Raw genomic sequence first — 49,306 nt, 5'->3', positions numbered from 1 at the left:
GCCCCGGCTCCTGCTCCCGCGGCTCCCGCCGCAGCTCCCGGTGGTTCGTACACCATCAAGGCCGGCGACACCCTGTCCGCCATCGCCTCGAAACACGGCGTGAAGCTCTCAGAAATCCTGTCCGCCAACCAGCTGAGCATGACCACGGTCATCTACCCCGGCAACAAACTGGTCATCCCGGGCGGCTCCATCCAGCCGGCGTCGTCCACTCCGGCAGCCACCGTGACCCCGTTGGTGCCGAGCTCGTTCCTTGGCTTCAGCTACCCTGAGGCCGTGGTCAGCTCCGCCAACCAGAACAAGGCCCTGCTGAACGCCGCACCGGTCCCGTCCCGGGATGAGATGCGGTCCATCGTGGCTGACACGGCCCGCGCGATGGGGGTGGAGCCGTCCCTGGCCCTGGCCTTCGCGTACCAGGAATCGGGCTTCAACCAGCGCGCGGTTTCGCCCGCCAACGCCATCGGCACCATGCAGGTGATTCCGACCTCCGGCGAGTGGGCCTCCGACCTGGTGGGACGGAAGCTGAACCTGCTGGATCCCTACGACAACGCGACTGCCGGTGTTGCCATCATCAAGCGGCTGATTGCCACCAGCAAGGACGTGGACACGGCCATCGCCGGTTACTACCAGGGCCAGTACTCCGTGAGCAAGTACGGCATGTACGACGACACCAAGGCATATGTTGCCGCCATCAAGGCGCACCAGAAGAACTTCGGCTAGGCCACCACAGCGCAACATTCCGGGGGTTGCCGAAACCAACACCCGGGATAACGATAAGGGTCCGGACCGCACGTCGGTTCGGACCCTTTTCGTTGCGGGATTAGGATCGTAAGGTGCAGGAACAAGTGTCGGACCGTCTCGTTGGAACGCTGGTGGATAACCGCTACGCCGTCCATTCCAAGCTCGCGCGCGGAGGCATGTCCACGGTCTATCTGGCCACGGACCTCCGGCTGGAGCGGGATGTTGCCCTTAAAGTCCTTCATCCCCACCTCGCTACGGATGAGACCTTCCTGGACCGGCTCGGCCGCGAGGCCAAAGCCGCTGCAAAACTGTCACACCCGCACGTTGTGGGGGTACTGGACCAGGGCAACGACGGCGTGACGGCGTACCTGGTCATGGAGTACATCAAGGGCCATACGCTGCGCGACGTCATCAGGTCGAAGGGTGCCCTGCCTCCCCGGCTGGCGCTTGCCCTGATCGATCCCGTGGTGGAAGGCCTCGGCGAGGCCCATGCCGCCGGTCTGATCCATCGCGACGTCAAGCCGGAGAACGTCCTCATCGCCGACGACGGCCGGATCAAGATCGGCGACTTCGGACTGGCCCGGGCGGTGACCGCGACCACCAGTACAGGAGCCCTGATCGGCACGGTGGGCTATCTCGCCCCCGAGCTTGTCCTGGGGAAGACAGCCGACGCCCGCAGCGACATCTACTCGGTGGGCATCATGCTGTACGAGATGCTCACCGGCCAGCAGCCGTACGACGGCGAAGTACCCATCCAAGTGGCCTATCAGCACGTGAACGAGTCAGTTGGGCCGCCGTCGGCCCTGGTGCCGGGGCTCGCCGCCGAAATGGATGAGCTGGTTCAATGGTGCACCGCCAACGATCCCGAAAACCGGCCCGTGGATGGCCATGCGCTCCTCCAGGAGCTGCGCCACATCCGGACCAACCTCACGAATGCCGAGCTGGACCTCCGGCCTCCTGCGGCGGTCGCGGCCGGACAGCCCAATGCCACTGAGATCATCGCGCGGACCAACAATCCCACGGCGGTGTTGTCGTCGTCCCTGAGCCGGCCACGGCCCGAGCAGCCCTCGCGGCCACCGCATGCGCCGTACCCGCCGCATGCCCTGTACCCCCCGGATGATCCGTATCCGCCGGAGCCGCAGGGCATCCACTACGAACAGGATTTCGCGGACCAGGCCGGGGCCCCGGAATCCTCCCCGCTCAGCAAACGCGCACAGCGCAAACTCGACCGTGAGGATGAGAAGGCACGGTTGCGGGCAGCCGCGACACCGGTCCGGAGCCTGCGTGAGGGAAACCCACGCCGCCGCGGCATCCTGTGGATCGTCGCCCTGATCATCATTGCGCTGCTTGCCACCGGGGCCGGCTGGTTCTTCGGCATGGGCCCTGGCGCATCCGCCACCATTCCCGCCGTCGCCAACAAGTCAGTGGCACAAGCACAGCAGTTGTTGAGCCAGGCGGGCTTTCAGTCCCGGACCAACGACGTTTTCGACGACGACGTGCCATCGGGGCTTGTGGTGGGCTCCGAACCGACGGCTGGTACGGCGATCAGGAAATTCCAGCCAGTGGCGCTCTTTGTCTCCAAGGGGCCGCAGTTGTTTGAGCTGCCAAAACTGACCGGTGGAACCCTGGACCAGGCAAAGGTTGCGCTCAACAAGGCAGAGATGGCCCTGGGCAACGTCGCGGAACAGTATGACGATGCGGTGGCCGCCGGTGTTGTGCTCACCCAGGATCCGGCCTCGGGAACCCCCGCCCGGCACGGCACTCCGGTGAACCTGCTGATATCAAAAGGCCCGCAGCCCATTCCGGTGCCGTCAGTGGTGGGCAAGGACGAGAACGACGCCGTCGATGCCATCGAAGCTGCCGGGCTGAAGGCTGACGTCGCCGCCGCGGAGGTCTTCGACCGCAAGATCCCGGAAGGGGCAGTGGTCAGCCAATCCCCCGCAAACGGCACGCTGACCAAGGGCGGCACCGTGACACTGACCCTCTCCAAGGGACCCAGAATGGTGCAGGTGCCTGACTTCGTGGGCAAGCAGGCAGTGGACGCCGAGCGCGAGCTCCGAAAACTCGGCTTTGACGTGAAGATCAACAACTTCCTGGGCGGCTTCTTCGGTACGGTCCGCACCCAGGACCCCGTCAACACCGAGGTTCCGGAAGGGTCCGTCATCACACTCACCGTGGTGTAACGGGATTTCGTGCCGCCTTGCGTCACGTCAGGCACTGTTTAGGCAGTGCGCTGCGGGGCCGGCCCCGCCATTCCGCGGGCAATTGGTGCCGGGAACACCAATAGGGTGCCTCCCGTGACGTGAAGTCCGGAAGGCACCCTCCCGGCTGTCAGTGCTTGGCCAGCGCGCCCGCTACCAGGAATGCCATCTCGAGGGACTGCATGTGGTTCAGCCGGGGGTCGCAGACCGATTCGTACTTATCGAGGAACGACTCCTGGTCCACCGGATCGGCACCGCCGAGGCACTCAGCAACGTCGTCGCCGGTCATCTCCACGTGCAGGCCCCCGGGAACGGTGCCCAGTGCATGGTGCACTTCGAAGAACCCGCGCACTTCGTCAATAACGTCGTCGAAATTCCGCGTCTTGTAGCCGTTGGGCGACGTGACGGTGTTGCCATGCATCGGGTCCGTGACCCAGAGCACCTGCGCGCCGGAGGCGGTGACCTTTTCGACGACGGCGGGAAGCTTCTCGCGGATGTTGCCCGCACCCATGCGCGTGATGAAGGTCAGACGGCCGGGTTCGCGTTCCGGGTCCAGTTTGTCGATGAGGCGCAGGGCGTCGTCCCCGGTGGTGGACGGGCCGAGCTTCACGCCGATGGGGTTGCGGACGCGGGACAGGAAATCGACGTGGGCGTCCTCGAGTCCGCGGGTCCGCTCCCCGATCCACAGGAAGTGCGCCGAAGTGTCATAAGGGAACCCGGTGCGGGAGTCAATGCGGGTCAGTGCCCGTTCGTAGTCCAGCAGCAGGGCTTCATGACTCGCGAAGAATTCCACGCGCTTGAGTGCTTCGAAGTCGGCGCCGCAGGAGGCCATGAACTTGATGGCCCGGTCGATGTCCCGGGCCAGGGACTCGTAGCGGGCGTGCGCGGGGTTCTCCGTGAAGCCCTTGTTCCACTGGTGCACCGAGCGAAGGTCCGCGAACCCGCCCTGCGTGAAGGCCCTGATGAGGTTCAGGGTGGACGCGGACGTGTGGTACGCCCGGAGCATCCGCGAGGCGTCGTGGCCGCGGGATTCGGGCGTGAATTCGTAGCCGTTGACGATGTCGCCGCGGTAGGCGGGCAACGTCACGCCGTCGCGGGTCTCATCGTTGGAGGACCGGGGCTTGGCGAACTGGCCGGCCATGCGGCCCATTTTGATGACGGGCATCGCGGCACCGTACGTGAGGACCACTGCCATCTGCAGGATGGTCTTGACGCGGGCGCTGATCTTGTCCGCGGTGGCGGCTTCAAAGGTCTCCGCGCAGTCACCGCCCTGAAGAAGGAACGCCTTGCCTTGGGCGGCAGCTGCCAGCCGCTCGCGCAGGACGTCCACCTCGCCGGCGAAAACCAGCGGCGGGAGCACGGAGAGTTCGCGGACGGAGGCGTCAAAGACATCCTTGTCCTGCCAGTCCGGCTGCTGGGAAATTGGAAGATCCCGCCAGTCATCAAGGCCAGGGTAATTGGCAGCTCCGCTCTGGGCGGTGCCGGACAGCGAAAAGGCAGGTTTTGCAGATAGCTCAGTCACTATCTAAGACTAATGCGCGCCGGACTCTTCGGGACACCCGGCCGTCACGCGTCGGGAGATCGGCGTCACAGTGCGCCTGCGGCCGGGTCCTTGCCGTCCGGGTCGGCGGTTTCGGAGCCGGCGGTTTCGGCCCCGGTGGTCTCGGCCCCGGCGAGCCGCAGCTTCACAACTGACGCGTATTCGTCCACATACTCCTGTCCGGAGAGCCGCATCAGCTCGTACATGATCTCGTCGGTGACCTTGCGCTGCACCAGGCGGTCATCGGCCTGGTCCGCGTACTGGCTGAAATCCAGCGGCGTCCCGAAGATCATGCCGATCCGGCGGATGTTGGGCAGCCGTTTCCCGATGGGCTGGACCTTGTCCGTGCCGATCATCGCCACGGGAATGACCGGCACGCCGGCCTGCAGGGCGAGCCTTGCCACGCCCACTTTGCCGCGGTACAGGCGCGCGTCGGGGCTGCGGGTCCCCTCGGGGTAGATCCCCAGCAGGCCTCCGCCGGTGAGGACGTCCATGCCGGCGTTCAGCGACACCGCGGACGCTGCCCCGCCGGACCTGTCCATGGGCAGTTGATTGGTGAGCCTGAAGAACATTGCCGTCAGCCGGCCTTTGACCCCGGTGCCCGTGAAGTACTCGGACTTTGCCAGGAAAACCACGGGCCGCCGCACCATCAGCGGCATAAAGATGGAGTCCGAAAATGACAGGTGGTTCGAGGCGATGATGGCCGCGCCCTCCGCCGGGACGTTGTCCAGGCCCTTGACCCAGGGGCGGAAAAGAAGCCGCAGTACCGGCCCCAGGAAGATCCTTTTCATGACCCAATAAAACACGTGTCGAACCTCTCCCGAAGCCTGCCGGCCAGCCCGCCGTTGGGTCAGGCCAGCACCTCAATGAAACCCTACTCTAGTGAGATTTGTCGCGAAGAGTGACACGATGGAGTCATGACAGAAAGCAGCACACCGCCCCGGCCTGCTGCCTTCAGCTACTCCGGCCACGGACCTAACGCCAGGACCGGGATTGCCATCTGCCACGGCTTTACCGGCAGCCCGCTTAGTGTGTTGCCGTGGGCTGAAGAGCTCGCCGCGCAGGGTTTCGCAGTATCGGTTCCCCTCCTTCCGGGCCACGGAACTGACTGGAAACAGCTTGCACGCTCCAATTGGCGGGAATGGTACGGAACCTTCGAAGCTGCCTACCAGGAACTGAACGCCCGCACGGACCAGTGTTTTGTGGCCGGCTTGTCCATGGGCGGCGCCATCGCGCTGCTGACCGCTGCCCGGCATCCGGTGGCAGGCGTTTCGGTGGTCAACCCGGGTCTCAGCTTCTACGATCGCCGCGTCCGCATCATCGGCGTTCTCAAGTACTTCCAGCGGACCACGGTACCCATCCAGGAAGAACAGACGACGGCGCCGGCAACTGACGACGGCGACTACTCCCTCACGCCGTTGGCGGCAGTGCATGAACTCAAGAAGCTCTTCGGCGCCACCGTCCGCGAGCTGCACAGAGTCAACGCCCCGGTGCAGGTCTTCAAGTCCACCGCCGACGCGGTGGTGCCCCCCACCTCCCTAAGCACGATGCGGCGCCGGCTGGGCCCGCGGCTGGTTGACGTGGTTGAACTCCACAACAGTGGCCACGTGGCCACCCTGGACCTTGACGCTCCGGAAATCTTCAAACGATCCGTCCGGTTCTTCCTGGACCATTCGGCCGGTGATCATTCGGCCAGTGATCATCCGCCTCGTGGCCATTCCGGCGGAACGGCCGGCCCTGCGCACACTGCAGAACTCACCCAACCCACTTCGGAGACCTCATGACCAGCCTTCCGGACCACAGTCCCTTCAGCAGTCCGGCCACCGGGGACGGAGCCCGGATCGGGGTGGTGCTCTCGCACGGTTTCACGGGGAGCCCGCATGGGCTCCGCCACTGGGCCCAGTCACTCGCTGATGCCGGCTTCGCCGTCCGCATGCCGTTGCTGCCGGGCCACGGCACCAGCTGGCAGGAGTTGGCACGGACCCGTTGGCCCCAGTGGCATTCCGCCCTGGACGACGCCTTCCTCGACCTCGACGGCCAGTGCGACCATGTCTTCGCCGCCGGGCTGAGCATGGGTGGTGCGCTGGCTCTCCGGATCGCCGCCACCAGGCCGGTCAACGGCGTCATCCTGGTCAATCCCGGGCTGGTCATCGATGATCCCCGCGCCCCGCTGGCCGGCATCCTGAAGCTTGTCCTGAAGAGCACTCCGGCGATCGCCAACGACATCCTGAAGCCCGGCATGGACGAAGGGGCCTATGCGCGGACGCCGGTGGCCGCCGCCCACGAACTCAACAAAATGTTCAAGGACACCATCCGGCTGCTCCCCCGCGTCACGGCGCCGGTCCGCGTGTTTCGGTCAACGGTGGACCATGTGGTCTCGGACTCAAGCATCCGGGCCTTGCGCGGCGGCCTGGTCAACGCTCCCCTCACGTTGACCACCCTCGCGAACAGCTACCACGTGGCCACACTCGATCACGACGCCCCGGAAATTTTCCGCGGGTCCGTAGACTTCATCCGGACTGTGCTGGCCAACGCTGCCGCAGCCGAACTGAAGGAGGGCGCCGCCCATGACTAGGCCGGACTCAGGTTCACCGGACCAGAGCGCAAACCAGGACGACGCCGTATGGCTCGATCTTGTTGCCCGCTTGGAGGGCACCTCCACCGAGAACGGCCGCGCTGCGGGCGGAAGTACGGCGGAGGACGCAACGGCACCCTTCGATCCGGACCGCCCGGACAACGAGCCAGGCATGGAAGATCCCGGCAAGCCAGGCCCGGGCCCGGCCGGCACCTCCGGACGGCCCGCGGTCTTCAGCGACTTTGACCCCCTGGGCCTCGCCGGCCGCGCTCCCACGGAGTTGTCCGCGGCCGAACGCGCGGCGGCGGCGCGGACCGGCGGCACCGGTCAGTCAGGGTCCAACGATGCCGCCGCCGGAAGCGGCGGGAACAACCAGGACCGGGCGGACGGCAACGACGGTCCGAGGGACTATGCGGTGGAGGACGACGGCGGCGATTTTGTCCCGGCGGAACCGCCAAGCCTTTCCGGAACAGACCCGCTGACCATGCTCGCGTGGCTTGGCGCCGTGGGTGGCCCGATTGCACTGCTCCTGTCAGCCATGTTCTGGCGGTCAGCGCCGCTGCTGGCCATAGTGGGCATCGTCTCGGTCTTCATCCTGGCTGTGGTCTACCTGATCATGAAACTGCCGCAGGAAAAAGACGACAACGACGACGGCGCCCGCGTCTAAAGCCCGCGCCTAGAAGTTCCCGCGAAAGTCCCGCGTCTGGAAGGTCCCCCTTCCAAAAGGTTCAGGCGCGGCTGCTGACCCGCGAGAGGTCCGCCGCACCGATCAGCCCGGCGTTGGGTCCGAGCGCGGCCAGTTCGATGCCGGCGGCGGGGCGGAAGCCGCGGCCGGTCAGATTCCTGGCGAATGCTTTGCGGGCCGGTTCCACCAGCAGGTCGCCTGCTGAGCAGAGGCCGCCGCCGATCACGAACAGTCCCGGGTCCAGCGAGGCGGCGAGATTCGCCAGGCCCAGGCCGAGCCACTCGCCCACTTCGTCGAGAAGCTCACGGCAGGCGGCGTCACCGGCCAGGGCGAGTTCGGTGACTATCGCGCCGGTGATCAGGTCCGGTTTCCCTCCCACCGCGGCCAGCAGCTCCTGGGCGACGGGCGAATTGGCCGCGGCCAGGATCCTCGCCTCGCGGCCGAGGGCATTGCCTGAGGCATATTGTTCCCAGCATCCCCGGTTGCCGCACTCACACCGGTGTCCGCCCGGCATGATGATTTGGTGGCCAAATTCGCCCGCGACTCCAAACCGTCCGCGCTCCAAGCGCCCGTCCATCACCATGGCGCCGCCGATGCCGGTGCCGAGCGTGATGCACACCAGCCTGCTCTCCCCCTGCCCCGCCCCGAAGCGCCATTCCGCCCACGCGGCAGCATCGGCGTCGTTCGTCAGCAGGACGGGCCGGCGCAGCAGGCGCTGCAGGTTCGCCCGCAGCGGCTCGTTGCGCCAAGCGAGGTGCGGGCTGAAGAGCACTGTTCCGCCGTCGAGATCCATCCAGCCTGCCGCGCCGATGCCCACGGACCGGATCCGATGGTCGGCGCCCAGCTCGTCCACCAGCTCCACAATGACCTGTTCCACGGCGCGCGGATCGCTGCCGGGTGTGGACCGCCGCCCCGCGCTGAGGATCCGGCCGTCAGCATCCACCACGCCGGCGGCCACTTTGGTGCCGCCGATATCGATGCCGATCGCCAGGCCCTTCCGCCCGAGCCTCGGGTTCGCGCGGAACTTCGCACTGCGCCAGGTCTGTTGGCGGCGGACAAGGGGCCGTTGCCGCCAAGGCACTGGCCGTCCGGGCGGACTGGCCTGCTCACGGGGGGACGCTGCGTACATAGTGACTCATTCTAGGCGCGCTGCCCGGCCGGGTTCCGCCAGGCAGCCCCCGCATCTACCCGCACCCTTTGACTCCTATGTTACTGACCAGTAGGTTTGTGACTGCACGACCACTTAGCAGGCGTATTAGTCTTTAGGGACACCCTGTGCGGGTCAACGGATATCAAAGGAGCTATAGTGCGCGAATTCAGTGTTCCGCCACTGGTTGTTGTCCCACCGGAAACCAACATCACCGATCTGGTGCTGCGGCAGGCCGCCAAGTCCAGCAACCCGGCATTGTTTTCGCGGCTCGACTCCGCAGGCTCTTGGCGGGACGTGTCCGCAAAGGAGTTCCTGGCAGACGTTTCCGCGCTGGCAAAGGGCCTGATCGCAAGCGGTGTAGCCGCCGGCGACCGTGTCGGCATTATGTCCCGCACCCGCTACGAGTGGGCCCTCGTGGACTTCGCCATCTGGTTCGCAGGGGCAGTCTCGGTGCCCATCTACGAGACCTCGTCGCCCTCGCAGGTCGCCTGGAATCTCGGCGACTCGGGCGCCGTCGCCGCCTTCGGCGAGTCCGCCCATCACGAGGACATCATCCGTCAGGCCGCCAGTTCCGAGGGGCTCACTGCTCTCCAGCACGTCTGGCAGCTCGAAGGCGGCGGGCTGGACGCGGTCCGCGAGGCGGGCCGCGATGTGAGCGATACCGACCTTGAAAAGCGTCGGACCTTCGCGGGCCTCACTGACGTGGCCACCGTTATCTACACTTCCGGCACCACCGGCCGGCCCAAGGGCTGCGAGCTCACACACGGCAACTTCGTGGAGCTTTCCGACAACACGCTGGCCATCCTGGGCGACGTCGTCAATGAGCAGGCCAAAACCATCATGTTCCTGCCGCTGGCCCACGTTTTTGCGCGCTTCATTTCGGTCCTGGCGGTTGCCGCCGGCGCCACCGTGGCACACACTCCCGACATCAAAAACCTCCTCGCCGACCTGCAGAGCTATCAGCCCACGTTCATCCTGGCTGTCCCACGCGTGTTCGAGAAGGTCTACAACTCGGCGCTGACCAAGGCGGAGGACGGCGGCAAGGGCGCCATCTTCCACAAGGCCGCAGAGACCGCCATCGCCTTCTCCAAAGCCCGCCAGGCGGGACACGTGGGTCTGGGGCTAAGGCTCAAGCACACCCTGTTCGACAAACTCGTGTACGGAAAGCTGCGCGCGGCCATGGGCGGGAATGTTTCCCATGCGGTGTCCGGCGGCGGACCACTCGGCGAACGGCTGGGCCACTTCTTCCAGGGCATCGGCCTGCAGATCCTGGAGGGCTACGGCCTGACGGAAACCACCGCCCCCATCTCCGTGAACACCCCGGCCCTGATCAAGATCGGGTCCGTGGGCAAGCCCCTGCCGGGCAACTCGGTCAAAATTGCCGACGACGGCGAAATCCTTGCCAAGGGAGTCTGCGTCATGCGGGGCTACTACAACCTCGAAAGCCTGACAGCGGAAACCTTCGGCGACGGCTGGCTGCGCACCGGTGACATTGGCCGCCTCGATGAGGACGGTTTCCTGTGGATCACCGGCCGGAAGAAGGAAATCATCGTCACGGCCGGCGGCAAGAACGTCATACCGGCCCTTTTGGAGGACCAGATCCGCGCTGACGCGTTGGTCTCGCAGGTCCTGGTGGTCGGTGACAACAGGCCCTTCATCGGCGCCCTGGTCACCCTCGACCAGGAAGCGCTCCCCGGCTGGCTGCAGCGCCACGGACTGCCGGAGTCCACCACCCTTGAAGAGGCGGTGGAGAATCCCGTGGTCAAGGCGGCGGTGCAGGATCTCATCACCCAGGCCAACACGTCCGTGTCCCAGGCCGAAGCCATCAAGTCCTTCCGGATTGTCGCGTCGGACTTCACCGAGGCGTCCGGCCACCTGACCCCGTCCATGAAAGTGAAGCGGGCCCAGGTGATGAAGGACTTCGAAACGGTCATCGAGGAGATGTACGCCGCGAAGCGCACCTCCAACGTCTAGTACAACTAACGCGTCAGCTAACTGACGCGAGAACCAAAACGCGGGGTCACTTCTCGCCCGTCCGTAGCACTCGGATTGGCGCGAAGTGACCCCGCGTTGTTGCAGGCCTTACTCCACCACGAGGAGGAGGTCACCGCCCTGGACCTGCTCCACCGCTGATATGGCGAGGCGCGATACCTTGCCGCCCACCGGCGTCGTGATGGATGCTTCCATCTTCATCGCCTCGATGGTGGCCACGGTGTCGCCCGCGTTGACCGAATCGCCGGCTTTGACGGTCACCGTGACCGCGCCCGCAAACGGCGCCGCAACGTGGCCCTGCTGCGCGGGATCGGCCTTCTCGGCTGCCTTGACGTTGCTCACCACGGAACGGTCACGGACGACGACGGGACGGGACTGGCCGTTCAGCGTACACATCACTGTACGCATGCCCTTCTCGTCCGCCTCCGAGACCGCCTCCAGGGAAGCAATCAGCCGGACACCCTTTTCGAGCTGAATTTCGTGCTCGGCGCCCCGCTGAAGCCCGTAGAGGTAATCCCTGGTGTCGAGCACCGAGATGTTGCCGTAGGTTTCCACGCTCTTCAGGTAGTCCTTGGTGGGACCGTCGAAGAGCAGCCGGTTGAGGGTGCCCTGCCGCGTTTTGGAATCACCCTTGAGCGCGGCGCTGTCCTCCGGGCTGAGGTCTACGTCGCGGACCTTGATGCGGCGGCCCTGCAGTGCCTTGGTACGGAAGGGTTCCGGCCAGCCTCCGGGCGGGTCGCCGAGTTCGCCGGACAGGAACCCGATGACGGAATCGGGGATGTCGTAGTTTTGCGGGTTGTCGTTGAAGTCGGCGGGATCCGCGTTGAGTCCCACCAGGTGCAGTGCCAGGTCGCCCACAACCTTTGACGACGGCGTGACCTTGACCAGGTGGCCGAGGATACGGTCCGCGGCGGTGTACATGTCCTCGATCGCTTCGAAACGCTCCCCGAGTCCCAGCGCAATGGCCTGCTGGCGCAGGTTGGACAGCTGTCCGCCCGGGATCTCGTGCTTGTAGACCCGGCCGGTCGGGCCCGGCAGGCCCGATTCGAACGGTGCATAGACGCGCCGCACGGCTTCCCAGTATGGCTCCAGGGAGCTGACGGCATCCAGGTCCAGGCCGGTGTCCCGCGGGGTGTGGGCCAGTGCCGCCACGAGGGCGGAAGCCGAGACCTGGCTGGTGGTGCCGGCCAGCGACGCCGACGCGACGTCCACAGCATCCACGCCAGCGTCAACTGCCGCCATCAGGGTTGCCAGCTGGCCGCCTGCGGTGTCGTGGGTGTGAAGGTGGACCGGCAGGTCGAACCGCTCGCGCAGGGCTGCCACAAGCTTGGCGGCTGCTGCGGGCCTGAGCAGGCCTGCCATGTCCTTGATGGCCAGGATGTGTGCGCCGGCGTCCACAATCCGCTGCGCGAGTTCCAGGTAGTAATCCAGCGTGTAAAGCTTCTCGTCCGGGTTCAGCAGGTCACCGGTGTAGCACAGGGCCACCTCGGCCACCGCAGTTCCGGTGGCCCGGACCGCGCGGATGGCCGGAGCCATCTGGTTCACGTCATTGAGCGCGTCGAAGATGCGGAAGATGTCGATGCCGGTGGCCGCGGCTTCGTTGACGAAAGCCTCCGTCACCTCTTCCGGGTACGGCGTGTAACCCACGGTGTTCCGGCCGCGCAGCAGCATCTGCAGGCAGACGTTGGGCAGCGCTTTGCGAAGGGCCGCCAGGCGGTCCCAAGGGTCCTCGCCCAGGAAGCGCAGCGCCACGTCGTAGGTGGCACCTCCCCAGGCTTCAACGGACAGGAGTTCCGGCAGCAGCGCGGTGACTGCCGGACCTGCCGCCACGAGGTCCCGGGTCCGGACCCGGGTCGCCAGCAGCGACTGGTGGGCGTCACGGAACGTGGTGTCGGTAACGGCGACAGGCGTCTGCTCCCGCAGGGCCTTCGCGAATCCTTCCGGGCCGAGCTCCTGGAGACGCTGGCGGGAACCGGACACCGGCTGCAGGTCACCCACGGCAGGCAGCTTCGCCGCCGGATCCGAATGCACGGTGAGCTCGCCGTTGGGCTTGTTCACTGTGACCTCGGCCAGCCAGGTGAGCAGCTTGGTGCCGCGGTCAGCAGAGACCCGGGCCTTCAGGAGCTGGGGCCGCTCGTCAATGAAGTTGGTGGCCACGTTCCCGGCGATGAAGTCCGGATCGTCCAGCACCGCCTGCAGGAACGAGATGTTCGTAGAGACGCCTCGGATGCGGAATTCGGCCAGAGCACGGCGGGCCCGGGCAACAGCGGCCGGGTAGTCGCGGCCGCGGCAGCTCAACTTCACCAGCATGGAGTCGAAGTGGGGGCTGATCTCGGCACCCGAGTAAACGGTGCCGCCGTCGAGCCTTACACCGGCGCCGCCGGCGGAGCGGTACCCGGTGATCTTCCCGACGTCGGGACGGAACCCGTTGGCCGGATCCTCCGTGGTGATGCGGCACTGCAGTGCTGCGCCCCGGAGCCTGACCGTCTCCTGTGAGAGGCCGAGGTCCGCGAGGGTTTCGCCGGACGCGATCCGCAGCTGGGCCTGCACCAGGTCCACGTCGGTCACTTCCTCGGTGACGGTGTGTTCCACCTGGATGCGGGGGTTCATTTCGATGAAGACGTGCTGGCCGGCGCGTTCGCCCACCGTGTCCACCAGGAACTCGACGGTTCCGGCGTTGACGTAGTTCAGGGCCTTGGCAAACTTCACGGCGTCGCGGTACAGCGCCTGGCGGATGCCTTCGTCCAGGTTGGGCGCGGGTGCGATCTCAACGACCTTCTGGTGGCGGCGCTGGATGGAGCAGTCACGCTCGAACAGGTGCATGACATTGCCCTCGGCGTCTGCCAGGATCTGCACCTCGATGTGGCGCGGACGAAGGACCGCCTGTTCCAGGAACATGGTGGGGTCACCGAATGCGGCGTCGGCCTCGCGCATGGCCGCCTGCAGTGCTTCCGGAAGGGCTTCCCTGGTGTCTACACGGCGCATGCCGCGCCCGCCGCCGCCGGCCACGGCCTTGGCGAAGATGGGGAAGCCGATTTCGTCGGCAGCGGCGATCAGTTCGTCCACGTCCTTGGACGGCTCGCTCGACTTCAGGACGGGAACGCCCGCGTCACGAGCGGCCTTCAGGGCCGCCACTTTGTTGCCGGCCAGTTCCAGCACCTCGGCCGGCGGTCCGACAAACGTGATGCCGGCTTCCTTTGCGGCGCGGGCAAGGTCCGGGTTTTCCGAGAGGAAACCGTACCCGGGGTAGATGGCGTCGGCACCGGACTCCTTAGCCACCCGGACGACCTCCGCGACGTCCAGGTAGGCCCGCACCGGGTGGCCCTCTTCACCGATCAGATACGCCTCGTCGGCCTTCTGGCGGTGGATCGAGTTACGGTCCTCGTTGGGAAAGACGGCAACGGTCTTGGCGCCCAGCTCGTAGCCGGCGCGGAAGGCCCTGATCGCGATTTCGCCGCGGTTGGCCACCAGAATCTTGGAAAACATACTTCTCCTGCATCATCGCGGGTGTATCGATAGGTGGTGACAGTGTCTAAGACCTGTGCAGGCAAACACAAATCATTGTGGCCACAGTCACACAAACTTCCGTCATGTCCCGCGCGTATCGACGGGCGCCGGCAGAAACGGTCCGCCGCCCGGACCGCAAAGCCATGCCGGTTTCCCCCGATGAGGCGGTAATCGCCGGCATAGCCACATATGATGAGTAAGGCGGCAGGGGCCGCCCGGCTTCGGCACTGCCGGAGCAAACACTACCCCCAACACGGCATCCGGCGTTAGGTTTTGGTCTCACAAGTGCAAGTAGTCAGCATCAGCAGCCTCAAGGGTGGAGTCGGCAAGACTTCCGTCACCACAGGATTGGCGTCTGCGGCGCTTGCCGCGGGCGTTCCCACACTGGTGGTGGATCTGGATCCCCATGCGGATGCGACCACGGCCCTGGGTGTCCAGCCCGGCGACCAGCTGGACATCGGCAGGATGCTCAAAAGCCCTCGCCGCGCCAAGCTGGCTGAGAACGTTGCGGGCAGTACCTGGACCGCGCGGGCGCACTCGAACGGATCCGGCCCGGCCGTACTGGACGTCGCCGTGGGCTCCGCCTACACCGGCATCTACGACCGGCCGGACCTTGGCCGCCGCGATCTCCGCCGGCTTTCCTCCGTCCTCGCCGGCGCCGAGGGCTACGACCTGGTGCTCATCGACTGCCCGCCATCCCTGAACGGACTGACCCGGATGGCCTGGTCCGCGAGCGACAAAGTGGCACTCGTGGCCGAGCCCGGGCTTTTTTCCGTGGCCGGCACGGAGCGGACCATGCGTGCCATCCAGCTCTTCAAACAGGAATTTGCGCCCAACCTCTCCGCCGCGGGCATCGTGGCCAACCGCGTACGCAGCGGCTCGTCCGAACACACCTACCGGCTTGCCGAGATGGAGTCCATGTTCGGCGAGCTGCTCCTGAATCCGCGGATTCCTGAACAGGCGAACTGGCAGCAGATCCAGGGCGCCGCCCACCCCGTGCACCACTGGCCGGGAGAGTCCGCCAAAACCACGGCCGCATTGTTCGACACCCTGCTCGCCAACCTTCTTGCGGCCGGCAGCGGCTTGCGCAACCGGACCCAGCGCTGATTTTCCCGGGCTCACCCCGGACACAAGAGTGGCCACCCGGGCCTGAATCCTTCAGGTCCGGGTGGCCACTCTTTATTGTCTTGCGTTAGCCCGTTTTGCGGGCAGCGCGCCGTTTGCTCAGCTCGTCGTCGGGAAAGGACTGCTCCGCCGCGTGCTCGCTCGGCAAGGAGGCAAGGCTGCCTTCAACTTCGCGCCAGACGCGGCCAACGGCGATCCCGAAGACCCCCTGCCCGCCCTGGACGAGGTCGATTACTTCGTCAGCGGAGGTGCATTCGTAGACGCTTGCGCCATCGCTCATCAGCGTGATCTGGGCCAGGTCCTCCACGCCGCGTTCGCGCAGGTGCTCCACGGCGGACCGGATCTGCTGAAGGGAGACGCCCGTGTCCAGGAGTCGTTTGACCACTTTGAGAACCAGGATGTCCCGGAAACCGTACAGCCGCTGCGAGCCGGATCCGGCGGCACCACGGACAGCAGGTTCAACGAGGCCGGTCCTGGCCCAGTAATCCAGCTGGCGGTAGGTAATGCCGGCTGCTTTGCAGGCGGTCGGGCCGCGGTAGCCGGCGTCTTCGTCCAGGACAGGGAGGTCTTCGGTAAACAGGAGGCCCTGGGCACCACTTGCCGGCAAAGCCACACCAGTTGCGGTGGGCTGCTTCAGTCCGCCTGCTTCGCCTTTGGGACTCACCTGGATCCTCCTTCGTGTAAGCTCCCGGGGACCACTGCACCAGCCAGTGCACGCATGAAGTCCATGTGTGTAATTTCGCGGGGTCGTACTTTTACAGTGTGACTTGCGGGGCTGCTGTAAGCAATGGGAGCTTGATACCTTCGACGTTAGGCCCGCGGGGGCCGCAGGTCAAAGACCCCGGACGGATCGCGCGGGCGTGTCGGAACTTTCAGCCTCCACTTTAACCTTAATGAGACCTTAGCCGTCGAAATCCTCGGGTTCCACGTCGTCCAGGAACTCCCGGAAGCGCCGCAGTTCCCGCTCCTCGTCCACCGTGGGACCGGGCTCGGTGTCCTCGCCCTCGTCGTGTTCGGTGATGCGCACCCCGGCTTCGTCCATCACCGAGTCAGCGCACCAGATGCGGCACTTTGCCCGCAGCGCAATGGCCAGTGCATCCGACGCCCGGGAACTGACGGTGATGCCGTTCTCGAACTGGAGCTGGCCGTAGAAGATGTTGTCCTCCACAGCCACGATATTCACGCTGACAACGGAATGCCCCAGGGATTCCACCACGTCCACGAGCAGGTCGTGGGTCATGGGCCGCGGGGGGACAACGCCTTGCTGGGCGAGGGCAATGGCGCTGGCTTCGGGGGTTCCAATCCAAATCGGCACATGGCGTTCACCATGCATCTCGCGGAGCAGGACCAGCGGCTGGTTGGACGGCAGTTCGATGCGAACGCCTACAATCTCGACTTCGATCATCAGATGTCCATACGCGAGATGCGGTCCTGCACCAGGGCCCGGTGCAGGATCAGGCAGAGGTCGGAAATTTCGCGGGCAGCTTCGGCGGCCCGCGCCTGGGAAGCGGAATCGCGACGGGACGCCAGCGGGGCAACCGCCCGCTCCACGAGCCCGAATTCGCGTTCCGCGGCGGCCTGGAAAGGACGCAGGTGGCGCGGCTCCAGGCCGTGGCCCTCCAACTGCACGCATGCCCTGGCCACTTGGAGCGCATGCTCATCAAACTTGCCGTTGCTGTGGCTGATGAGTCCAAAGCTCAGCAGCGATTGGAGCAGCGGGACGCTCGCACCCGATTCGGCCCGCAGCTGCTCTTCACTGAATTTCCGTCCTCGGTTTTGGAGCTCCGCTGCCAGTTCGTCGGAGACGATCCGCGGTGAAACCACGACGCCGGGGGGCAGGTTCTCGGGGCGTTCTCCCCTGTCGATCGCATCAAGATAGTCCTTGATGACTTTCAGGGGCAGATACTGGTCGCGCTGGAGTGCGAGCACAAAGCGGAGGCGCTCAACATCGCTCTCCGCGTACTGCCGGTAGCCGGCCGGGGTCCGGCGCGGGTTGATCAGACCCTTCTCCTCGAGGAACCTGATTTTCGACGCGCTCATACCGGGGAAGTCGGCGCTGAGTTGGGCGAGGACTTCCCCGATGTTCAGGACGTGGGGCCCCCGGCGTTCCGGTTGTGCCATTGCCACAGGCAAGCGTCCCTGAATCAGGCGCGGCCTGCTGCGCGGGCAGGGCTCAGGTAGAAGGTGAGGCGGAACTTGCCGATCTGGACTTCGTTCCCGGATTTGAGTTCAACACTGTCCACGCGGTCATGGTTGACGTACGTTCCGTTAAGGCTGCCGGTGTCCACCACTTCAAAGCTCCGGGGAGTGCGGCGGAACTCCACGTGGCGCCGGGAAACCGTGACGTCATCGAGGAAGATGTCCGCGTCCGGGTGCCGGCCGGCAGTGGTGATGTCCGAGTCCAGCAGGAAACGGGCGCCAGCGTTCGGTCCGCTGTGGGCAACCAAAAGCGCAGATCCGGCGGGCAGCGCCTCGACGGACAAGCGTTCCTCACTGGACAGCCTGGGGGCGATGATGGGTTCGTCCGTGACAGGGGTGAGATGGATCGAGGTGGTCTCCGAAGCCCTGGCCGCACCCGTGCCGTACTCACCTTCGGCATGGTCCTTCTTGTGGCCAACCATGGGCTTCCTCCTCTTTCGCTGCAGCTCGCATGCCTGCATTCAACATTTGCCGCGGGATACACCGCACCGTTCCGACGCGGGGCCCGCATCCGGCCGATGACGTGCGACGACGCCCCCTGGCCGGACCGGATAAACCCGTTACGTTTAGCCTACCTGCTGTTCGTACTCCGATGCACTGAGCAGCGAGTCCACGGCGTCGGCTTCGGCGAGCTTGATCTCTATCAGCCAGCCATCACCGTACGGATCCGTGTTAATCAGGGCCGAGTCGGTGTCGAGGGATTCGTTGCGCGCCACCACTTCGCCGCTGACCGGGGCGTAAATGTCGCTGACGCTCTTGGTGGATTCCACCTCGCCCACCACTTCATTCGCGGTCACCTTGCTGCCGGCCTCGGGCATCTGGGCGTAAACAACATCCCCGAGGGCGTCCTGGGCGAAATCGGTAATGCCCACACGGACCACGCCGTCGGCGTTCGGCGCGGTTACCCACTCGTGCTCGGCGGTGTAGGACAGGTCTTCGGGAATGTTGCTCATCAGGGGCCTTTCATCGGGTCAATCACCAATGTCAACGGGGCCTGGGAAACAAGCCGCCGGTGAAAGTATAGGCACAAGTCCCCGGGCGTTTGAGGATGATTCTGACATGATGGGACGCATGAGATCACAGCCACAGGAAACTGACGCCAGGTAGTCCCGTGCCGGAGCTACCCGAGGTTGCAGGCCTGGCAGGATTCCTGGACGTACAGCTGCGCGGCTCCGTGGTCCAGAAGGTCCAGATTGTCTCGTTCGCCGTCCTGAAGACCGCCGATCCGCCGTACACCGCGCTGGAGGGCAGCACTGTTACGGGTGTACGGCGCTTCGGTAAGTTCGTGTGCATCGACACCGAGGGGCCTTCCTTCGTCTTCCACCTCGCCCGGGCGGGCTGGGTCCGTTTCACCGACTCCCCCGCCGATACTCAACTCCGGCTGGGCAAGAGCCATATCGCCGCCAGGCTCACGTTCACCGGCCCCAATGGCCGCCATGGCATGGACCTCACCGAGGCCGGAACCAAGAAGAGCCTGGCGGTTTACGTAGTACGCGAACCCCGCGAGGTGCCGGGCATTGCGGCACTCGGTCCCGACCCGTTCAGCGACGGGTTCGACGCCAATACGCTCGCGGAAATTCTGGGCTCCAGTTCCCAGCAGATCAAAGGCCTCCTGCGGAGCCAGGGGGTTATTGCCGGGATTGGCAACGCCTACAGCGACGAAATCCTCCACGCCGCCAGGATTTCCCCGTTCGCGATCGCCAAATCCCTGGACCGCGCCACGGTGCAGGTCCTCTACGATTCGATCCACGGCATCCTGGGAACGGCCCTGGCCGAAGCCGCAGGCAAGCCGCCCAGTGAACTCAAGGACGTCAAGCGCAGCCATATGCGGGTCCATGCCCGCACGGGCGAGCCCTGCCCGGTCTGTGGGGATACCGTCCGGGAAGTCTCGTTCGCGGACACCGCACTGCAGTACTGCCCTACGTGCCAGACGCATGGAAAGATCCTGGCCGACCGCAGGACATCCAGGTTCCTGAAGTAGCTCCGGTTCCTGAAGTAACTTCAGGGGCAGCGGCGGCAGCATTTCTGCATCGCGGGTGGGCCGCCTACGCAAAAGGGCCGTTTGCCGGTATAAATACCGGCAAACGGCCCTTCATGGTCGGGCTGACAGGATTTGAACCTGCGACCCCTTGACCCCCAGTCAAGTGCGCTACCAAGCTGCGCTACAGCCCGTCAGTTCCGCCGTTCTCCGCTGCGTTTACTCCCAGTGTTAGCCAGGATTTCAACTCAGCAGTCCGGCCGAACCACCTTGAAAAGCTTACACGATCCCGGAGGGTGCAAGTGACACTTTGCCACCCACACGCCCCCGGTGTGTCGGAATTAACGCTGTTTGCCGCGCTTTTCGCGTACCCGCATGTTCACTTCGATGGGTGTGCCTTCGAAACCGAAGGTTTCACGGAGCCTGCGGGTGATGAAGCGGCGGTAGCCCGGATCCAGGAATCCGGTGGTGAACAGCACGAACTTCGGCGGCCGGCTCGATGCCTGCGTGCCGAAGAGGATGCGCGGCTGCTTGCCGCCGCGGACCGGGTGCGGGTGCGCTGCCACGAGTTCACCCAGGAAGGCATTCAGCCTGCCGGTGGGGATGCGCTTGTCCCAGCTTTCCAGGGCGAGGTCCAGGGCAGGCACCAGACGGTCCTTGTGCCAGCCGGTCAGCGCCGAGATGTTGACCCGCGGGGCCCAGGCCACATGGGCCAGGTCCCGCTCGATCTCGCGTTCCAGGTAGATGCGGCGTTCGTCGTCGAGCAGGTCCCACTTGTTGAACGCCAGCACCAGGGCCCGGCCGGACTCGATGGCCAGCTGCAGGATGCGGACATCCTGTTCGCTGAGCACCTCATCGACTGCGAGGAGCACGACGGCGACCTCCGCCTTCTCGAGCGCGGCCTGCGTACGCAGCGAGGCGTAGTAGTCCGCGCCCTGCGCCATGTGCTGGCGGCGGCGGATACCTGCGGTATCAACAAACCGCCATGTCCGGTCACCCAGGTCAATGAATTCGTCCACGGGGTCCCGGGTGGTGCCGGCGGTGTTGTCCACCACCACACGTTCGGAGCCCGCGAGCTTGTTCAGGAGCGATGACTTGCCCACGTTGGGGCGGCCGATCAGGGCGATGCGGCGCGGTCCGCCCGAGCGTTCGAGGCCCTCGATGGTGGAGAATTCCGGCAGGACGTCCATGACATGGTCCAGGAGGTCCGCCACGCCGCGGCCGTGCAGGGCCGAGACCGGGTAGGGTTCGCCGAAGCCCAGGCCCCACAGGGTGGCGGAGTCTGCCTCCTGGGCGAAGTCATCCACCTTGTTGGCCACCATGATGACCGGTTTCTTGCTGCGGCGGAGCATCTTCATGACGCCCTCGTCAGTGGCAGTGGCTCCGACAGCCGAATCCACCACGAAGAGCACGGCGTCGGCCAGTTCCACGGCCATTTCGGCCTGTTCCGCCACGCGCGCATGGATGCCGCGGGCATCATGCTCCCAGCCGCCGGTGTCCACCAGGGTGAAGTTGCGCCCGTTCCAGTGCGCCGAATACATGACGCGGTCGCGCGTGACACCCGGAGTATCTTCCACGACGGCTTCGCGGCGGCCCAGGATGCGGTTGACCAGCGTTGACTTGCCCACGTTGGGGCGCCCGATGATGGCCAGGACGGGGTCGAGCTTGACCGGACCGTCGAAGTCATCGTCGTCATAGTCCCCGCTGAGGAGGGCCGCATCGTCTTCGTCGAGGTCGTAGTCCGCCAGGCCGGCCCGGAGCGAGGCGGCGCGAAGCTCCGCTTCGTCGTCGCCAATGGCGGCCAGCCGTTCGGCCACCTGGTCCGTGCCGGTGGGCGTGTATTCGTCTTCGCCGGCGCCTAAAGGGCCGGAGGTTTGAGTCGTATCGCTCATTGCACTTTCCTTAAGTGGTGATCTGCCGGCGTCCCGGCTACTGCTGTGAAGTTCGTGCGGGAATCCGCGTCGGGCAAAGGCTGCCCGCTGTGTTCGATGGTGTCCTGGACGTGGCCCGCCAGCGCAGCGCGGATTTCCGATCCCGCTCTGTCCATTGAAGCACGGCCTGTTTCGCCGGGGTTCCGGCTGAGGGTGAGGGCGTTCCCGAAGCTGACGTGGAAACGCCGCCCGGGCCTGGGTACGGTGTCGAGGTGTTCGCTGCCTGTCCGGGTGCCGAGGATCGCAACTGGCACCACGGGCGCCCCCGAGTTCAGGGCCAGCCAGGCGACCCCGTTGTTGATGTCCGCTGCCTGCCCGCTCCCCCGCGTACCTTCGGGAAGGATCCCGATGCAACGGCCGGCGTCGAGCACGTCCTTACCCAGCTGCAGTGCTGCCCGGTCCCCGGAACGGTCCACGGGCAGTTGGCCGGAGGCATGGAGGATCCGGCCAAGGAAGCCCTTGAACATCTCTTTCTTGACGAGGATGTGCATGGGGCGCGGGGACGCGCCGAACATCACCGGCCCGTCCAGGAAGCTGATGTGGTTGCCGGCAAAAATGACCGGTCCGCCGGTGGGTACGTTGTGCCGGCCGGTGACTGACGTCCGGTACACCACGTGGTCCAGGAACCAGCCCACCGGCCGGCTCCAGGCCATGGTCAGGCCGGAGGGAAGCGCGGCGCGGTCAGTCACGGTTGAGGACCTTTGTCACGATCACCAGGGCGGCGTCAACTGTCTCGGTGAAGTCCAGGTCCGACGAATCAAGCGTGACCACGCCGTCGGCTGCCTGGGTGAAGTTCACTACCGTGGAGTCCTTCGCATCGCGCTGGGTCACCTGCGCGGCCAGCTGTTCCGGGCTCTGGGTGCCGCCCAGCTGGATGCCGCGGCGGCGCAGCCGGGCTTCCTCGCTGGCGGTCAGCAGCATCCGGACTTCAGCGCCGGGCGCGACGACGGTGGTGATGTCCCGCCCTTCCACCACCATGCGCCGGTGGTGCTTTTCGATGAGTTCACGCTGCCGGCGGATCAGTTCCGTCCGGGCGCCCAGGGTGGTGGCCACCGCACTGACCGCCGACGAAATGGCTGGCTCGCGGATGGCATCGGTGACGTCGGTCCCGTCCACGCGCACGTACTCCGTCTGGGGTGTGGTGCTGATGTCCAGGACGAGGTCCCGGGCCGCCTGCTCGACGGCGGCGGCGTCGGCGAGGTCAATTCCGCCGGTGACGCAGAACCAGGTGAGGGCCCGGTACATGGCTCCGGTGTCCAGGTAGGCGAGGTGCAGCCTGCGGGCCACTTCCTTGCTGACGCTGGATTTGCCGGACCCGGAAGGCCCGTCAATGGCGACCACCAAAGGCCGGCCGACGCGCAGGGCGGGCACGGTGTGAAGAAGTTCCTGTGTCATTACTGCAGTACCCGCCATCCGCGGTCGTTGAGTGCTTCGATCAGGTGGTCAAGCTTGTTGGGCAGCACGGAGATCTCCACCATGCCGACGTTCTGCCCCGAGGAGTGGTCAAGGTGGAGGTCTTCGAGGTTGACGCCAATCTCACCAATTTCCGTGAGGAGCCGGGCGATCTGGCCCGGCGTGTCATCCACCAGGACGGTGAGCCACGAATACGCCTGCGGCGGACCGCCGTGCTTGCCCGGGATGCGGGCCTGCCCGGCGTTGCCTTCGCTGATCAGCTGGGCAAGGTCCAGGCGGGCGCCCGGTGCCAAGGGCTCCTCCAGGGTGCCGATGAGCCGGTTAAGGTCCTCGCGGACACCGTAGAGGATCTCCACCACTTTCGTGGAGTTGCCGCCCAGAATCTGGACCCACAGGGTGGGGTCGCTGGCAGCGATCCTGGTGACGTCCCGCAGCCCGTTGCCGGCGAGGGACAGAGCGTGCAGCGGCGTCCCCTGCAGGCGGCTGGCCAGCAGGGAGGACATGATCTGGGGCAGGTGCGAGACCAGGGCAACGGCCTGGTCGTGTTCATCAGCCGAAAACTCGGAAACTACCGCGCCAAGATCCGTTGCCAGCGAACGCGCTGTCTGCACGGCAGCAGCGGTTGACTCCGGGCCGGGGCACAGGACCCACGGCATGGACGTAAAGAGTTCGCCGCGGGCGGCAACGGGACCGGACTTTTCGCGGCCCGCCATCGGGTGCGTGCCCACATAACGGGTCAGGTCCGCGCCGCTGCCCTGGAGCTCAGCCAGGATGGCGGCTTTGACGCTGGCAATGTCCACCACCACGGAGTCCGGGTAGGCGGCCAGCGCCTTGGCTACTTCCGTAGCCGTCACATCCGGCGGTGCCGCCACGACTACCAGCTCCGGCGATTCATCCCGGAGCATGCCCAACGGCTGGCCGGCGCCGATGTCCACGGCAACGGCCTGGTTGGTGGGCGACGGATCGGAGAGGAACACCGGCACGCCGCGCCCCCGAAGGCCCAGCCCGATGCTGGTACCGAGCAGGCCGGTGCCGATCACCACGACCGGACCATTGAGGTGTCCCCGCCCGTGCGAGCGAAATGCGGACATGCCTCAGAGCCCTACGGATGCCAGCAGGTGGCCGACTTCCTGCTTGCCAAGGTTGCGGATGCTGCCCTGGCGCTGGTCGCCCAGCCCGATGGGACCTACCTTGACACGCACCAGGCGCAGGACCGGGAAGCCAACAGCGTCAAACAGGCGCCGGACAATCCGGTTTTTGCCGGAGTGCAGCACAACCTCGATGAGGACGTGGCCCGGGGTGGAGTCCACCAGCCTGAAGGAGTCCACGGAGGCGAACCCGTCTTCGAGTTCCACGCCTTCCTTCAGCTGGGCGCCGATTCCCTGCGGGAAGGGTCCGCGGACCTGGACCAGGTAGGTTTTCGGGACCTCGTAGGAGGGGTGGGTCAGCCGGTTGGCCAGCTCGCCGTCGTTCGTGAGCAGCAGCAGCCCCTCGGTGGCGACGTCAAGCCTGCCAACGTGGAACAGTCGTTCGCCATGGTGGGATTTCCTTACGAAATCGCTGATGCAGGGCCGTCCGTCGGGGTCTTCCATGGTGGACACAACACCCTTGGGCTTGTTGAAGACCATGTACACGAGGTTCTCGTCCAGCTGGATGCGGAGCCCATCCACGTGGATGACAGCGGTCTTGGGATCCACACGGACCCCAAGCTCGGTGACCACCTGGCCGTCAACCTCAACCCGGCCTTCGGCGATCATTTCCTCGCAGACGCGGCGCGATGCCACCCCTGCCTGGGCCATGACTTTCTGAAGCCGGGTGCCGTCGGCGTCGTGCACTTCGGACTGCGGGACCGGACCGCGTGGTCCGCGCTTGCGTGAAGGCTTGCGGACGGGGCCAAGATTCTGGCCGAAGCGTTCGCTGCCGAACGCACGCGAGGCTGCGGCCCCCGGCTTACCGGCGCGTGGCTTGGGCTTGAGCGCCCCGGGGGTGCCGGGGGCTTTTTTGGCGCCCGGTTTCCGGGCAGCAGGCTTCCGCGATGAGGCGGAGGCCTTCCAGTCAGAGTCCCCGCGGCCAGCCGGCGATGCCGGGGCATCGCCGGGATCGACAAAGCGCTCTTCGCGCGGCTTCGGAGCCTTGTAGGGGCGGTCGCCGCCGCCGAATCCGGGGTTGCGCTTGCCGGCGGCGGCGCGGAAGCCGCCCTGCGCCGGATTGCGGCTGGCGCCGCCCTGCCCGGCATTGCGTTCTGAACTGTTGCGTCCCGAACTGTTACGTGGTGAACCCTGGCGTCCCGCCTGTGTCATGACCCGTCCTTCTATATGTTGACCGCCACGTTGTCCCAGGACAACCCTAGCCAGCCATGCAGAATTTTTCTGCCCGTATGAATACTCTTGTGCGCAGTCGGGATGGTCCCGCCTACATTCTGTCGGCGTCGTAGAACTCCGCGATGCCTTCAAGCCCCGGTAGGTGGGGTGAGAGCTGCGGCAGCTCGGCCACGGACCCGATTCCCATCCGTTCCTGAAAGTACGATGTGGTCCGGTAGAGAACGGCTCCCGATTCGGGATCATTTCCCGAATCTTCGATCAGCCCGCGCTGGGTCAATGTCCGTACGACAGAATCGACATTGACTCCCCGAATCGCGGACACCCTGGCTCTGGAGACAGGCTGTCGATACGCGATGACAGCGAGTGTTTCCAGTGCCGCCTGCGTCAGCCTGGCTGTCTGACCTTCCAGCACGAACCGGCCCACAATGTCGGCAAAATCCGCGCGGGAATAGATCCGCCAGCCACCGGCGATGCTCCGCAATTCAAAACCCCGGGGGCTGGAGCTGAAACCAGCAACGCTGGCGTCGTCCATGTCCGGGGCTTTAACAGTATAGCCGCTATACTCCCGCTGCAGTTCCGCAAGCAACTGCTCGACGACGGCGACTGTCAGGTTAAGGCCGGTGGCGAGTTCCGTGGCGGTGGCCGGCTGGTCCAGAACCATCAGGACCGCCTCCAGGGCAGCCTTGGCGCCTCCGGGAAGCGAGTGGACGTCCGGATCTCCCTGCCCGTCCTCGTCCCCGGCACCTGCCGCCGCGGCCGGGGTGGCTAAAAAGTCCTCAGTCACAGTTGCTCCTCATACTCTTCCCTCAGGTTTTCTGTTGACCACCCGGTGCCGTCTGCCGTCCAGTGCACGGTGAGGTCCCCCAGCGGCGAGAGCTGGTCAAAGGACACCGCCCGGTCACGGAACATTTCCAGCAAGGCCAGGAACCGGGCTACGACCACCAGGGTGGATTCGGCGTCGGCTATCAGCGCCCGGAAGGACAGGGGCCTTCCCAGCTGCAGCCGCAGCCCCAGGATTTCAGCCTGTTCCCTGACGCTGACGGCACTGCCGTGCAGGTGTGCCAGGCCAACCTCAGTGGGCCTGGGTGCCTTGGGCTGCAGTGCTGCTTCGGCCAGGCGCGCGAATTGCTGTGGCGTATGTTTCCACACCAACTCCGGCAGCATGGCGGCGAAGTGCTCCTCGAGGGCAACCTGCCGTGGAACCCGCTGTGCCTCCTGTTCCAGGCTTTCGGCCATCAGCGCGGCCACCTGCTTGAACGCCTTGTACTGGAGCAGACGGGCAAACAGGAGGTCGCGGGCCTCCAGCCGGGCGATGTCCTCGTCGTCTTCCACTTCGCCGGCCGGCAGCAGCCGTGCTGCCTTGAGGTCCAGGAGCGTGGCGGCGATGACGAGGAACTCGCTGGCTTCGTCCAGCGCCCATTCCTCACCCAGCTCCTGGAGCTTCCTGATGTACCTGATGAACTCATCAGTGACGGTGGCGATGGCCACCTCGGTGATGTCCAGCTGATGCTTGGCGATGAGGCCCAGCAAGAGGTCAAACGGTCCCGTAAAGTTGGCCAGCCGCACCTCAAAGCCGGGCTTGGATTCAGCCACGGACCTGACTAGGGTGCGCCGCCGCGGGAAATCAATTCCTTGGCCAGGCGCCGGTACGCATCAGCGCCAATGTGGTTCCCTGCGTAGCTTGTGATCGGCTCGGCCGCCACGGTGGCGTCAGCGAACTTGATGGAGCGCTTGATGACCGTCTCAAAGACTTTGTCGCCGAAGGCCTCCACGAGCCGGGCGATGACTTCCCGGCTGTGAAGCGTGCGGGCGTCGTACATCGTGGCGAGGACGCCGTCCACCTGCAGCCGGGGGTTGAGCCGGTCCTGGACTTTGTCGATGGTCTCCACCAGCAGGGCCACCGCACGGAGCGCAAAGAACTCGCAGATCAGCGGGATGATCACGCCATGCGCCGCAGTCAGGGCGTTGACCGTCAGGAGGCCCAGTGACGGCTGGCAGTCGATGAGAACGACGTCGTAGTCGTCTTCGACTTTCTTCAGCGCCCTGTCCAGGACCTGTTCGCGGGCCACCTCGTTGACCAGCTGCACCTCAGCGGCGGAGAGGTCGATGTTGGCGGGCAGGAGATCGACGTTTTCGACGCCGGTCCGGTGGATTGCATCCCGGATGTCCACCTTGCGGTCCATCAGGACGTTGTAGACCGTCAGGTCCAGTTCGTGGGGATTGACTCCCAGGCCCGCGGACAGCGCACCCTGGGGGTCAAAGTCAACCAGCAGCACCCGGCGGCCGTATTCGGCCAGGGCAGCCGCCAGGTTGATGGTTGAGGTGGTCTTGCCAACGCCGCCCTTTTGGTTGACCATGGCGATCACTCGGGCGGGACCGTGGGATGACAGCGGTGCGGGTTCGGGAAATTCGCGGTGGGGGCGCCCTGTGGGACCCATCACGGCGTCTTCCAGATCGAGTTCCGTGCCTTCCAGAGTTGCTGAACCCTGTTCGCTGCTCACGTATCTATCCACACTTTCGATGACGGTGATTTTTCCTGCCGCTGATGGTCCAGCGCCGATCCTGCTTTTCACCTAGGCTACAGGCCCCGACACGGTATTCGAGGGAACTTGACTTTGTGTGCATTCTGAGCCTTGACCTTCTGGTAGAAGTCGAAGGTTAATCTTCCGCACATGCAAACCGCCCGTGCAGCCGGGCTGCACGGGCGGTTTCATCGCAGGCTCAGGGGCACATCTTAGGCGTGCGCCGTGACCTCCGGATTTGCGGGGGACGTAGCCATCCGGTCGCCGTGGCCGGCCATCATGGTCTGCTCATCAAAGGGGATGGCGCCGGACAGGACATTGGTGACCTGCTCGCCGTCGATCTCCTTCACCCAGGTGCCGATCAGGACGGTGGCGACAGCGTTGCCGGTGAAGTTTGTCAGTGCGCGGGCCTCGGACATAAAGCGGTCGATGCCGACAATCATGCCCACGCCGCCCAGCAGCTGGGGTGCGTGCGCCTGGAGTCCGGCCGCCAGGGTGGCCAGGCCGGCACCGGTGACGCCGGCGGCACCCTTGGAGGCGATGATCATGAAGATCAGCAGCGAAACCTGTGCTCCGAGATCCATCGGCATGCCCATGGCGTTGGCCACGAACAGCGACGCCATGGTCAGGTAGATGGCGGTGCCGTCAAGGTTGAAGGAGTAGCCGGTGGGTACGGTCACGCCCACAACCGGCTTGGAAACCCCCAGATGCTCCATTTTGGCGATGAGGCGCGGCAGGGCAGCCTCGGAGGACGAGGTGGAGAAAATCAGCAGGTATTCACGGGCCAGGTACTTCATGAGCTTGAAGATGTTCACACCGGCAACAACCTGGAGGATTCCACCCAGGATGACCACGATGAACAGGGCACACGTGATGTAGAAGGCGGCCATCAGCGTGAACATGCTGATGATTGCCTGGAAGCCCGTGGCGCCGACAACAGCAGCGATGGCACCGAAGGCACCAACGGGAGCGAGCCACATGATCATGATGAGGATCCGGAAGACGAGTGCCTGGCCGTGGCCGATGGCCTTGAGGATCGGGGCACCCTGCGGGCCCATCTTCTGCAGCGCAAAACCAACGAGGATGGCCGCGAGGAGTGTGGGCAGGACGGGGATGTCGCCGGGAATGATGCCCAGCAGGAAGTCCACGGTGCTGTCCGTGGCAGCCTTCTTGTTGGGGTCATAAGGGGTCAGGTTGAGGCCCTCACCGGGGTGAATGAGATTGCCCACCACCAGGCCGATTGCGAGCGCAAAGGTGGACATGACCACGAAGTAGACCAGCGCCAGGCCGCCCACCTTGCCGACCGTTGCGGCTTTGGCGATGGAGCCGATGCCCAGGACGATGGTGCAGAAGATGATGGGTGCGATCATCATCTTGATGAGTTTGATGAAGCCGTCGCCGAGGGGCTTCAGTGATTTGCCGACCTCCGGGAACATCAGGCCGACGACGGCTCCCAGAATGACGGCGGCAATGACGGCCATGTAGAGGTAATGCGATTTGTCCAGGCCCTTTCGGGCGGCCTTTGCAGGCGCTGCTGACTCTCCTCGTTGAGAAGCCAAGGTGTGTCTCCTTATGTGGATAATCTGGTAGACGCTGCGGCTCATTCTCTGGGCTCATCGCGTCCGTCGGTGTGATATCCATCATTAGGCACACCGTGACTCAGCTCACCGTTGCGTTCATATTGGTCATGGGAGGTGATTGATGATCCACCGCTGGAGTATCGCCCGAAGGCTCTTTGTTGCCAATCTGCTGATTGTGCTGGCCTTCATCGCGGTGGTGGGCACAGCCACCTATGTGGACGCGCGGGACCGCAGCTACGAGGAAGCCGGGCGCCGGATGACCGGTGTGGCGGCCGCCGTCGCAGCCAATCCCCTGGTCCTGCAGGCCGCCGGCACCGCGGACCCGTCCGCAGTGCTGCAGCCCTATGCGCTGGACGTGATGGCGGGCTCCGGGGCGGATTTTGTCACCATCATGGCCCCGGACAGGACCCGCTGGACCCATCCCCGGAACGAGGAGCTCGGCAAGCCGTACATCGGGTCCATCGATGCGCCGTTGCGCGGTGAGGTATTTACCGAAGTCACTGCCGGAACACTGGGACCATCGGTGCGGACTGTGGTTCCGGTCAAGGATTCGGCGGGGAACGTCAAGGCCCTGGTTGCCGCGGGGGTCACCGTACGGACAGTCGATGTGGCCTTGTCCGGCCGGTTGCCGGCGTTGCTTGCCCTCGGCGGGGCTCTCCTCGTGGGCGGCTCGCTGGCCTCCTGGCTGTTGGGCCGTTACCTGCGACGGGTGACCCGCGGCTGGGGGCCCGAGCAGTTGGCGCAGCTCTTTGCCTACTACGAATCGGTGCTTCACTCCGTCCGGGAAGGACTTATCCTCATCGATACCAAAGGCAGGGTGGTGATGTTCAACGACCAGGCGGCAGACCTGCTGGGCCTGGAGCCCCGCGGCCCGGAGAACGATCCTTCCCGGCCGCCGCTGCTGGCGGACCTGCCGGTGGCACCGAGCCTGAAGGACCTCTTCGAATCGGGCCGGACGGCCCACGATGAGATCCACCTGACGGGTCCGCGGATCGTGGTGGTGAACCAGGGTCCGGCCGTTGAGCCGGTCTCCTCCGGCATCCGCCGACCTGCCGTCTTCGGTACAGTGGCCACCATCCGTGACCGGACTGAGATCGAGTCGCTGGGCAGCGAACTGGAAACCATGCGCACGCTGTCGGGCGCCCTCCGGGCACAGACCCACGAGCACGCCAACCGGCTGCACACCCTGGTTTCCCTGCTGGAGCTGGGCCGCACCCGGGAGGCCCTGGAGTTTGCCACCCAGGACCTGGAACTGAGCCAGCAACTCACGGACGAGATGGTGAACTCCGTGGACGAGCCCGTTCTCAGCGCCCTGATTATGGGAAAGGCTGCGGAAGCGAACGAACGCGGGGTCAGGCTGACGCTCGACGCCCAGGGATCTGCGTCCGTGGCCGGCCTGGCGGTCCAGGACCTTGTCACCATATTGGGAAACCTCCTGGACAACGCGATCGACGCCGCCGCGGACAGCCCGGCGCCGAAGTCCGTGCAGCTGACCGTTGAGTCCGACGCCGAGGGCCTGGACATCACAGTGGAGGACTCCGGCCCGGGCGTGGATCCGGCTGCGGTGGAGGACATTTTCCGGCAGGGCTTCAGCACCAAGGCTGCGGGCCCCTTCGGGCGGGGCATTGGCCTGGCCCTGGTCCGCCAGGCCGTACAGCGCCTGGACGGTACCATGACCATCACCGGCACACACGGCGCATGCTTCCACGTCTTTCTGCCGGCAGCCGTGGGGATCGATCAAGAGGAGCAGGTCCTGTGAGTGAAATCCGCGTCCTGGTGGTGGAGGACGAACCCGTGGCGTCGGCCGCGCATGCGGCCTACGTGGGGCGGATGCCGGGGTTCTCGCTGGCAGGTACCGCACCGGACGGCCAGTCCGCGCTCAGGCTGCTGACCGAGCTCGCTGCCGCCGGCCAACCGGTGGAACTCGTCCTGCTGGATATGAACCTCCCGGACCTGCATGGCCTCGACATCGCCCGGCGGATGCGGTCCGCAGGGATCCTGGCGGACATCATCGCGATCACCGCCGTGCGCGAGGTGGCGATTGTCCGGAGTGCCGTGGCCATCGGGGTGGTCCAGTACCTGATCAAGCCGTTCACCTTTGCGACGTTCGCGGACAAGCTCGGCAGCTACCGGCTGTTCCGGCAACAGCTGGCGGCCCCGGCAGCCGGGGCAGGCAGGGCCGGGGCGTCCCAGAGCGAGGTGGACCAGGCGTTCGCGAGCCTCCGGGCGCCGTCGGAGCTGCCGTTGCCAAAAGGCCTGTCCGGTTCCACCCTCGACTCCGTCAAGGAGTACCTGAAGCGGCAAGGGAGCGCCGTTTCGGCCACCGAGGTCATGACCGCACTGGGCATGTCGCGGGTGACGGCCCGCCGCTACCTGGAATACCTTGCCGATGCCGGCATCCTCACCCGCGCACCCCGCTACGGGACGCCGGGCCGTCCGGAAAACGAATACGGCTGGAACCGCTCCTAGGCGGCGCCGTCCGGCCGCAGCACGCCCACCAACTGGCCCAGGACGTCAGGGTCCTCAATCGTGGACGGGACTACGTACTCGTCGCCGTCGGCAATCTGGCGCATCGTCTTGCGCAGGATCTTCCCCGACCGGGTCTTAGGCAGGGCCTGCACCACCGTGGCGTGCTTGAAGTCGGCCACCGGTCCAATGTCTTTCCGCACCAGGGCCACCAACTCACGGACAAGCTGGTCTTCATCGGCGTCCACTCCGGCTTTGAGGACCACGTAGCCGCTGGCGCGCTGCCCCTTGAGGGGGTCGGCCACGCCAATGACGGCGCATTCGGCGACAGCCGGATGGCTGGAGATGACCTGCTCAATCGCACCGGTGGACAGGCGGTGGCCTGCCACGTTGATGATGTCATCGGTGCGGCCCATCACAAAGACGTAGCCATCGGCGTCCCGGTAACCGCTGTCACCCGTAACGTAGCTGCCCTCGAAGGCCGCGAGGTAGGAGGACACGTAGCGGTCATCGTTCCGCCAGAGCGTAGTCAGGGTCCCGGGCGGCAACGGCAGGCCCAGCACAATGTTGCCTTCCTCCCCCTGTTCCACCGGCTCGCCGGAGCCGTCCACGATGCTCAGCGCAAAGCCTGGCATCGGCACCGTGGGTGACCCGGGCTTGAAGGGCAAATCCTCCAAGCCGCGGGGATTGGCGCAGATAGCCCACCCGGTCTCGGTCTGCCACCAGTGGTCCACCACCGGGACACCCAAAACCTCGCCGGCCCAGCGGTAGGTTTCGGTGTCGAGCCGTTCTCCCGCCGCAAACAGCGTCCGCAGGCTGGAGATGTCGTAGCGGGCAAGCTCCGCCGCCTGCGGGTCGGCTTTCCGGATGGCCCGGAGGGCCGTAGGTGCCGTGAACAGTACATTCACGTGATGGTCCTGGACAACGCGCCAGAACGCGCCGGCGTCGGGAGTGCCCACGGGTTTTCCCTCGTACAGCACCGTCGTGGCGCCGGCCAGCAGCGGCCCGTAAACAATGTACGAGTGGCCCACCACCCACCCCACGTCGGAAGCCGTCCACATCACGTCCCCGGGTCCGATGTCGTAAATGTTCGCCATGGTCCACGACAGGGCGACGGCGTGCCCGCCGTTGTCCCGCACCACACCCTTGGGTGTGCCCGTGGTGCCGGAGGTGTAAAGGATGTAGAGGGGATCCGTTGCGGCCACGTCCACGGGTGCGGCCGGAACAGCGTGTTCCATGGCTTTGTCCCAGTCCAGCCATCCCGGGAAGTCGGCCATCGCGGTAGCGAAGCCTTCCCGGCCTTTGACGATGACCGGGAGCGTGCCGGCGCTGCTTAGATCCAGGGCTTCGGCGACGGCCGGCAGATACTCCACCCGCCGGGACGGTTCAATGCCGCCCGAGGCGGTGACGATGACCGATGGCTTGGCGTCGTCAATCCGCGCCGCCAGTTCCTTCGGCGCGAAGCCGCCGAAGACCACCGAATGCACCGCTCCGAGCCGGGCGGTCGCCAGCATGGCAATGGCCGCTTCGGGAATCATGGGCATGTAGATGACCACGCGGTCGCCCTTGCCGACGCCCTGCGAGCGCAACACCCCGGCGAATCGTGCCACAAGGGCTGTGAGTTCGGAATAGGTGTAGCTGCGCTTGATTCCCAGCATCGCCGAGTCGTAGATCAGGGCGTCCTGGTCGCCGCGGCCGGCTTCGATGTGCCGGTCCAGGGCGTTGTAGCAGGTGTTCAGCATGCCGTCCGGAAACCAGCGGTACAGCGGAGCCGCCGAGTCATCCAGCGCCGCAGTCGGTGCCGTGCTCCAGGACACCGCCCTCGACGCCTCCAGCCAGAACTCGTCACGCTTTTCCAGGCTCCGCGCATAGGTTTCCTGATAATTCATACCCACCATGATGAGCTCCCGTCGACGCTGACATTTGCCCTCCATGCTATGCGCAGCACCGTCCCGGCACAAGGGTTTTGTATACATAAGAGCGGCTGAAGTCAGGCAAACAGGGAAAGGTCTAGGCGGAAATGCCCTTTCGTGTATACACTGAGGATCATCCACGCAACGAGGGGAGGAAACCTTGAGAGCCAGCGACAAAGCCTATGCTGCACTCCGCGAAGACATCATTGAATGGCGCCTCGCGCCAGGTACCGTCCTCGCCGAAGTGGAACAATCCGAACGCCTCGGGGTGTCCCGCACCCCTGTCCGGGAGGCGCTCAGCCGGCTGAACGCAGAAGGGCTCACGACGGCGGCGGGCGGCCGCGGCGTCGTCGTCACCGATATCTCCCTCGAAGACATCGACGAGATGTTCGAGCTGCGTGAGACCCTCGAGGGCAAGGCGGCGGCGCTGGCCGCCGAACGCGGCGAGCGCGTTGTTTTCGAACAGCTCCATGCCGACCTGCTGCGCGCCCCCGAACTGATCAGCCAGGACGACCCCGCCCGGCACGCGTACTACGCGCTGGTGGGGCGACTCGATGAGGCGATTGACGCCGCCATCTCCAACTCATATCTCGCCCAGGCAATGCGCAGCCTGCGGGTCCACCTGGTCCGGGTTCGCCGCCTCGCAGCCGATGACGCCCAGCGGCTGAACGCGGCGGCCGCCGAGCATGCGGCCATTGCCGAGGCCATCGCTGCCGGCAACGCCAAACTCGCTGAAGCAGCCACCACCTTGCATCTGCACCGCAGTCTTTCCCACGTCAAAGCCACCCACTCACCGAATGAGGAGCACCATGGTTAAGCTCAACCACGTCCGTGTCTACAAGAGCGAAGAGAACCTCGCCCGCGAGGACCAGCTGGCCCACAAGATCGCAGAGGTCGCCGCCGACCCCGTCGAGGTCACCCCGGACGTCACCGAAATGGTCATCAACCGGGTCATCGACAACGCATCCGTTGCCATCGCTTCCCTGAACCGCGGCCCCATCGTCGCTGCCCGCGCCCAGGCCCTGACCCACGCACCCACCACCAACGGCAAGGGCTCAGGCGTCTTCGGCATCACCGACAGGGTCTCCCCCGAATGGGCGGCCTGGGCCAACGGTGTGGCCGTCCGCGAACTCGACTACCACGACACCTTCCTGGCGGCTGAGTACTCGCACCCCGGCGACAACATCCCGCCGATCCTGGCTGTCGCGCAGCACGTCGGAGCCAGCGGCCGGGACCTTATCCGCGGCATCGCCACCGGCTACGAAATCCAGGTCGACCTGGTGAAGGCCATTTGCCTGCACAAGCACAAGATCGACCACGTAGCCCACCTCGGCCCGTCGGCCGCCGCAGGCATCGGCACTCTCCTGGGCCTCGACGTCGAGACCATCTTCCAGTCCGTCGGCCAGGCGCTGCACACCACCACCGCCACCCGCCAGTCCCGCAAGGGCGAGATCTCCACCTGGAAGGCCCACGCACCCGCGTTCGCCGGCAAGATGGCCGTTGAAGCCGTGGACCGCGCCATGCGCGGCCAGACCTCCCCCGTGCCGATCTACGAAGGCGAAGACGGCGTCATCGCGTGGATGCTCGACGGCCCGGACGCCTCCTACGAAGTGCCGCTGCCCGAGGCCGGCGAAGCCAAACGCGCCATCATGGACACCTACACCAAGGAACACTCCGCCGAATACCAGGCCCAGGCCTGGATCGACCTGGCCCGCAAGCTGCACAAGGAGCACCCGGAAGCCACCGACCCCGCCAACGTGAAGTCGGTCTTGATCAAGACCAGCCACCACACGCACTACGTGATCGGCTCCGGCGCCAACGACCCCCAGAAGTACAGCCCCACGGCCAGCCGCGAAACGTTGGACCACTCCATCCCGTACATCTTCACCGTCGCCCTGCAGGACGGCTCCTGGCACCACGTCGATTCCTACTCCCCCGAGCGCGCCGGCCGGCCCGACACCGTGGAGCTGTGGCACAAGGTCACCACCGAGGAAGACCCGGAATGGACCCGCCGCTACCACTCACTGGACATCTCGGAAAAGGCCTTCGGCGGTTCCGTGGAGATCACCCTCAACGACGGCACCGTCATCACCGACCAGATCGCCGTGGCCGACGCCCACCCGCTCGGCGCTCGGCCCTTCGCACGCCAGCAGTACATCAACAAATTCCGCACGCTGGCGGCCGGCATCGTCGCCGACGAGGAAATCGAACGCTTCCTCGCGGCCGCCGAGAACCTTCCCAACCTCGGCCCCGGCGAGCTGGACCAGCTGAACATCACCGCCGCCCCCGGCGTCATCAACCTCAGCGACGCCCCTGCCGGCCTCTTCTAGGCAACCCACTTCCAACCTCTGACAGGGAGAACCCATGCTGTACTCCAAAACAACGCCGGAACAGAAGCGTGTGGCACTGCGGGAGATGCTCGCCTCCGGCAACATCGTGCAGTTCCCCGGCGCATTCAGTCCCCTTTCCGCACGGCTGATCGAGGAAAAGGGCTTCGCCGGCGTGTACATCTCCGGTGCTGTGCTGGCCAACGACCTTGGCCTGCCGGACATCGGCCTGACTACCCTGACCGAGGTTGCCACCCGGGCCGGGCAGATCGCCCGCATGACCGACCTGCCCTGCCTGGTGGACGCCGACACCGGATTCGGTGAGCCCATGAACGTGGCCCGCAGCATCCAGGAACTCGAAAACGCCGGGCTGGCCGGCTGCCACATCGAGGACCAGTTCAACCCGAAGCGGTGCGGCCACCTGGACGGCAAGAACGTAGTGGACCTGGACACGGCTACCAAGCGTATCCGGGCTGCGGCAGACGCGCGCCGCGACCCGAACTTCCTCGTTATGGCCCGGACCGACATCCGGGCCGTCGAGGGGATCGAGGCCGCCCAGGAGCGGGCCCGTGCCCTGGTGGACGCCGGCGCCGACGCCATCTTCCCGGAGGCCATGAAGGATCTGTCCGAGTTCCAGGCCATCCGCGACGCGGTGGACGTGCCGGTCCTGGCCAACATGACCGAGTTTGGCAAGAGCGATCTGTTCACCGTTGACCAGCTGCAGTCGGTGGGCGTCAACATGGTGATTTACCCGGTCACGCTCCTGCGCATTGCCATGGGCGCTGCAGAGCGTACGCTGGAATCGATCAAGGCAACAGGGTCCCAGGAAGCACAGGTGGAAAACATGCTCACCCGTGCGCGTCTCTATGACCTTGTGGACTACGAGGCCTACAACCAATTCGATACCGGCGTATTCAACTTCCAGATTCCCGGCGTCCGGTAGGACCGCGGGAAAACCGCAAGAACGAAGGAGTTCAACATGGCTGCTGAAGATATTAAAAAGGGCCTGGCCGGCGTCGTGGTGGACTACACCGCGGTCTCCAAGGTCAACCCCGACACCAACTCGCTGCTGTACCGCGGCTACCCCGTCCAGGAGCTGGCCGCAAAGTGCAGTTTCGAGGAGGTGGCTTACCTGCTCTGGAACGGCGAACTGCCCACGCCGGAGCAGCTGGCGGAATTCACTGCCCGCGAGCGTGCCGGCCGCGCGCTGGATCCGGTGGTGAAGAAGGTCATCGACGCACTGCCCACCACGGCCCACCCCATGGACGTGTGCCGGACGGCGGCGTCGGTACTGGGCGCGCGGCATCAGCTTGCTGAGGATTCCTCGCCGGAGGCCAACATGGCCAAGGCTGTGGATCTTTTCGCTGCCATGCCCGCCGTCGTTGCCTATGACCAGCGGCGCCGCCGCGGCCAGGACGTGGTGGAACCGCGGGAGGACCTGGGCTACTCGGCCAACTTCCTGTGGATGGCATTCGGCGAAGACCCGGTGGACGAGGTCATTGAGGCCTTCAACGTCTCGATGATCCTGTACGCCGAGCACTCATTCAACGCCTCAACCTTCACCGCACGGGTGGTCACCTCAACCCTCGCCGACCTGCATTCGGCCGTGACGGCGGCCATCGGCGCGCTCAAGGGGCCCCTGCACGGCGGCGCCAACGAGGCCGTCATGCACACCTTTGACGAGATCGGCATCCGGCCCGAGGAATCCCTCGAGGACGCCGCCGCCCGGGCCAAGGCCTGGATGGAGGACGCCCTGGCACAGAAGAAGAAGGTCATGGGCTTCGGCCACCGCGTTTACAAGCACGGCGATTCCCGTGTTCCCACCATGAAAGCCGCCCTGGACAAGATGATTGCCCACTACGGCCGGCCGGAGCTGCTGGGACTCTACAACGGGCTCGAACAGGCCATGGACGAGGCCAAAGCCATCAAGCCAAACCTCGACTACCCGGCAGGACCCACCTATCACCTGATGGGCTTCGACACCCCCACGTTCACGCCGCTGTTCGTAGCCAGCCGGATCACCGGCTGGACCGCGCACATCATGGAACAGGCTGCCTCGAACTCCCTGATCCGGCCGCTGAGCGAATACAACGGCCCGGAGGAACGGCACGTGCCGTAACCGGCTCAAGCACGGAACGACGGCGGGTCAGTCACCTTAAGGGGTGGCCGGCCCGCCGTTTGTGTTTCGGCGTCAGCGGGTAGAGTAGTCCAGCACTTCGCGGACGGTCTCGTTGTCGTCGTTCAGGACCACGGTGAGCCGCAGCAGGGACCCGCCCAGAGCACGGGGCAGCCAGTGCTCGGCGTCCTGCCACATCCGCTCCACCGGCAGGGATCCGACGTCGAACCATTCCGGCCGGATCTCGGTACTCTCGGAGGGCTCGCCGTCCCAGCGCTCCGCCACAAACAGGCGGGTGCGCATGTTCCACTCCGGGCGGGCCGGAAAGTGGAAGGCCACAACGCCGGCGTCGCGCAGGTCGGCTTCAAGCACTACGACGCCCGCTTCCTCCTGGACTTCGCGGCACGCGGCTTCCGCGTCGCTCTCCCCCGGCTCAACGTGGCCGCCCAGACCAACAATCTTGCCCAGCCCGAATCCGGTCTTCTTCGTACCCAGGAGGACCTGGAACACGCCCGATTCGATGCGGGTGAGGAAGCACAGGGTGACAGGGACGAACGTCATATCCCTACCCTATAGCGGTCTTAGCCGAGCGCCCTGGGATGCGCGGCGGCGTAGATTTCGCGGAGGGTGTCCGCGGTGACCAGGGTATAAACCTGGGTGGTGGTGACGGAGGCGTGGCCCAGCAGTTCCTGTACCACACGGACGTCCGCTCCGCCCTCCAGCAGGTGGGTGGCGAACGAATGCCGGAGGGTGTGCGGCGACACATCCTTGGTGATGTTGGCTTTATCTGCCGCCGCCTTCAGGATGGTCCAGGCGCTCTGCCGGCTGATCCTGCCACCCCTCGCGTTCAGAAAGAGGGCCGGGGTGCCCTTGCCCTTCGCCGCCAGCAGCGGGCGGGCCCGCACGAGGTAAGCGTCCAGGGCCCGGGCCCCGTAGGAGCCCAGCGGAACCAGCCGTTCCTTGGATCCCTTGCCGAACAGGCGGACGATCGCGGGTCCTTCCGCATCGTCCTGCAGTGAGATGTCGTCAACGTCCAGGCCCACGGCCTCACTGATCCGGGCGCCGGTGGAATAGAGGAATTCAAGAAGGGCGCGGTCCCGGAGCCCTGTGGCGGTGTCCGTACCGGCCGCTTCGAGAATGCGGGTGACCTCGTCCACACTGATGGCCTTTGGCAGCCTTTTGCCCGGCATCGGCGGATGGACGTCGCTGGCGGGATCCGTCGTCGTCAGCCCTTCCAGTGCCCAAAACTTGTGCAGGCCCCGGACGGCAACCACCGTCCGGGCCGCGGACCTGACGCCCAGGGCGGTGCCGCCGTCGGAACCGTCATTGAGGGCAAGGACGAACCCCGTGACGTGGTGGCGGGTGATCTGGTCAGGACTCTCGCAGCCCTGCGCCGTCAGGTATCGGGAGTACCTTGCCAGGTCGCGCCGGTACGCGGCGAGCGTGTTCGGGGCCAGTCCGCGTTCGACGCCCATGTGCTGGAGGTAAGCCGTGACGGCGCGGAGGATGGGTGCCTGGGGAGGGACGGGCGGAGCTTCGGTTTCCGGGGCAGCAGTTTCCGCGGAGGTTGGGGCTGTCATCAGCGCTGGCTGGGATGCGCAGGCCAGGGCGCGTCCCCCGGACGCAGCCCGTCAAACCCGTCGGCACGGGCAGCGGCTGCTGCCAGGATCCCGACGACGGCGGACGGGTTGTGCAGCCGTCCCGCCAGGACGGACGCCACGGCGTCGTCGAGCGCGATCCAGTGGAATTCGATTTCGGCTTCCTCGTCGGTCCGTTCGTGGCGCTCGTGATGGGGCACTTCGGTGAGGCCGCGCGCGAGGTAGATCCGGATGGCTTCACTGGAGGACCCGGGTGAGTTGAAAAAGTCGGCCAGGACGTTCCAGGTGGAGGCTGCGAGGTCTGCTTCCTCAGCCAGTTCGCGGGCAGCGCCCACCACAAAGTCCTCGCCCTCGACATCAAGCAGGCCGGCCGGGATTTCCCAGAGGTCCATGCCCACGGGGTGCCGGTACTGCCTGATGAGCAGCACCTCGCCGGCGGCGTTCATCGGCAGAACCGCCACCGCTCCGGGATGGTCGATGTAATCACGGGTCAGTGCCTCGCCGGTCTCGCTCAGCTGGAAGCTGTCGCTGACCACGTCCCAGATCCGGCCCTCGTAGACCTTTTCCGTAGACAAAAGACGGCGCGGGCTCGGTGCATCCGAAACCTGCTTTGCAGCTGGAGTCGTCTCAGGTGTACCGGGCATCGCGCCGTCCTCTACTTATTCGGTTCTATTGTGCTGCAACCGTACGTGACGGCTTGGCAGCCGGCGCGTCCTGTGCGTCCAGGTCCTGGGCGTTCTGGTGGTCCAGGGCCGCCTTGATCAGCCCGCTGAAGAGCGGGTGGGGGCGGGTGGGACGCGAGCTCAGTTCCGGGTGCGCCTGGGTTGCCACGTAGTACGGGTGGACCTCGCGCGGCAGTTCAACATATTCCACGAGCTTGCCGTCCGGGGACGTTCCGGAGAACACGAGACCCTGGGCCGCAATCTGCTCGCGGTACTTGTTGTTGACCTCGTAGCGGTGGCGGTGGCGTTCGCTCACGGTGGTCTTGCCGTAGGTTTCCGCGACGACGGAACCTTCGTCGAGCTTTGCCTCGTACAGGCCCAGGCGCATGGTGCCGCCGAGGTCGCCCTTGCCTTCCACGATGTCCAGCTGCTCTTCCATCGTTGCGATCACCGGGTACTTGGAGTCGGGTTCGAATTCGCTGGAGGATGCGCCCTCCAGGCCAACCACGTTGCGCGCATATTCGATCACCATGCACTGCAGGCCGAGGCAGAGGCCCAAAACCGGAAGCTTGGATTCGCGGGCGTACTTCAGTGCGCCCAGCTTTCCTTCGAGGCCGCGGATGCCGAAGCCGCCGGGAACACAGATGGCGTCCACGCCGTCGAGGGACGCGACGGCGCCCTCATGGGTTTCGCACTCGTCCGACGGGACCCAGCGGATCTTGACCTTGGTGTCGTTGGCGAAGCCGCCGGCGCGCAGGGCCTCGGTGACGGACAGGTAGGCGTCCGGGAGGTCGATGTACTTGCCCACAAGGGCAATTTCGACGTGGTGCTTGGGGTTGTGCACTGCCTGGAGCAGCTTGTCCCAGCTGGTCCAGTCCACATCCTTGAACGGCAGGTCCAGAGCGCGGACGATATAGGAGTCCAGGCCCTGCGTGTGCAGCGTCTTGGGAATGTCGTAGATGCTGGGGGCGTCCGGGCAGCCGATGACAGCTTCCAGGTCGACGTCGCACATGCGGCCGATCTTGGCGCGCATGGCCTCGGGGATCTCACGGTCCGAGCGGATCACGATGGCCTCCGGCTGGATGCCGATGGAGCGCAAGGCTGCTACGGAGTGCTGGGTCGGCTTGGTCTTCAGTTCCTGCGACGGTCCGATGTACGGGACCAGCGAGACGTGGACGAAGAACACGTTGCCGCGGCCCACGTCCTGGCGGACCTGGCGGGCGGATTCGAGGAACGGCTGGGATTCGATGTCTCCCACAGTGCCGCCGATTTCGGTGATGATGACGTCCGGGGCGTTCTTGCCCTCGGCGGGCAGGCGCATGCGGCGCTTGATCTCATCGGTGATGTGCGGGATGACCTGGACGGTGTCGCCGAGGTATTCGCCGCGGCGTTCCTTGGCGATGACGGTGGAGTAGACCTGGCCGGTGGTGACGTTGGCTGAACCTTCGAGGTTTTCGTCCAGGAAGCGTTCGTAGTGCCCGATGTCCAGGTCCGTCTCGGCGCCGTCGTCCGTGACGAAGACTTCACCATGCTGGAAGGGGTTCATCGTGCCCGGATCCACGTTCAGGTAGGGATCGAGCTTCTGCATAGTTACAGACAAGCCACGTGCCCGCAGGAGGTGACCGAGGCTCGAAGCCGTCAGTCCCTTACCGAGCGAGGACGCCACACCACCGGTTACGAAGATGTGTTTGGTCGTCTTGGATGAACCCGGGAACCGGGAATTTACACGGGAATTTGATCGCTGCACCACGGAATTCGAGCCTATCATCAATTGAGCCTTTCCCGGATCAGGAACTGGTTCCCCAAATGATCCAGTGTGCACGGCGGCACCCCTTTGGATCAAGGGTTGGCTGCCGGTCAGGCCCGTTGCGGAAGCAGTTTTGCGTCGTCAAGGAGCTCTTGGGCGTGTGCCTGCGCCGATTCGGAGTCTTCCTGGCCTGCGAGCATGCGGGCGAGTTCCTTCACGCGTTCGGTGCCATCGAGGAGTCGCACATCACTGGATGTGAATCCGGTGACAGTGCCGCCGTCGGCTCCCCGGACCGACGTTTTGGTGACGGTGATGTGCTGGTCAGCGAACGCCGCCACCTGCGGCAGGTGCGTGACCACCAGGACCTGTACGTGCCGGGCAAGCATCGCGAGCCGGCGTCCGATTTCGACGGCGGCCCGGCCGCCGACGCCCGCGTCCACTTCGTCGAACACGAAGGTGGGGACCGGGTCCACCGCCGCCAGCACCACTTCAATGGCGAGCATCACGCGGGACAGCTCACCGCCGGAGGCGCCCTTGCCGAGCGGCCGCGCCGGAGCGCCGGAGTGCGGCCGGAGCAGGAACGAGATCTCGTCCGCGCCGTGCGGTGTCAGCTGTCCGGCACCTTCGAGGGTGATCACCAGGGTGGCATCTGCCATGGCCAGCGCCTTGAGTTCGGCACTCACCCGGCTGGAGAGGTCTTTCGCCGCCTTGGCCCGGATTTTGCTGATGCTTGCGGCCTGCTTCTGCAGTTCCGCCTCGGCCCGGACCACCTCGGCGTCCAGTGTCTCGATCCGGGTGGAGTCGTCCTGGAGTTCATCGAAACGGGCCCGGGCGTTCCCGGCCCATACCAGGACTTCATCGATGCTGGGGGCGTATTTTCGGACCAGTTTGGCCAAGGAAGCGCGGCGGTCCTCGATCTCTGCGAGCCGTTCCGGGCCCTCCGAGTCCAGGCCTGCCTGGTAGCTGGCAAGCTCCGTGGCAATATCGTTGAGCAGGAAGCCCACTTCGGCCAGCCGTGATGCCGCGGCCCCCAGTTCGGCGTCGTGTTCGGCGACATTTTCCAGGGTCCGTTTCGCGGCGTCCACCAAGGTGGTGGCGTCCCCCTCATCTCCGTAGTCCTCGGCGATGAGCGCCTGGTGGGCGGTGTTTGCCGCGATCCTAAGTTCCTCCACGTTGGCCAGCTTCATGGCCTCCGCCTTCAGGAGCTCGTCCTCACCCGGCTGCGGATCCACCTCGTCGATCTCGGCCAGCGCAATCTCCAGCGACTCGGCCTCACGGAGCCTGTCGCGGGCAGCGCTGCGGAGGGTTTCCAGCTCCGCCTGGCTGGCCTTCCAGCGGCCGTACAGCTCCTGGTAGGTGCCCAGCGGGCCCGCCAGGGCGTCGCCGGCAAACTTGTCCAGGGCGCCGCGCTGGGCGGCGGCCCCCTTCAGCCTGATCTGGTCCGACTGGCCATGGACCACCACCAGGGTCTCGCCGATCTCGGCGAGGACGCCAACAGGTGCGGCACGCCCGCCCAGGAAGGCACGGCTGCGCCCGTCGGCACCGAGGCGGCGGGCCAGAATAAGTTCCGCGCCGCCGTCGTACTCTTCGACGTCGGCGCCTGCGTCCACCGCCCGGGCGATCGCCGGGTGCCCGGCGTCGAGCTTCAGCACGGCTTCCGCAGAGGCGCTCTTCGCGCCGCTGCGTACCGCCCCGGCGTCCGATCTGGCTCCCAGCAGGAGGCCGACGGCGGTGACCACCATCGTTTTGCCGGCACCGGTCTCGCCGGTGACAACGCTCAGCCCGGGGCCCAGCGGCAGGGTGGCGTCCGTGATGACGCCGAGATCGCGGATTCTCAGTTCTTCAAGCATGGTTCACTTTGCGTTCGCGGGATCGGTTTCGTCTTCTGGCTGGTCCCTGGCGGGAACCTGAAGCGGCGGCATGGGCCCGAGTGTCCTGACCACCGGGATGGGCCCGGTGTGGATGGCATCCGACTGGGGCACGGGCCCCCGCCAACCATGGATCGGCAGCTCAAACTTGCGGACCAGCCGGGCGGAGAAAGGCGTCTGGTGGGTCCTGGCCAGCCGGACCGGGGTGGCGGACTTTGTCACTTCCACGCGTGCGCCGGGCGGCAGATCCACCGAACGCCGGCCGTCGCACCAGAGCACGCCCTGGGCCCCCGTACGGGTGAGGACTTCCACGGCTAGCCGTGACCGCGGGGATACCACCAGTGGCTTGGCGAAGAGCGCGTGTGCGCTGATGGGGACAATCAGGAGGGCTTCGACCTCGGGCCAAACCACGGGCCCCCCTGCGGAGAATGCGTAGGCGGTGGAGCCTGTGGGCGTGGCCAGCACCACGCCGTCGCAGCCGTAGGACGTCAGGGGGCGCTCATCCACTTCGGTGACCACCTCCAGCATGCGTTCGCGGTTGCCTTTTTCGATGGCGGCCTCGTTGAGGGCCCAGGTGTGCCAGATCTTCTGGCCACGGACCCAGACCTGAACGTCGATGGTCATGCGCTCTTCGACAGTGTAATCGCGACGTGCGATCCACTCCACCGTCTGGGCCAGGTCTGCCCGCTCGCTCTCGGCAAGGAAACCGACATGGCCAAGGTTGACGCCCAGCAACGGCACATCGACTTCCCGGACCAGTTCAGCGGCACGCAGGATGGTGCCGTCGCCGCCCAAAACCATGACGAGTTCCACGTCCGGCAGCCGGACGTGGTCGTGCAGGATTTCCACCGGCTGGGTGAGATGGCCAAAAAAACGCTCCATGTCTGCCAGTTCGGACTCCTGCATCACCGGCACAATTCCGGAGTCGTGGAGCATGGCACAGGCTTCCCAGGCAGCCTTTAAGGATTCCTCGCGGCCAGTGTGGGCAAGGACAAGTACTCGCCTGCTCATCGGGTTCCGCCTTCTAATGGTTCGGCCAGATTCGTCCAAGCAGACCGTCAAGGGCTGCATGGCGCTCTTCGATCTTAGGCAGGTCTTGGGTGATCCTGCGTTTTATCCACAGGAAGTATTCGACGTTTCCGTCCTGGCCGGGCAAGGGACTTTCCGCCAGGCCGCACAGGTCCAGTCCGGCGTCGAGCGCTGAATTTGCCACCTTTTCCACCGCCATCCGGCGTTCGCGTTCGGACGTGACCACGCCCGTGCGGCCCAGCCGGTCCTTGCCGATCTCGAACTGGGGCTTGACCATCAGCACCAGGTCGCCGCCCTGCAGCGTGCACTGGGCAAGTGGGTGGACCACGAGGGTCAGCGAAATGAAGGCGAGATCGGCCACAGTAATTTCGGCCTGCCCGCCGATGTCCGCCGGCGTCATGTAGCGCACGTTCATGCCTTCGTGCACGGCCACCCGGGCGTCCTCCCGGAGCTGCGGCACCATCTGACCGTGCCCGACGTCGACCGCCACCACGTGTGCCCCACCGCGCCTGAGGAGCACCTCGGTGAAGCCGCCGGTGGAGGCACCGGCGTCGAGGCACCTTTTGCCTTCCACGACAACGTCCGGGAACGCATCCAGCGCCCCCGCGAGTTTGTGGCCGGCCCGGCTGACGTAGGTGTCCTCGTCGGTGTGTTGAACCGCCAGGTCCTTCTCCTCCGGTATTTGCAGGGAGGCCTTGGACAGGACCTGCCCCGCCGAGCTCACTTTGCCCTCGGCGATCAGTGCAGCCGCGTGGGTGCGTGACCTCGCCAGGCCGCGGGCCACCAGGGCCTGGTCAAGCCGTGCCATGCTCAGGCCTTTCCTTCACGGGGAGTGTCCCGATTCAACGCCTCCAGCAGGGCGTCGTGCAGTTCCGTGTAGACCTGGTCGTGTACCGCGACAGGCCGGTCCGCGAGGCCGTCCAGGGCCGCAACAATGGACGCGACCTCCGGATCGCTGACTTTTGGCGCGGCATTCCCCGGCCATTGGGGTGTTAGCTGGGCTGCGTGGCCGTTCTGCTCGTCGTTCAGCTCAGTCATTGAACCAGTCTACTGACCTACGGGGTAAGCCATTCGAGCTGGGGTGCCCTGGCCTCGGCAGCCTCCGGCACGGCGGCCCACCATGCGGCACAGGCAGCCCGCCACGCGTCAAGATCGTCCTCGCGCCCTTGGACCCTGACCGTGTCCCCGCGGACGTGGGCCGAGGCAGCACCGCAGCGGTACGTCCCGTCGGTGTTGTTGACGGCAGGGTAGGGCCGGTGGAGGTCGCTGAGGTCGCTGATCATGTAGTCCGGGCGTTCTGCGGTGCGCGCGGCCAGGATGGTGCGCTTGGTGTCGACGCCGGTCAGTACGGCCACCGTAGCGAAGCCAGCGTTGTTGCCGCCGAGGATGTCCGTGTCCAGCCGGTCGCCCACGACCAGGGGACGGTCAGCGGCGAGCCGCTTTGCCGCGGCGTGGAAAAGCGGAGCCTCGGGCTTGCCGGCCACCAGGGGCGTCTGGCCCGTTGCTCCCGCAACGGCTGCGATGAAGGCGCCGTTGCCGGGAGCGATCCCCCGGGCCTGCGGGATGGTGGAGTCCGTGTTGGTGGCCACCCAGAGGGCCCCGGCGGAGATCACGTAGCAGGCCTCGGCCAGGTCTTTCCAGCCGATCCCGGGATTGAAGCCCTGGACCACCGCTACGGGATCCTCGTCCTGGCCGCTGACCGGCGTCAGTCCTACCAGCTCGATCTCCTGGGCCAGCGCCGGGCTGCCGGTGATCAGTACCCTGGCTCCCGGGGGCAGCATCGAGGACAGCAGTTCTGCTGCAGCCTGGGAGGAACTGACAACCTGGTTGTCCTCGGCCGGCGCTCCCAGTTCACGCAGATGGGCGGCGACCTGGGCGGGCGTGCGGGAGGCGTTGTTGGTCACGTATCCGAGGCCAATGTCCAGACCCGCGAGTTGCTGCAGGGATTCGACGGCGCCGGGGATGGCGTCCGGGCCGGCGTACACCACACCGTCCAGGTCTGCCAGGAGTGCGTCAAACAGGGAGATCAGGGAAACGTCAGTCATGGCGGGCTAGTTGTCCTGTCCTTCTGAAAGGCCGGCTTCGTCTGCGTTCTCGAAGTCGCCGGCGTCGGCGGATTCCTCGTGCACGTCCGGTGAGGCCTCTGCAGAAACAGCACCGGGCTCCAACTCATCCGGTTCGAGCGAATCCTCATCGGATTCGGCGTCATCAGACTCGAAGTAGTCGGATTCCACGTCATCGATGGCGGCGTCCACACCCGTGGACGCACCCGTTTCTGCAGGAGCCGCCTCGCTTTGCGTCCGAGCCGCGGCGGCTTCTTCAGGAGCACCGGCGGCACGTTCCAGCAGACGGCGACGCTGGGCTTCCTCGCGGGCTTCCTCTTCTTCGTCCCAGCCCAGGTCCACGATGTCAGGTTCTTCGTCGACACCCAGGCCCAGGGCATTCTCGGCAACGACAGCCTGCTTCTGCCATTTTGAGGCTTCCTCCTGGCGGCCCACGGCGGCCAGGGCGTCGGCGTAGGCGCGGAACAGCCGGGGGCTGTAGGAGAAGGCGCGGTTCATGTCCAGCTGCGCAATTTCGAGCTCTGCGACGGCGGCGTCCAGCTGTCCGAGGTCTGTCCGGGCGCCCGCTGCCACAATGGCCAACTCGACCTTGCCCGGTGCGTCCAGGTCATTGGCTTCTTCCGAACGCACCACGTCCAGGGCACGGTCGGGCCGGCCCAGGCCACGTTCGCAGTCCGCCATTACAGGCAGGTGGACGTTGGAACCGCTGATACGGCGGTAGGTCCGGAATTCGCGCAGAGCCTCGCCGTAATGTCCGGCCGAATATGCGGTCAGCCCGACGGCTTCACGGACGGCTGCCAAGCGGCCACCCCGCCGGCTCGCGGCCAGGGCATGCTGGAAAGCAAGCTCCGGTTCTTCATCGATCAGGCGGCCGGACATCACGAGGTGACGGGCAACCCATTCCGCGCTCTTGGCTTCCAGCGTCTTAATCTGGTGCTGGGTGGCACGGTCAAGTTCCTTGCCCGTGACATCCTCGTCGATTTCAGGGGAACGTTCCCGGTCGGGGCGGTTGGCGCTGCGAAGGTCTCGGGCATTGGGGACACGGGCCGGACGGTCCTCGGCGCGGTCACGACCGAACTGACGCGGACCGGAGTCGCCGCGGTCAAAACTGCGGGGTGCACGGTCCTGGCGGTCGCCGAACGGCTTGCGGTTGTCGCCGCCGGAGAACCCGCGACGCTCGCCTTCACCTTCACGGCGCGGACGATCACCGTAAGGCTTGTTGCCGCGGTCACCGTAGGGCTTGCGTTCTCCCCCGCCGCCGCCGAAGCTGCGACGGTCACCTTCACCGTCACGGCGCGGACGGTCACCAATGGGCTTACGATCACGGTCGCCACCGCCGAAGCCACGACGATCACCCTCACCCTCACGGCGCGAACGGTCACCAAACGGCTTACGATCACGGTCGCCACCGCCGAAGCCACGACGATCACCCTCACCCTCACGACGGGGACGGTCACCAAACGGCTTACGATCACGGTCGCCACCGCCGAAGCCACGACGATCACCCTCACCCTCACGACGGGGACGATCACCAAACGGCTTACGATCACGGTCGCCACCGCCGAAGCCACGACGATCACCCTCACCCTCACGACGGGGACGATCACCAAAGGGCTTACTGTCGCGATCCCCGAACGGCTTGCGCTCCCCGAAGGACTTGCGGTCGCCGGAGTCCGCCCCACGCTTTGGACCCTCGGAATTGCGGTCATCGCGGGACCGGAATCCGCGTGGATCGCCACCGGAGTTGTTCGCTCCGCGGAAGGTGCCGCGATCGTTCCTGCCGCGATTGCCGCCGTTGTGCTCAGCCATGGGGATTCCTCCTGTTGTGAGCCGACTACTGGCGCAATCGCAGCCGCTCGTTCCGTGTTTCGTTATCCTACGCAACCCGAAATCAAGCGCTTCGAAGTCCGTACATCTCAGTCAATTCTAAGCGAGACGCCCCCAGACCATGACATGGATCCGCATGCGAAGCCAGGTCGTGGGAATGTTCACACTTCTCTGAAACGCTCTCGCGGTTGTTGCGGGTTTCGGGGGGACGCTCTCGCGGTTCGTGTGGGTGT

Annotated in this window: 44 protein-coding genes and 1 tRNA gene; 15 read left to right on the top strand and 30 right to left on the bottom strand. The window is 65.7% G+C overall.

Going from position 1 to position 49,306, the window contains the following annotated elements; all coding sequences use genetic code 11:
- Together NQJ30_RS16465 and pknB are read left to right on the top strand one after the other, a co-directional pair.
- A partial coding sequence (locus NQJ30_RS16465) for a lytic transglycosylase (protein ID WP_255771190.1) occupies positions 1 to 717 on the top strand: 717 nt, incomplete at its 5' end.
- Positions 718 to 830: 113 nt separating this feature from the next.
- A complete protein-coding gene (gene pknB / locus NQJ30_RS16460; protein WP_255771189.1) occupies positions 831 to 2,921 on the top strand; it encodes a Stk1 family PASTA domain-containing Ser/Thr kinase in 2,091 nt (696 codons plus the stop codon).
- 148 nt (positions 2,922 to 3,069) lie between these two features.
- On the opposite strand, the gene NQJ30_RS16455 is transcribed toward pknB, so the two are convergent.
- Together NQJ30_RS16455 and NQJ30_RS16450 are read right to left on the bottom strand one after the other, a co-directional pair.
- Positions 3,070 to 4,461 (bottom strand): class II 3-deoxy-7-phosphoheptulonate synthase, encoded by a 1,392-nt coding sequence (locus NQJ30_RS16455; protein WP_255771188.1) that lies wholly within the window; start codon positions 4,459 to 4,461, stop codon positions 3,070 to 3,072.
- 65 nt (positions 4,462 to 4,526) lie between these two features.
- On the bottom strand, positions 4,527 to 5,285 hold the full coding sequence (locus tag NQJ30_RS16450) for a lysophospholipid acyltransferase family protein (RefSeq protein WP_255771187.1): 759 nt from the start codon (positions 5,283 to 5,285) through the stop codon (positions 4,527 to 4,529).
- A 111-nt stretch (positions 5,286 to 5,396) separates the two neighbouring features.
- Between NQJ30_RS16450 and NQJ30_RS16445 the strand changes: the two genes are divergently transcribed.
- From NQJ30_RS16445 to NQJ30_RS16435, 3 genes are read left to right on the top strand one after another with little or no spacing between them, the layout of a single operon-like run.
- Positions 5,397 to 6,263 (top strand): alpha/beta hydrolase, encoded by an 867-nt coding sequence (locus tag NQJ30_RS16445; protein WP_255771186.1) that lies wholly within the window; start codon positions 5,397 to 5,399, stop codon positions 6,261 to 6,263.
- Positions 6,260 to 7,054, top strand: coding sequence for an alpha/beta hydrolase (locus NQJ30_RS16440; RefSeq protein WP_255771185.1), 795 nt, complete (start codon positions 6,260 to 6,262; stop codon positions 7,052 to 7,054). Before NQJ30_RS16445 ends, NQJ30_RS16440 begins: the two co-directional genes overlap by 4 nt.
- Entirely contained in the window at positions 7,047 to 7,721 is a 675-nt protein-coding gene (locus tag NQJ30_RS16435) for a hypothetical protein (RefSeq protein WP_255771184.1), read from the top strand. The genes NQJ30_RS16440 and NQJ30_RS16435 overlap by 8 nt, the downstream gene beginning before the upstream one ends.
- A 61-nt stretch (positions 7,722 to 7,782) precedes the next feature.
- On the opposite strand, the gene NQJ30_RS16430 is transcribed toward NQJ30_RS16435, so the two are convergent.
- Positions 7,783 to 8,868 carry an ROK family glucokinase gene (locus tag NQJ30_RS16430; protein ID WP_255771183.1) on the bottom strand — a complete coding sequence of 362 codons (1,086 nt, stop codon included), beginning with the start codon at positions 8,866 to 8,868 and terminating at the stop codon, positions 7,783 to 7,785.
- Between the two features lie 177 nt (positions 8,869 to 9,045).
- On the opposite strand from NQJ30_RS16430, the gene NQJ30_RS16425 reads away from it, so the two are divergent.
- The gene (locus tag NQJ30_RS16425; RefSeq protein WP_255771182.1) at positions 9,046 to 10,863 is read left to right on the top strand and encodes an AMP-dependent synthetase/ligase; all 1,818 of its coding nucleotides are present in this window, start codon (positions 9,046 to 9,048) and stop codon (positions 10,861 to 10,863) included.
- Positions 10,864 to 10,971: 108 nt separating this feature from the next.
- On the opposite strand, the gene NQJ30_RS16420 is transcribed toward NQJ30_RS16425, so the two are convergent.
- Positions 10,972 to 14,367, bottom strand: coding sequence for a pyruvate carboxylase (locus NQJ30_RS16420; RefSeq protein ID WP_255771181.1), 3,396 nt, complete (start codon positions 14,365 to 14,367; stop codon positions 10,972 to 10,974).
- 306 nt (positions 14,368 to 14,673) lie between these two features.
- On the opposite strand from NQJ30_RS16420, the gene NQJ30_RS16415 reads away from it, so the two are divergent.
- Positions 14,674 to 15,495: a ParA family protein gene (locus NQJ30_RS16415; RefSeq protein ID WP_255771180.1), complete on the top strand. Its 822-nt coding sequence runs from the start codon at positions 14,674 to 14,676 to the stop codon at positions 15,493 to 15,495.
- An 85-nt stretch (positions 15,496 to 15,580) separates the two neighbouring features.
- On the opposite strand, the gene NQJ30_RS16410 is transcribed toward NQJ30_RS16415, so the two are convergent.
- The 5 genes from NQJ30_RS16410 to gcvH form a co-directional block, all read right to left on the bottom strand.
- On the bottom strand, positions 15,581 to 16,177 hold the full coding sequence (locus tag NQJ30_RS16410; protein WP_255771179.1) for a MerR family transcriptional regulator: 597 nt from the start codon (positions 16,175 to 16,177) through the stop codon (positions 15,581 to 15,583).
- Between the two features lie 237 nt (positions 16,178 to 16,414).
- Positions 16,415 to 16,918, bottom strand: coding sequence for a bifunctional nuclease family protein (locus tag NQJ30_RS16405; protein WP_255771178.1), 504 nt, complete (start codon positions 16,916 to 16,918; stop codon positions 16,415 to 16,417).
- Entirely contained in the window at positions 16,918 to 17,634 is a 717-nt protein-coding gene (gene ftsR / locus NQJ30_RS16400) for a transcriptional regulator FtsR (protein ID WP_255771193.1), read from the bottom strand. The genes NQJ30_RS16405 and ftsR overlap by 1 nt, the downstream gene beginning before the upstream one ends.
- A 23-nt stretch (positions 17,635 to 17,657) precedes the next feature.
- Entirely contained in the window at positions 17,658 to 18,134 is a 477-nt protein-coding gene (locus tag NQJ30_RS16395) for an FHA domain-containing protein (protein WP_255771177.1), read from the bottom strand.
- A 144-nt stretch (positions 18,135 to 18,278) separates the two neighbouring features.
- Positions 18,279 to 18,665, bottom strand: coding sequence for a glycine cleavage system protein GcvH (gene gcvH, locus NQJ30_RS16390; RefSeq protein ID WP_190988958.1), 387 nt, complete (start codon positions 18,663 to 18,665; stop codon positions 18,279 to 18,281).
- Between the two features lie 158 nt (positions 18,666 to 18,823).
- Between gcvH and NQJ30_RS16385 the strand changes: the two genes are divergently transcribed.
- The gene (locus NQJ30_RS16385) at positions 18,824 to 19,693 is read left to right on the top strand and encodes an Fpg/Nei family DNA glycosylase (protein WP_255771176.1); all 870 of its coding nucleotides are present in this window, start codon (positions 18,824 to 18,826) and stop codon (positions 19,691 to 19,693) included.
- Positions 19,694 to 19,807: 114 nt separating this feature from the next.
- On the opposite strand, the gene NQJ30_RS16380 is transcribed toward NQJ30_RS16385, so the two are convergent.
- The 10 genes from NQJ30_RS16380 to NQJ30_RS16335 all read right to left on the bottom strand — a co-directional run bounded on the left by NQJ30_RS16380 (position 19,808) and on the right by NQJ30_RS16335 (position 29,436).
- Positions 19,808 to 19,884, bottom strand: a tRNA-Pro gene (locus NQJ30_RS16380).
- A 147-nt stretch (positions 19,885 to 20,031) separates the two neighbouring features.
- Positions 20,032 to 21,582: a ribosome biogenesis GTPase Der gene (gene der / locus NQJ30_RS16375; RefSeq protein WP_255771175.1), complete on the bottom strand. Its 1,551-nt coding sequence runs from the start codon at positions 21,580 to 21,582 to the stop codon at positions 20,032 to 20,034.
- A complete protein-coding gene (locus NQJ30_RS16370) occupies positions 21,579 to 22,274 on the bottom strand; it encodes a lysophospholipid acyltransferase family protein (protein WP_255771192.1) in 696 nt (231 codons plus the stop codon). The genes der and NQJ30_RS16370 overlap by 4 nt, the downstream gene beginning before the upstream one ends.
- Before the next feature lie 28 nt (positions 22,275 to 22,302).
- On the bottom strand, positions 22,303 to 23,016 hold the full coding sequence (gene cmk / locus NQJ30_RS16365) for a (d)CMP kinase (RefSeq protein WP_255771174.1): 714 nt from the start codon (positions 23,014 to 23,016) through the stop codon (positions 22,303 to 22,305).
- Positions 23,016 to 24,125 carry a prephenate dehydrogenase gene (locus tag NQJ30_RS16360; RefSeq protein WP_255771173.1) on the bottom strand — a complete coding sequence of 370 codons (1,110 nt, stop codon included), beginning with the start codon at positions 24,123 to 24,125 and terminating at the stop codon, positions 23,016 to 23,018. The genes cmk and NQJ30_RS16360 overlap by 1 nt, the downstream gene beginning before the upstream one ends.
- A 3-nt stretch (positions 24,126 to 24,128) precedes the next feature.
- Complete coding sequence (locus NQJ30_RS16355; RefSeq protein WP_255771172.1) at positions 24,129 to 25,334, bottom strand: pseudouridine synthase; 1,206 nt, start codon at positions 25,332 to 25,334, stop codon at positions 24,129 to 24,131.
- Positions 25,335 to 25,446: 112 nt separating this feature from the next.
- The gene (gene scpB / locus NQJ30_RS16350) at positions 25,447 to 26,031 is read right to left on the bottom strand and encodes an SMC-Scp complex subunit ScpB (RefSeq protein ID WP_255771191.1); all 585 of its coding nucleotides are present in this window, start codon (positions 26,029 to 26,031) and stop codon (positions 25,447 to 25,449) included.
- Between the two features lie 104 nt (positions 26,032 to 26,135).
- Positions 26,136 to 26,948 (bottom strand): segregation and condensation protein A, encoded by an 813-nt coding sequence (locus tag NQJ30_RS16345; RefSeq protein ID WP_255771171.1) that lies wholly within the window; start codon positions 26,946 to 26,948, stop codon positions 26,136 to 26,138.
- Positions 26,949 to 26,956: 8 nt separating this feature from the next.
- Complete coding sequence (locus tag NQJ30_RS16340; protein WP_255771170.1) at positions 26,957 to 27,856, bottom strand: ParA family protein; 900 nt, start codon at positions 27,854 to 27,856, stop codon at positions 26,957 to 26,959.
- A gap of 233 nt (positions 27,857 to 28,089) precedes the next feature.
- Positions 28,090 to 29,436, bottom strand: a complete 1,347-nt coding sequence (locus tag NQJ30_RS16335) for a cation:dicarboxylate symporter family transporter (RefSeq protein ID WP_255771169.1) — start codon at positions 29,434 to 29,436, stop codon at positions 28,090 to 28,092.
- A gap of 142 nt (positions 29,437 to 29,578) precedes the next feature.
- Here NQJ30_RS16335 and NQJ30_RS16330 point away from each other — a divergent pair, with 142 nt between their 5' ends.
- A complete protein-coding gene (locus NQJ30_RS16330; RefSeq protein ID WP_255771168.1) occupies positions 29,579 to 31,216 on the top strand; it encodes a sensor histidine kinase in 1,638 nt (545 codons plus the stop codon).
- The gene (locus NQJ30_RS16325; RefSeq protein WP_255771167.1) at positions 31,213 to 31,926 is read left to right on the top strand and encodes a response regulator; all 714 of its coding nucleotides are present in this window, start codon (positions 31,213 to 31,215) and stop codon (positions 31,924 to 31,926) included. The genes NQJ30_RS16330 and NQJ30_RS16325 overlap by 4 nt, the downstream gene beginning before the upstream one ends.
- On the opposite strand, the gene NQJ30_RS16320 is transcribed toward NQJ30_RS16325, so the two are convergent.
- Positions 31,923 to 33,821, bottom strand: coding sequence for a propionyl-CoA synthetase (locus NQJ30_RS16320; protein WP_255771166.1), 1,899 nt, complete (start codon positions 33,819 to 33,821; stop codon positions 31,923 to 31,925). The two genes, NQJ30_RS16325 and NQJ30_RS16320, sit on opposite strands and share 4 nt — an antisense overlap.
- 175 nt (positions 33,822 to 33,996) lie before the next feature.
- Between NQJ30_RS16320 and NQJ30_RS16315 the strand changes: the two genes are divergently transcribed.
- Genes NQJ30_RS16315 through NQJ30_RS16300 form a run of 4 tightly spaced genes read left to right on the top strand, consistent with a single transcriptional unit; the run spans position 33,997 to position 38,282 of the window.
- Positions 33,997 to 34,653, top strand: a complete 657-nt coding sequence (locus tag NQJ30_RS16315; RefSeq protein WP_255771165.1) for a GntR family transcriptional regulator — start codon at positions 33,997 to 33,999, stop codon at positions 34,651 to 34,653.
- Positions 34,646 to 36,166: an MmgE/PrpD family protein gene (locus NQJ30_RS16310; RefSeq protein ID WP_255771164.1), complete on the top strand. Its 1,521-nt coding sequence runs from the start codon at positions 34,646 to 34,648 to the stop codon at positions 36,164 to 36,166. Before NQJ30_RS16315 ends, NQJ30_RS16310 begins: the two co-directional genes overlap by 8 nt.
- A gap of 34 nt (positions 36,167 to 36,200) precedes the next feature.
- A complete protein-coding gene (gene prpB / locus NQJ30_RS16305; RefSeq protein WP_255771163.1) occupies positions 36,201 to 37,106 on the top strand; it encodes a methylisocitrate lyase in 906 nt (301 codons plus the stop codon).
- 36 nt (positions 37,107 to 37,142) lie between these two features.
- Positions 37,143 to 38,282, top strand: coding sequence for a bifunctional 2-methylcitrate synthase/citrate synthase (locus tag NQJ30_RS16300; RefSeq protein ID WP_255771162.1), 1,140 nt, complete (start codon positions 37,143 to 37,145; stop codon positions 38,280 to 38,282).
- Between the two features lie 72 nt (positions 38,283 to 38,354).
- On the opposite strand, the gene NQJ30_RS16295 is transcribed toward NQJ30_RS16300, so the two are convergent.
- The 10 genes from NQJ30_RS16295 to NQJ30_RS16250 form a co-directional block, all read right to left on the bottom strand.
- Complete coding sequence (locus tag NQJ30_RS16295) at positions 38,355 to 38,840, bottom strand: 8-oxo-dGTP diphosphatase (RefSeq protein ID WP_255771161.1); 486 nt, start codon at positions 38,838 to 38,840, stop codon at positions 38,355 to 38,357.
- A gap of 20 nt (positions 38,841 to 38,860) precedes the next feature.
- Positions 38,861 to 39,859: a site-specific tyrosine recombinase XerD gene (gene xerD, locus NQJ30_RS16290; RefSeq protein ID WP_255771160.1), complete on the bottom strand. Its 999-nt coding sequence runs from the start codon at positions 39,857 to 39,859 to the stop codon at positions 38,861 to 38,863.
- A complete protein-coding gene (locus NQJ30_RS16285; protein WP_255771159.1) occupies positions 39,859 to 40,521 on the bottom strand; it encodes an NUDIX domain-containing protein in 663 nt (220 codons plus the stop codon). Before NQJ30_RS16285 ends, xerD begins: the two co-directional genes overlap by 1 nt.
- A 25-nt stretch (positions 40,522 to 40,546) precedes the next feature.
- A complete protein-coding gene (locus NQJ30_RS16280) occupies positions 40,547 to 42,307 on the bottom strand; it encodes a CTP synthase (RefSeq protein WP_255771158.1) in 1,761 nt (586 codons plus the stop codon).
- Between the two features lie 89 nt (positions 42,308 to 42,396).
- The gene (gene recN / locus NQJ30_RS16275; protein ID WP_255771157.1) at positions 42,397 to 44,136 is read right to left on the bottom strand and encodes a DNA repair protein RecN; all 1,740 of its coding nucleotides are present in this window, start codon (positions 44,134 to 44,136) and stop codon (positions 42,397 to 42,399) included.
- A gap of 3 nt (positions 44,137 to 44,139) precedes the next feature.
- Positions 44,140 to 45,165 carry an NAD kinase gene (locus NQJ30_RS16270; protein WP_255771156.1) on the bottom strand — a complete coding sequence of 342 codons (1,026 nt, stop codon included), beginning with the start codon at positions 45,163 to 45,165 and terminating at the stop codon, positions 44,140 to 44,142.
- Between the two features lie 13 nt (positions 45,166 to 45,178).
- Positions 45,179 to 45,991, bottom strand: a complete 813-nt coding sequence (locus NQJ30_RS16265; protein WP_255771155.1) for a TlyA family RNA methyltransferase — start codon at positions 45,989 to 45,991, stop codon at positions 45,179 to 45,181.
- A gap of 2 nt (positions 45,992 to 45,993) precedes the next feature.
- The gene (locus NQJ30_RS16260; RefSeq protein WP_255771154.1) at positions 45,994 to 46,221 is read right to left on the bottom strand and encodes a hypothetical protein; all 228 of its coding nucleotides are present in this window, start codon (positions 46,219 to 46,221) and stop codon (positions 45,994 to 45,996) included.
- Positions 46,222 to 46,238: 17 nt separating this feature from the next.
- The gene (locus tag NQJ30_RS16255; protein WP_255771153.1) at positions 46,239 to 47,228 is read right to left on the bottom strand and encodes an HAD-IIA family hydrolase; all 990 of its coding nucleotides are present in this window, start codon (positions 47,226 to 47,228) and stop codon (positions 46,239 to 46,241) included.
- A gap of 6 nt (positions 47,229 to 47,234) precedes the next feature.
- Positions 47,235 to 48,047: a hypothetical protein gene (locus tag NQJ30_RS16250; RefSeq protein WP_255771152.1), complete on the bottom strand. Its 813-nt coding sequence runs from the start codon at positions 48,045 to 48,047 to the stop codon at positions 47,235 to 47,237.
- Positions 48,048 to 48,077: 30 nt separating this feature from the next.
- On the opposite strand from NQJ30_RS16250, the gene NQJ30_RS16245 reads away from it, so the two are divergent.
- Positions 48,078 to 49,306, top strand: a 1,229-nt coding sequence (locus NQJ30_RS16245; RefSeq protein WP_255771151.1) for a hypothetical protein, incomplete at its 3' end; no start/stop codon positions are given.

It is taken from the genome of Pseudarthrobacter sulfonivorans, assembly GCF_024391045.1.
In the GTDB taxonomy this organism is placed as follows: Bacteria; Actinomycetota; Actinomycetes; order Actinomycetales; family Micrococcaceae; genus Arthrobacter; species Arthrobacter sulfonivorans_B.
The sequence above is the reverse complement of the archived record's forward strand: the minus strand, read 5'-3'. Positions and strand labels throughout refer to the sequence as shown.

Excerpts from the sequence above, each read along its gene's own strand:
- NQJ30_RS16360 (WP_255771173.1), bottom strand. The coding sequence starts at position 24,125 with ATGTCCGCATTTCGCTCGCACGGGCGGGGACACCTCAATGGTCCGGTC.
- recN (WP_255771157.1), bottom strand. The coding sequence starts at position 44,136 with ATGCTTGAAGAACTGAGAATCCGCGATCTCGGCGTCATCACGGACGCC.
- NQJ30_RS16280 (WP_255771158.1), bottom strand. The coding sequence starts at position 42,307 with ATGATAGGCTCGAATTCCGTGGTGCAGCGATCAAATTCCCGTGTAAAT.
- prpB (WP_255771163.1), top strand. The coding sequence starts at position 36,201 with ATGCTGTACTCCAAAACAACGCCGGAACAGAAGCGTGTGGCACTGCGG.
- NQJ30_RS16310 (WP_255771164.1), top strand. The coding sequence starts at position 34,646 with ATGGTTAAGCTCAACCACGTCCGTGTCTACAAGAGCGAAGAGAACCTC.
- NQJ30_RS16320 (WP_255771166.1), bottom strand. The coding sequence starts at position 33,821 with ATGGTGGGTATGAATTATCAGGAAACCTATGCGCGGAGCCTGGAAAAG.
- NQJ30_RS16430 (WP_255771183.1), bottom strand. The coding sequence starts at position 8,868 with ATGTACGCAGCGTCCCCCCGTGAGCAGGCCAGTCCGCCCGGACGGCCA.
- NQJ30_RS16420 (WP_255771181.1), bottom strand. The coding sequence starts at position 14,367 with ATGTTTTCCAAGATTCTGGTGGCCAACCGCGGCGAAATCGCGATCAGG.
- NQJ30_RS16265 (WP_255771155.1), bottom strand. The coding sequence starts at position 45,991 with ATGGCACGGCTTGACCAGGCCCTGGTGGCCCGCGGCCTGGCGAGGTCA.
- ftsR (WP_255771193.1), bottom strand. The coding sequence starts at position 17,634 with ATGGCACAACCGGAACGCCGGGGGCCCCACGTCCTGAACATCGGGGAA.
- NQJ30_RS16405 (WP_255771178.1), bottom strand. The coding sequence starts at position 16,918 with ATGATCGAAGTCGAGATTGTAGGCGTTCGCATCGAACTGCCGTCCAAC.
- NQJ30_RS16270 (WP_255771156.1), bottom strand. The coding sequence starts at position 45,165 with ATGAGCAGGCGAGTACTTGTCCTTGCCCACACTGGCCGCGAGGAATCC.
- NQJ30_RS16440 (WP_255771185.1), top strand. The coding sequence starts at position 6,260 with ATGACCAGCCTTCCGGACCACAGTCCCTTCAGCAGTCCGGCCACCGGG.
- NQJ30_RS16355 (WP_255771172.1), bottom strand. The coding sequence starts at position 25,334 with ATGACACAGGCGGGACGCCAGGGTTCACCACGTAACAGTTCGGGACGC.
- gcvH (WP_190988958.1), bottom strand. The coding sequence starts at position 18,665 with ATGAGCAACATTCCCGAAGACCTGTCCTACACCGCCGAGCACGAGTGG.
- NQJ30_RS16295 (WP_255771161.1), bottom strand. The coding sequence starts at position 38,840 with ATGACGTTCGTCCCTGTCACCCTGTGCTTCCTCACCCGCATCGAATCG.
- der (WP_255771175.1), bottom strand. The coding sequence starts at position 21,582 with ATGAGCGATACGACTCAAACCTCCGGCCCTTTAGGCGCCGGCGAAGAC.
- NQJ30_RS16445 (WP_255771186.1), top strand. The coding sequence starts at position 5,397 with ATGACAGAAAGCAGCACACCGCCCCGGCCTGCTGCCTTCAGCTACTCC.
- NQJ30_RS16260 (WP_255771154.1), bottom strand. The coding sequence starts at position 46,221 with ATGACTGAGCTGAACGACGAGCAGAACGGCCACGCAGCCCAGCTAACA.
- NQJ30_RS16330 (WP_255771168.1), top strand. The coding sequence starts at position 29,579 with ATGATCCACCGCTGGAGTATCGCCCGAAGGCTCTTTGTTGCCAATCTG.
- cmk (WP_255771174.1), bottom strand. The coding sequence starts at position 23,016 with ATGACACAGGAACTTCTTCACACCGTGCCCGCCCTGCGCGTCGGCCGG.
- NQJ30_RS16255 (WP_255771153.1), bottom strand. The coding sequence starts at position 47,228 with ATGACTGACGTTTCCCTGATCTCCCTGTTTGACGCACTCCTGGCAGAC.
- NQJ30_RS16395 (WP_255771177.1), bottom strand. The coding sequence starts at position 18,134 with ATGGTTGGCCACAAGAAGGACCATGCCGAAGGTGAGTACGGCACGGGT.
- NQJ30_RS16370 (WP_255771192.1), bottom strand. The coding sequence starts at position 22,274 with ATGGCCTGGAGCCGGCCGGTGGGCTGGTTCCTGGACCACGTGGTGTAC.
- NQJ30_RS16300 (WP_255771162.1), top strand. The coding sequence starts at position 37,143 with ATGGCTGCTGAAGATATTAAAAAGGGCCTGGCCGGCGTCGTGGTGGAC.
- xerD (WP_255771160.1), bottom strand. The coding sequence starts at position 39,859 with ATGACAGCCCCAACCTCCGCGGAAACTGCTGCCCCGGAAACCGAAGCT.
- NQJ30_RS16435 (WP_255771184.1), top strand. The coding sequence starts at position 7,047 with ATGACTAGGCCGGACTCAGGTTCACCGGACCAGAGCGCAAACCAGGAC.
- NQJ30_RS16285 (WP_255771159.1), bottom strand. The coding sequence starts at position 40,521 with ATGCCCGGTACACCTGAGACGACTCCAGCTGCAAAGCAGGTTTCGGAT.